Source organism: Nocardia lijiangensis NBRC 108240, from assembly GCF_001613045.1.
Taxonomy (GTDB): domain Bacteria; phylum Actinomycetota; class Actinomycetes; order Mycobacteriales; family Mycobacteriaceae; genus Nocardia; species Nocardia lijiangensis.
On the sequence record NZ_BDBP01000031.1, the window covers coordinates 1 to 57,671 of the forward strand.

General features: G+C 69.1%; 49 protein-coding genes and 2 pseudogenes (1 of these 51 running past the window's edge). 17 read left to right on the top strand and 34 right to left on the bottom strand.

Features of this window, described 5'->3' with window-relative positions:
* The 7 genes and pseudogenes from NL1_RS12310 to mftA all read right to left on the bottom strand — a co-directional run.
* Positions 1-12,995, bottom strand: a 12,995-nt coding sequence (locus tag NL1_RS12310; RefSeq protein ID WP_067838203.1) for a non-ribosomal peptide synthetase, incomplete at its 3' end; no start/stop codon positions are given.
* 425 nt (positions 12,996-13,420) lie between these two features.
* Positions 13,421-14,791 carry a GAF domain-containing protein gene (locus NL1_RS12315; protein WP_067838206.1) on the bottom strand — a complete coding sequence of 457 codons (1,371 nt, stop codon included), beginning with the start codon at positions 14,789-14,791 and terminating at the stop codon, positions 13,421-13,423.
* Between the two features lie 125 nt (positions 14,792-14,916).
* Entirely contained in the window at positions 14,917-16,389 is a 1,473-nt protein-coding gene (gene mftG / locus NL1_RS12320; protein WP_067838209.1) for a mycofactocin dehydrogenase MftG, read from the bottom strand.
* A 71-nt stretch (positions 16,390-16,460) separates the two neighbouring features.
* Positions 16,461-17,864 (bottom strand): mycofactocin biosynthesis glycosyltransferase MftF, encoded by a 1,404-nt coding sequence (gene mftF / locus NL1_RS12325; RefSeq protein WP_067838384.1) that lies wholly within the window; start codon positions 17,862-17,864, stop codon positions 16,461-16,463.
* Positions 17,865-18,096: 232 nt separating this feature from the next.
* Complete coding sequence (gene mftC, locus NL1_RS12330) at positions 18,097-19,311, bottom strand: mycofactocin radical SAM maturase (RefSeq protein ID WP_067838397.1); 1,215 nt, start codon at positions 19,309-19,311, stop codon at positions 18,097-18,099.
* 144 nt (positions 19,312-19,455) lie between these two features.
* Positions 19,456-19,695: pseudogene (gene mftB, locus NL1_RS39400) on the bottom strand (mycofactocin biosynthesis chaperone MftB); the annotation flags it as partial.
* Positions 19,696-19,711: 16 nt separating this feature from the next.
* Entirely contained in the window at positions 19,712-19,816 is a 105-nt protein-coding gene (gene mftA, locus NL1_RS12335) for a mycofactocin precursor MftA (protein ID WP_067838212.1), read from the bottom strand.
* Between the two features lie 272 nt (positions 19,817-20,088).
* Between mftA and mftR2 the strand changes: the two genes are divergently transcribed.
* The gene (mftR2, locus tag NL1_RS12340; RefSeq protein ID WP_245673202.1) at positions 20,089-20,727 is read left to right on the top strand and encodes a mycofactocin system transcriptional regulator MftR2; all 639 of its coding nucleotides are present in this window, start codon (positions 20,089-20,091) and stop codon (positions 20,725-20,727) included.
* A gap of 76 nt (positions 20,728-20,803) precedes the next feature.
* A complete protein-coding gene (locus NL1_RS12345; protein WP_067838215.1) occupies positions 20,804-21,859 on the top strand; it encodes a ferredoxin--NADP reductase in 1,056 nt (351 codons plus the stop codon).
* Between the two features lie 31 nt (positions 21,860-21,890).
* Here NL1_RS12345 and NL1_RS12350 read toward each other — a convergent pair whose 3' ends face one another.
* The 3 genes from NL1_RS12350 to NL1_RS12360 form a co-directional block, all read right to left on the bottom strand.
* Positions 21,891-22,634, bottom strand: coding sequence for a DNA alkylation repair protein (locus tag NL1_RS12350; protein WP_067838217.1), 744 nt, complete (start codon positions 22,632-22,634; stop codon positions 21,891-21,893).
* 102 nt (positions 22,635-22,736) lie between these two features.
* Positions 22,737-23,498: a glutamate racemase gene (locus NL1_RS12355; RefSeq protein WP_067838401.1), complete on the bottom strand. Its 762-nt coding sequence runs from the start codon at positions 23,496-23,498 to the stop codon at positions 22,737-22,739.
* A gap of 53 nt (positions 23,499-23,551) precedes the next feature.
* The gene (locus NL1_RS12360; protein WP_067838220.1) at positions 23,552-24,748 is read right to left on the bottom strand and encodes an NAD(P)/FAD-dependent oxidoreductase; all 1,197 of its coding nucleotides are present in this window, start codon (positions 24,746-24,748) and stop codon (positions 23,552-23,554) included.
* Between the two features lie 188 nt (positions 24,749-24,936).
* Here NL1_RS12360 and NL1_RS12365 point away from each other — a divergent pair, with 188 nt between their 5' ends.
* Together NL1_RS12365 and NL1_RS12370 are read left to right on the top strand one after the other, a co-directional pair.
* Positions 24,937-25,305 (top strand): SPW repeat domain-containing protein, encoded by a 369-nt coding sequence (locus tag NL1_RS12365; RefSeq protein WP_067838223.1) that lies wholly within the window; start codon positions 24,937-24,939, stop codon positions 25,303-25,305.
* Positions 25,306-25,378: 73 nt separating this feature from the next.
* Positions 25,379-26,035: a TetR/AcrR family transcriptional regulator gene (locus NL1_RS12370; RefSeq protein ID WP_067838402.1), complete on the top strand. Its 657-nt coding sequence runs from the start codon at positions 25,379-25,381 to the stop codon at positions 26,033-26,035.
* Between the two features lie 7 nt (positions 26,036-26,042).
* Here the strand turns inward: NL1_RS12370 and NL1_RS12375 are convergent, their stop codons facing one another.
* From NL1_RS12375 to hppD, 12 genes are all read right to left on the bottom strand, one after another.
* The gene (locus NL1_RS12375) at positions 26,043-26,858 is read right to left on the bottom strand and encodes an alpha/beta fold hydrolase (protein WP_067838226.1); all 816 of its coding nucleotides are present in this window, start codon (positions 26,856-26,858) and stop codon (positions 26,043-26,045) included.
* Between the two features lie 208 nt (positions 26,859-27,066).
* Entirely contained in the window at positions 27,067-29,166 is a 2,100-nt protein-coding gene (fusA, locus tag NL1_RS12380) for an elongation factor G (RefSeq protein ID WP_067838403.1), read from the bottom strand.
* A 217-nt stretch (positions 29,167-29,383) separates the two neighbouring features.
* Positions 29,384-29,719 (bottom strand): DUF5615 family PIN-like protein, encoded by a 336-nt coding sequence (locus NL1_RS12385; protein ID WP_067838229.1) that lies wholly within the window; start codon positions 29,717-29,719, stop codon positions 29,384-29,386.
* Positions 29,716-29,934, bottom strand: a complete 219-nt coding sequence (locus NL1_RS36430) for a DUF433 domain-containing protein (RefSeq protein WP_084482886.1) — start codon at positions 29,932-29,934, stop codon at positions 29,716-29,718. The genes NL1_RS12385 and NL1_RS36430 overlap by 4 nt, the downstream gene beginning before the upstream one ends.
* 48 nt (positions 29,935-29,982) lie before the next feature.
* Positions 29,983-30,465: a hypothetical protein gene (locus NL1_RS12390; protein ID WP_067838232.1), complete on the bottom strand. Its 483-nt coding sequence runs from the start codon at positions 30,463-30,465 to the stop codon at positions 29,983-29,985.
* Between the two features lie 110 nt (positions 30,466-30,575).
* Positions 30,576-31,766 (bottom strand): elongation factor Tu, encoded by a 1,191-nt coding sequence (tuf, locus tag NL1_RS12395; RefSeq protein WP_067838234.1) that lies wholly within the window; start codon positions 31,764-31,766, stop codon positions 30,576-30,578.
* Positions 31,767-31,898: 132 nt separating this feature from the next.
* Positions 31,899-34,001 carry an elongation factor G gene (gene fusA / locus NL1_RS12400; RefSeq protein ID WP_067838237.1) on the bottom strand — a complete coding sequence of 701 codons (2,103 nt, stop codon included), beginning with the start codon at positions 33,999-34,001 and terminating at the stop codon, positions 31,899-31,901.
* A 224-nt stretch (positions 34,002-34,225) separates the two neighbouring features.
* The gene (gene rpsG, locus NL1_RS12405; protein ID WP_067838240.1) at positions 34,226-34,696 is read right to left on the bottom strand and encodes a 30S ribosomal protein S7; all 471 of its coding nucleotides are present in this window, start codon (positions 34,694-34,696) and stop codon (positions 34,226-34,228) included.
* A gap of 1 nt (position 34,697) precedes the next feature.
* Entirely contained in the window at positions 34,698-35,072 is a 375-nt protein-coding gene (gene rpsL / locus NL1_RS12410; protein WP_014353064.1) for a 30S ribosomal protein S12, read from the bottom strand.
* A 353-nt stretch (positions 35,073-35,425) separates the two neighbouring features.
* Positions 35,426-35,977, bottom strand: a complete 552-nt coding sequence (locus NL1_RS12415) for a DUF3558 domain-containing protein (protein WP_067838243.1) — start codon at positions 35,975-35,977, stop codon at positions 35,426-35,428.
* Positions 35,977-36,480 (bottom strand): DUF3558 domain-containing protein, encoded by a 504-nt coding sequence (locus NL1_RS12420; protein ID WP_067838246.1) that lies wholly within the window; start codon positions 36,478-36,480, stop codon positions 35,977-35,979. The genes NL1_RS12415 and NL1_RS12420 overlap by 1 nt, the downstream gene beginning before the upstream one ends.
* A 250-nt stretch (positions 36,481-36,730) precedes the next feature.
* Entirely contained in the window at positions 36,731-37,909 is a 1,179-nt protein-coding gene (gene hppD, locus NL1_RS12425; RefSeq protein ID WP_067838249.1) for a 4-hydroxyphenylpyruvate dioxygenase, read from the bottom strand.
* Between the two features lie 160 nt (positions 37,910-38,069).
* On the opposite strand from hppD, the gene NL1_RS12430 reads away from it, so the two are divergent.
* Positions 38,070-38,594, top strand: a complete 525-nt coding sequence (locus NL1_RS12430; RefSeq protein WP_067838251.1) for an Lrp/AsnC family transcriptional regulator — start codon at positions 38,070-38,072, stop codon at positions 38,592-38,594.
* 9 nt (positions 38,595-38,603) lie between these two features.
* Here NL1_RS12430 and NL1_RS12435 read toward each other — a convergent pair whose 3' ends face one another.
* Together NL1_RS12435 and NL1_RS12440 are read right to left on the bottom strand one after the other, a co-directional pair.
* Positions 38,604-39,716, bottom strand: a complete 1,113-nt coding sequence (locus NL1_RS12435) for a winged helix DNA-binding domain-containing protein (RefSeq protein WP_067838254.1) — start codon at positions 39,714-39,716, stop codon at positions 38,604-38,606.
* Between the two features lie 23 nt (positions 39,717-39,739).
* Positions 39,740-40,714, bottom strand: a complete 975-nt coding sequence (locus NL1_RS12440; RefSeq protein ID WP_067838256.1) for an NADPH:quinone oxidoreductase family protein — start codon at positions 40,712-40,714, stop codon at positions 39,740-39,742.
* 110 nt (positions 40,715-40,824) lie between these two features.
* Here NL1_RS12440 and NL1_RS12445 point away from each other — a divergent pair, with 110 nt between their 5' ends.
* From NL1_RS12445 to NL1_RS12455, 3 genes are all read left to right on the top strand, one after another.
* The gene (locus NL1_RS12445; RefSeq protein ID WP_067838260.1) at positions 40,825-41,151 is read left to right on the top strand and encodes a type VII secretion target; all 327 of its coding nucleotides are present in this window, start codon (positions 40,825-40,827) and stop codon (positions 41,149-41,151) included.
* Complete coding sequence (locus tag NL1_RS12450) at positions 41,148-42,290, top strand: transglycosylase SLT domain-containing protein (protein ID WP_067838263.1); 1,143 nt, start codon at positions 41,148-41,150, stop codon at positions 42,288-42,290. The genes NL1_RS12445 and NL1_RS12450 overlap by 4 nt, the downstream gene beginning before the upstream one ends.
* A 192-nt stretch (positions 42,291-42,482) precedes the next feature.
* Entirely contained in the window at positions 42,483-43,256 is a 774-nt protein-coding gene (locus tag NL1_RS12455; protein WP_067838266.1) for an acyl-[acyl-carrier-protein] thioesterase, read from the top strand.
* 42 nt (positions 43,257-43,298) lie between these two features.
* Here the strand turns inward: NL1_RS12455 and NL1_RS12460 are convergent, their stop codons facing one another.
* On the bottom strand, positions 43,299-44,969 hold the full coding sequence (locus NL1_RS12460) for an FAD-dependent oxidoreductase (RefSeq protein ID WP_067838269.1): 1,671 nt from the start codon (positions 44,967-44,969) through the stop codon (positions 43,299-43,301).
* A gap of 192 nt (positions 44,970-45,161) precedes the next feature.
* Between NL1_RS12460 and NL1_RS12465 the strand changes: the two genes are divergently transcribed.
* Positions 45,162-45,653 carry a SixA phosphatase family protein gene (locus NL1_RS12465; RefSeq protein ID WP_067838272.1) on the top strand — a complete coding sequence of 164 codons (492 nt, stop codon included), beginning with the start codon at positions 45,162-45,164 and terminating at the stop codon, positions 45,651-45,653.
* Between the two features lie 29 nt (positions 45,654-45,682).
* On the opposite strand, the gene NL1_RS12470 is transcribed toward NL1_RS12465, so the two are convergent.
* A complete protein-coding gene (locus NL1_RS12470) occupies positions 45,683-45,883 on the bottom strand; it encodes a hypothetical protein (protein WP_067838275.1) in 201 nt (66 codons plus the stop codon).
* Positions 45,884-45,969: 86 nt separating this feature from the next.
* Here NL1_RS12470 and NL1_RS12475 point away from each other — a divergent pair, with 86 nt between their 5' ends.
* The 6 genes and pseudogenes from NL1_RS12475 (at position 45,970) to NL1_RS12495 (ending at position 49,914) form a co-directional block, all read left to right on the top strand.
* Complete coding sequence (locus NL1_RS12475; RefSeq protein ID WP_067838277.1) at positions 45,970-46,338, top strand: VOC family protein; 369 nt, start codon at positions 45,970-45,972, stop codon at positions 46,336-46,338.
* 131 nt (positions 46,339-46,469) lie between these two features.
* Positions 46,470-46,952 carry a MerR family transcriptional regulator gene (locus NL1_RS12480; protein ID WP_245673203.1) on the top strand — a complete coding sequence of 161 codons (483 nt, stop codon included), beginning with the start codon at positions 46,470-46,472 and terminating at the stop codon, positions 46,950-46,952.
* On the top strand, positions 46,949-47,968 hold the full coding sequence (locus tag NL1_RS12485; RefSeq protein WP_067838280.1) for an aldo/keto reductase: 1,020 nt from the start codon (positions 46,949-46,951) through the stop codon (positions 47,966-47,968). The genes NL1_RS12480 and NL1_RS12485 overlap by 4 nt, the downstream gene beginning before the upstream one ends.
* A 136-nt stretch (positions 47,969-48,104) precedes the next feature.
* Positions 48,105-48,557, top strand: a pseudogene (locus NL1_RS40400) (carboxymuconolactone decarboxylase family protein); the annotation flags it as partial.
* 21 nt (positions 48,558-48,578) lie between these two features.
* Entirely contained in the window at positions 48,579-48,887 is a 309-nt protein-coding gene (locus NL1_RS40405) for a GNAT family N-acetyltransferase (RefSeq protein WP_444980018.1), read from the top strand.
* A gap of 31 nt (positions 48,888-48,918) precedes the next feature.
* A complete protein-coding gene (locus NL1_RS12495) occupies positions 48,919-49,914 on the top strand; it encodes a pirin family protein (protein ID WP_245673204.1) in 996 nt (331 codons plus the stop codon).
* Between the two features lie 91 nt (positions 49,915-50,005).
* Here the strand turns inward: NL1_RS12495 and NL1_RS12500 are convergent, their stop codons facing one another.
* The 3 genes from NL1_RS12500 to NL1_RS39405 form a co-directional block, all read right to left on the bottom strand.
* The gene (locus tag NL1_RS12500) at positions 50,006-50,485 is read right to left on the bottom strand and encodes an SRPBCC family protein (protein WP_067838286.1); all 480 of its coding nucleotides are present in this window, start codon (positions 50,483-50,485) and stop codon (positions 50,006-50,008) included.
* The gene (locus NL1_RS12505) at positions 50,482-50,814 is read right to left on the bottom strand and encodes an ArsR/SmtB family transcription factor (RefSeq protein WP_067838289.1); all 333 of its coding nucleotides are present in this window, start codon (positions 50,812-50,814) and stop codon (positions 50,482-50,484) included. Before NL1_RS12505 ends, NL1_RS12500 begins: the two co-directional genes overlap by 4 nt.
* A gap of 98 nt (positions 50,815-50,912) precedes the next feature.
* Positions 50,913-51,053 (bottom strand): hypothetical protein, encoded by a 141-nt coding sequence (locus NL1_RS39405; RefSeq protein WP_245673205.1) that lies wholly within the window; start codon positions 51,051-51,053, stop codon positions 50,913-50,915.
* A 42-nt stretch (positions 51,054-51,095) separates the two neighbouring features.
* Here NL1_RS39405 and NL1_RS12510 point away from each other — a divergent pair, with 42 nt between their 5' ends.
* The gene (locus NL1_RS12510) at positions 51,096-51,401 is read left to right on the top strand and encodes a hypothetical protein (protein WP_245673206.1); all 306 of its coding nucleotides are present in this window, start codon (positions 51,096-51,098) and stop codon (positions 51,399-51,401) included.
* Between the two features lie 36 nt (positions 51,402-51,437).
* Here NL1_RS12510 and NL1_RS12515 read toward each other — a convergent pair whose 3' ends face one another.
* On the bottom strand, positions 51,438-52,436 hold the full coding sequence (locus NL1_RS12515; RefSeq protein WP_067838292.1) for an aldo/keto reductase: 999 nt from the start codon (positions 52,434-52,436) through the stop codon (positions 51,438-51,440).
* A 113-nt stretch (positions 52,437-52,549) separates the two neighbouring features.
* Here NL1_RS12515 and NL1_RS12520 point away from each other — a divergent pair, with 113 nt between their 5' ends.
* Complete coding sequence (locus tag NL1_RS12520) at positions 52,550-53,413, top strand: helix-turn-helix transcriptional regulator (protein ID WP_067838412.1); 864 nt, start codon at positions 52,550-52,552, stop codon at positions 53,411-53,413.
* Position 53,414: 1 nt separating this feature from the next.
* Here the strand turns inward: NL1_RS12520 and NL1_RS12525 are convergent, their stop codons facing one another.
* The 4 genes from NL1_RS12525 to NL1_RS12540 all read right to left on the bottom strand — a co-directional run.
* Positions 53,415-54,062: a DUF8020 domain-containing protein gene (locus NL1_RS12525; RefSeq protein ID WP_067838295.1), complete on the bottom strand. Its 648-nt coding sequence runs from the start codon at positions 54,060-54,062 to the stop codon at positions 53,415-53,417.
* A 122-nt stretch (positions 54,063-54,184) separates the two neighbouring features.
* Complete coding sequence (locus NL1_RS12530; RefSeq protein ID WP_067838298.1) at positions 54,185-54,649, bottom strand: MarR family winged helix-turn-helix transcriptional regulator; 465 nt, start codon at positions 54,647-54,649, stop codon at positions 54,185-54,187.
* 386 nt (positions 54,650-55,035) lie between these two features.
* Entirely contained in the window at positions 55,036-55,620 is a 585-nt protein-coding gene (locus NL1_RS12535) for a hypothetical protein (protein ID WP_156094818.1), read from the bottom strand.
* Positions 55,621-56,093: 473 nt separating this feature from the next.
* A protein-coding gene (locus NL1_RS12540) for a DNA-directed RNA polymerase subunit beta' (protein WP_067838302.1) crosses the window boundary here: on the bottom strand, positions 56,094-57,671 show its final stretch. Its footprint extends 2,376 nt past the window's final position; the window shows 1,578 of its 3,954 coding nt (coding positions 2,377-3,954); its start codon lies off the right edge, out of view — the gene reads right to left on this strand; it ends in the stop codon at positions 56,094-56,096.

Sequence of the window (57,671 nt, forward strand, 5' to 3'; positions counted from 1 at the left end):
CCGACCGGCCTGCCGAGCGCCGCCCCGATCCGGGCGGCGGCCTTGGCGGCCAGCAGCGAACTGCCGCCCAGCGCGAAGAAGTCGTCGTCGGCCCCGACCTGGCCCGCGGCCGAAAGACCCAGCACCTCGGCGTACACCCCGGCGACGATCTCCTCGACGACCGTGCCCGGCTTGCGGTAGGTCGTCGCCGCGAAGACCGGCGCGGGCAGCGCGGCGCGATCGAGTTTGCCGTTGACCGTCAACGGGATTCGATCCAGCGTGACGACCGCGGCGGGCACCATGTGCTCGGGCAGCGTCCGCGCCAGCTCCGTACGCAGCGCGGCCGTGTCGACCGAGCCGTCGGCGACGACGTAGGCGACGATGCGCGCCGCATCCGTCAGATCGGTCCGCACCACCACCGCGGCCTCCCGGACCGCGCCGGTGTCCAGCACGGCCGCCTCGATCTCGCCGAGCTCGATACGGAATCCACGCAGGTTCACCTGCTGGTCGGCGCGGCCGAGGTACTCCAGGTCGCCGTCGGCGGTCCAGCGCGCCAGATCTCCCGAGCGGTAGGCGGGCGAACCGTCGGTCGCGTAGGGATCGGCGACGAACCGGCTCGCGGTGAGCGCCGCCCGGCCCAGGTAGCCGCGGGCGAGCTGACCGCCGGAGACGTAGATCTCGCCCGGCACCCCCACCGGCACCGGCCGCAGCCGCGCGTCGAGCACCCGCACCGTGAGCCCGGGAATCGCGCCGCCGATCAGGCTCGCGGAACCCGTGCCCGGCTCGATCGGACGGTACGAGACGTGCACCGTGGTCTCGGTGATGCCGTACATGTTCACCAGACGCGGGCCGTCCGGATAGCGCGCGAACCACCCGGCCAGCCGCTGCGGCTCCAGCGCCTCACCGCCGAAAATCACCTGGCGCAGCGCGAATTCGGCGGGCTCTGCCGCGGCGTCGGCCGCGATGAGCTGATAGAAGGCCGACGGCGTCTGGTTCAGCACCGTCACCCCGCGCTCGATGAGCAAGCGACGGAACTGCTCGGGCGAGCGCGAGGTGAAGTAGTCCACCACCACCAGTTCGCCGCCGTACAGCAGCGCGCCCCACAGCTCCCACACCGAGAAGTCGAAGGCGTAGGAGTGGAACATGGTCCACACGTCCGCGGGCCCGAACTCGAAGTGGCGCCTGGTGTTGTCGAGCAGCCGGAGCACGTTGCGGTGCGGGACGACGACGCCCTTCGGCCTGCCGGTGGAGCCGGAGGTGTAGATGACGTACGCGGTGTGCGCCGGATGCAGCGGGGCCCGCCGGTCGGCGTCGGTCAGCGGCTCCGCGCTCACGGACGCGAGATCGGCCGCCACGTCCAGCACCGGGCCGCCGAACCAGTCGCGCGGCAGGCCGGTCGCGGCCGAGGTGACGGCGCAGATCGGGCGCGCGTCGTCGATCATGTACTCGATGCGATCGGCGGGGTAGTTGGGATCGATCGGCAGGTAGCCGCCGCCCGCTTCCAGCACCGCGAGCAGCGCGACGATCAGCTCGACCGAACGCGGCAGCGCCACCGCCACCAGGGTTTCCGGCCCGACGCCCGCGGCGATCAGTCGCCGGGCCAGCCGGTTGGCCTTGTCCGTCAGCTCGCGGTAGGTCAGGACGTCGTCGCCCGCGCGCACCGCGACGGCCGCCGGATCGAGCGCAGCCGCACGGCGGAAGCGGTCCACCAGCGTCTCGTCGGCGGACGCCAGATCGGGTCCGGTGCTCGCCCATTCGACCAGCGCGCGCCGCTGCTCCTCCGCGGAGAGCAGCTGGATGTCGCCGACCACCACCGTCGCGTCCGCGGCCACCGCGGCGAGCACCTGGGTGAACCGGCGGGCCAGCACCGCGACCGTGTCGGGGTCGAAAAGGTCGATGGCGTAGGTGATCTCGATATCGATGCCGTCGGCGCGGCCGTCCGCGTCGTCGGCGGCCACCACAGTGAACTGGAGATCGAATTCGGCACCGACCGCGTCCAGTTCGACCGGACGCACCCGAAGTCCGGCCAGCTCCAGCGCGGGCACGGTGAAGTTCTGCATGGTGAGCGCCACCTGGAACAGCGGGTGCCGGTTGCGCGCCCGGTGCGGCGCGACCAGCTCGACCAGCCGCTCGAAGGGCAGGTCGGCGTGCGCGAGCGCGTCCAGGTCACAGGACCGTGCCTCGTCGAGGACGGTCTCGAACCGGGAACGCGGGTCGATGCGGCTGCGTAGCACCAAGGTGTTGACGAACATGCCGACCAGGCCGTCGAGTTCGGCTTCGCCGCGTCCGGCCACCGGGGTGCCGATGGCGATGTCCGCGCTGCCCGACAGCCGGGCGAGCAGCACGGCGAGCGCCGCGTGCACGGTGCTGAACAGTGTGGTCTCTCGCTTGCGTGCCAGTTCGCGCAGCTCGCTGTGCAGGTCGGAATCGATGCGCAGCCGGTGCGTCGCGCCGCGGTGGGTGGACGCCGCCGGGCGCGGCCGGTCGGTGGGCAGCTCCAGCTGTTCGGGCAGGCCGTCGAGTGTGCGCCGCCAGAACTCCAGCTGACGGTGCGCACGGGATTCGGGATCGTCGGCGGCGCCAAGGATTTCGGCCTGCCACAGGGTGTAGTCGGCGTACTGGACGGGCAGCGGGCGCCAGTCCGGCGCGCTGCCGCCGCGGCGGGCGGCATAGGCGGCCATGAGGTCGGCGGCCAGCGGACCGAGGGAGAAACCGTCGGCCGAAATATGGTGCAGCACAACCAGGAGCACGTGCTCCACCGACCCGGTTCCGGTGAGCGCGAACAGGTGCGCGCGCAACGGTGTCTCTTCGGTGATGTCGAAAGTGACCGCGGCGCAGGCGGCGAGGCGTTCGGGCAGCGCCGACTCCGCGACCCGCTCCGGAGGCAGCGCGGGGGCGTGCTGCGGCACGGGCAGGACCACTTGCTCGGCGCCGTCGGGTCCGGCCGGGTACACGGTGCGCAGCGCCTCGTGCCTGGCGACGACGTCGCCGAGCGCCGCGGCGAGCGCGGGGACGTCGAGGTCGCCGCCGAGCCGGAGCGCGACGGGGATGTTGTCCACCGCGTCGCCCGGTCCGTCGGCGTCGGCGAGGAAGCGGTTCAGGAACCAGATGCGCTGTTGCGCGGGCGACAGCGGCAAGCGCTCCGGACGCGGGCGGCGAGCCGGGGCAGGACGCCCGCCCCGGCCGCGGAACGTTTCGGACCGCGTCGCCATGGTCAGCACGGTGGGTGCGTCGAAGAGCAGCCGGACCGGCAGCTCGGCGTCCAGCGCGGCACCGAGCCGGGCCGCCACCCGGGTGGCGGTGAGCGAATTGCCGCCGAGCGCGAAGAAGTCGTCGTCGAGTCCGACGCGCGGCACGCCGAGCACATCGGCGAACACGCGCGCGACGATCTGCTGCACGGGCGTCACCGGGGCGCGGAATGCCGCCGCCTCGAACACCGGCGCGGGCAGCGCCCTGCGATCCAGCTTGCCGGAGGCGTTGAGCGGGAACTCGTCCATCGACACGAACGCCGAGGGCACCATGTACGCCGGGATGCGCTGCGACAGAGCCATTTTCACCGAGTCCAGGTCGATAGTCGACTCCGCCGCGGCGATCAGGTAGGCGACGAGCTGCGTGCCGTCGCGCACCACGACGACAGCCTGGTCGATCTCCGGCAGCGCGGTCAGCGCGGTCTCGATCTCGCCGAGTTCGATGCGCAGCCCGCGTAGCTTCACCTGGAAATCGGTGCGGCCCAGGTACTCCAGTTCACCGTGCTTCGGCCCACCCGTCGCCCGGCCACCGCCCCCCATCGAATCGCTTCGCGATGCAGGCACCCATCTGACGAGATCGCCGGTGCGGTACATGCGCTCGGCGCTGGCGAACGGATTGGCCACGAACCGATCCGCGGTGAGATCCGGCCGCCGCACGTAGCCGCGCGCGAGCTGCGCGCCGGAGAGATATAGCTCGCCGGGCACGCCGACCGGCACCGGCCGCAGGCGCGAATCCAGCACGTACACCCGGGTGTTGGCCACCGGGACGCCGATCGGCACGCTGTCGGTGTCGGTGTCGACCACCTCGTGGTAGGTGACGTCCACGGCCGCCTCGGTCGGGCCGTACAGGTTGTGCAACCGCGCGCCGGTCAGCGCGCGCAGCCGCTGCGCGGGCCCAGGCACCAGCGCCTCGCCGGAGGCGAACACCATGCGCAGCGAGTCACACTGCGCCACCGCGGGTTCCGCGACGAACACGGCCAGCATCGAAGGCACGAAGTGCGCCACCGTCACCCGCTCCCGGCCGATCAGCTCGGCGAGATAGCGCGGGTCGCGGTGCCCGTCCGGGCGCGCCACCGCGAGGCGGGCGCCGATCTGCAACGGCCAGAAGAACTCCCACACCGAGACATCGAAGGTCGCGGGCGTCTTCTGCACGACGACGTCCTCGGCGGTGAGCCCGTATTCGGACTGCATCCACAGCAGCCGGTTGACGATCGCGGCGTGCGACACCGCCACACCCTTGGGCTTGCCGGTGGACCCCGAGGTGAACAGCACGTAGGCCGCGTTGCCCGGAGCCGGGGCACCGAGCCGGTCCGCGTCGGTGAGCGGGGCGTCCGAGTAGTCGGTGGTGTCGAACTGGTCGACATCCAGCACCGCCCACACCCGGGCGCCGCGCTCGGCCGACGGGAGATCCAGTCCGTCGTCGGTGCGGCTGAGCACGCACACCGGCCGCGCTGCGCGCAGCACGTGCTCGATCCGCTCGGCGGGGTGGTCCGGGTCCACCGGGACGTAGGCGCCGCCCGCCGTCAGCACCGCGTACATGGCGACGACCAGGTCCACCGAACGCCGCATGCCGATCGCCACGGTGCTCTCGGGACGCACGCCGATGGATACCAGCAGCCGCGCCAACCGGTTGACCCGTCCCGCGAACTCGCTATAGGTCAGCGTCGCGTAGCGACTCGTTGAGGGGTGGTGGTCGGGTGACGGGTGGGCGAGCGACTCGCCCTCGAAGGTCACCGCCACGGCGTCCGGGGTCCGCCGCACCTGCGCCTCGAACAGCGACACCAGCGTCGCCGCGGGATCGAGGGCGCGCGCGGTGGCGTTCCATGTACCGAGCACCTGGGTGCGCTCGGCGGCCGAGAGCGTATCGATGTCGCCGACGAGCACGGCGGGATCGGCGCAGACCGCGTCGAGCACGCGCTGGAGCCGGGCCGCGAACGCGGCGACGGTGCCGGCGTCGAACAGGTCGGTCGCGTACTCGAAGACGGCGTCGATGCCGTCGGCTGTCTCGGCGAGGGTGAGCTGGAGATCGAATTTGGCGGTGTGCGTGTCGATGTCGAGTTCGGCGACGCGCAGGCCTGCCAATTCGGCCGTCGCGCTCGCGGTGTTCTGGAAGTCCAGCATCACCTGGAACAGCGGGTGCCTGGCCGCCGAACGCTCGGGGTCGAGCGCCTCGACCAGCCGCTCGAACGGCACGTCGGCATGGGCGAACGCGCGCAGGTCACCGTCGCGCACGGCCGCGACCAGCTCGGCGAAGGTGCGTTCCTGGCGCACGTCGGCGCGCAGCACCAGGGTGTTGACGAACATGCCGACCAGCTCGTCGAGCGCCTGGTCGCCGCGGCCCGCGACCGGGGTGCCGATCGCGATGTCGCGCTGACCGGACAGCTTCGCCAGCGTCGCCGCGAAGGCCGCGTGCAGCACCATGAACAGCGAGGCGTGCGCGGCCTCGGCGATCTCGCGCAGGTGTCGATGGGTCGCGGCGGGAATGCCGAAGGCGTGCCGCGCACCGTGACCGGAAGCCGCGGCGGAGCGGGGCCGGTCGGCGGGCAGTGCGAGCAGGTCGGGCAGATCGGCCAATTCGGCGGACCAGAACCGCAACTGCTCGGCCATCAGCGAGTCGGGATCGTCCTCGGAGCCGAGGATCCGGCGCTGCCACAGCGTGTAGTCGGCGTACTGCACCGGAAGCGGTGACCAGTCCGGTGCGACTCCGTCGCGCCGAGACGCGTAGGCGCGCAGCAGGTCCCGCGTGAACGGCGCGATGGACCAGCCGTCCGCGGCGATGTGGTGCAGCGACACCACGAGCACGTGCTCGTCGTCGCGGAGACCCAGCAGCGTCAGGCGCACCGGCGGTGCCTGGGTCACCGCGAAAGGCAGCGCGGCGAGGGCGCGTACCCGGTCGAGCACGTCGTCGGTCTCGTCGACGATCTCCAGAACCGGGCCCTGGTCCGCGGGGAGCACCTCTTGGTGTGCCAGGCCGTCGACGGCGGGGTACCTGGTGCGCAGCGTCTCGTGCCTGGCGACGACGGCGGCGACGGCGGCGGCCAGCGCCGTGCGGTCCAGCGGACCGGTGAGCCGGAACGCGGCGGTCAGGTTGTTCGCCGTGGACGCCGCGTCGAACTGGTTCAGGAACCACATGCGCTGCTGCGCGTAGGAGAGCGGAACGACCGCGGGGCGCTCGGCGGCGACCAGCGGGTGGCGGGTGCGGGCGGACCCCGCGTCGGCGAGCGCCGCGGCGAGCGCGACCACCGTCGGGTGTTCGAAGAGCAGCCGGACCGGCACGTCGACTTGCACGCGTGCGGCCAGCCGAGCGGCTATCCGCGTGGCCACCAACGAGTTTCCGCCGACGGCGAAGAAGTCGTCGTCGAGGCCCACCCGGTCGAGCCCGAGCACCTCGGCGAACACCTCGGCCACCGCGCGTTCGGCCGCGGTGACCGGAGCGCGGAATTCCTTGGCCGCCAAGACCGGATCGGGCAGTGCCTTGCGGTCCAGCTTGCCCGAGCTGGTCAGCGGCATGGCCGCCAGCGCGACATAGGCGGCGGGCACCATGTAGGACGGCAGTGTCGCGCGCAGCCTCTCCACCAGCACCGCGGCCACCTCCGCCTCGGGGAGGTCGGTCACCACGTAGGCCACCAGCAGCTCACCGGCCGGGTGGGCGAAAACCCGCACCGCGGCGGCGCGCACATCGGCGGCGAGCAGCGCCGCCTCGATCTCGCCGAGCTCGATGCGCTGGCCGCGCAGCTTCACCTGGAAGTCGCTGCGCCCCAGGTATTCCAGCTGTCCGTCCCGGTTGCGCCGCACCAGATCGCCGGTGCGGTACATACGCGAACCCGCCGGACCGTACGGATCGGCGACGAACCGGTCGGCGCTGAGCTCCGCGCGGCCGTGATAGCCGCGCGCGACCTGCACCCCGGACAGATACAGCTCGCCGACCACCGTTTCCGGCACCGGGCGCAGCCGGCCGTCGAGCACGAGCACCCGGCCTGCGCGCACCGGCCGCCCGATCGGTGTCGGGCCCGGGGTCGCCGTCACCGGCGCGTGCGTGGCGTGCACCGTGAATTCGGTTGGCCCGTACAGATTGTGCAGTTCGGCGTGGCTCACGGCGGCGAAGTCCGCGGCGGCTTCGCCGGTCATCGCCTCGCCCGCGACGAGGACGGTGCGCAGGGAGGCGATCGACGCGGCGGGCGCGGCAGCAGCGAACACCGTGAGCATCGAGGGCACGAACGAGGTCATCGTGACGCCGTGCGTCGCGATGGTCGCCGCGAGGTAGGCGCTGTCGCGATGACCATCGTGCGCCGCGACCACCAGGCGCGCGCCGCTCGTCAACGGCGCGAACAGCTCCCAGACCGAGACGTCGAAGGTCGCGGGAGTCTTGAACAGCACGACGTCGGCGGGGCCGACACCGTATTCGCCGACGATCCAGCGCACCTGGTTCGCGACCGAGCCGTGCTGCACCGCAACGCCTTTCGGACGGCCGGTGGAGCCCGAGGTGAAGATCACGTACGCGGTGTTGGCGGTGCGCAGCGGGCGCGGGCGTTCGTCGTCGAGCACCGGAGCGTCCGAGTATGCCGACAGGCCGGCCGCGTCCACCTCGATGACCGGCGGCGTTTCGTCCGACGCCACCGCCCATCCGTCGGCGGACCGGGTCAGCAGGCAGGCCGGACGGGTGGAGGACAGCACGTGGGCGAGCCGCGCCGCGGGCTGATCCGGATCGACCGGGACGTACCCGCCACCCGCGGCCAGCACGGCGTAAGCGGCCAGCACGAATTCGGCGCTGCGCCGCATGCCGAGCACGACCAGCGTCTCGGGGCCGACCCCGGCATCGATCAGTCGCCGGGCCAGCTGGTGCACCCGCGCCGCGAATTCCGCGTAGGTCAGCGTGCTCTCGCCGTCGATCACGGCGACGGCGTCGGGAGTGCGGCGGACCTGCGCTTCGAACGCCGCGAGCACGGTTTCCTCGGCGGCGAGCGTCGCGAGTGCGGAGTCCAGCTCGACCGACGAGCCCAGCTCCGGCAAGTTTTGTTCCGCCGACGAATCCAGCTCCGCGACCGAACCCTGCTTCACCGAGAAGGCCGGCTCCACGGACGAATCCGGCTCCGCGGCGCGGCCCAGTTCGATCGCCCAGCGCAATTCGGCGGTGCCCAGCAGCGGCAGATCGCCGACGGCCGTTTCCGTGTCGCTCGTCAGCGCGTCGAGAACGCGCAGGTACCACCGCGCGAAGTCGGCGATGGTGGCTTCATCGAAGAGATCTGTGGCGTAGGTGAATTCGGCCTGGACCCCCGCCGGTGCCGAACCTTCCCCGAGTCCGGCACCGGCGAAGCCTGCGGTGACCGTGAGCTGGAGATCGAACTTGGTCACCCCGGTGTCCAGGGTACCGGTGTGCACCGACATACCGGGGAGTACGAATTCGATGTCGGCAGAGTTGTCTACCGAGAGCAACACCTGAAAGAGCGGATGTCTGGCCTGCGAGCGCGGCGGGTTCAGCGCCTCGACCAACTGCTCGAACGGAACCTGCGCGTGGCCGAACGCGGCGAGATCGGCCGCGCGCACCGCGGCGAGCAGCTCGGCGCCGGTCGCCGCGGCATCGACCCGGGTGCGCAGCACGAGGGTGTTGACGAACATGCCGATCATGTCGTCGAGTTCGCGCTCGCCGCGCCCGGCCACCGGGGTGCCGATCACGATGTCGCCGCCGCCCGACAGCCGCGCGAGCAGCACCGCGAGCGCGGCGTGCAGGACCATGAAGCCGGACAGGCCGTTGGCCCGCGCGGTCGCGGTGACGCGCTCGGCCACCGCGGCGGGCAGCTCGAAGCGGTACACCGCGCCGCGCCCGGTGGCGATCGCCGGGCGCGGCCGGTCGGCGGGCAGCTCCAGCAGATCGGGCGCGTCGGCCAACGTCTCGGTCCAGTACGCCAGCTGACGAGCCAGCGGCGCGTCCGGATCCGACGCTCCGCCGAGCGACTCCCGCTGCCACAGGCTGTAATCGGCGTACTGCACCGCGAGCGGCGCCCAGTCCGGCGCGCCGCCCGCCAGGCGCGCCGGGTACGCCGTCATCACGTCGCGGGCCAGCACGCGCAGCGAGAGTCCGTCCGCCGCAATGTGATGCAGCACCAGCGCCAAGGCGTAGCCGTCGGCGTCCACGGCGTACAGCCGCGCGCGCAGCGGGATCTCCCGCTCCAGGTCGAATCCGGTGGCGGCGAACGCGGCCAGCGCCGCGTCCAGCTCCGCCGCGCCGATCGGCTCGGCCGCCCCGAGCACCGCGACCTCGTCGGCGGGCAGCACGATCTGCTGCGCCGGGACGTGGTGGTCGTCGAGCACGGCGGGGAACACGGTGCGCAGCACCTCGTGCCGCGCCACCACGTCGCCGATCGCCAGCCGCAGCGCGGCCGCGTCCACCTCGCCGCGCAGCCGCACCACGAACGGCATGTTGTAGTCGGCCGCGGAGCGTTCGAATCGGTTCAGGAACCAGATGCGCTGCTGCGCGAGAGAAAGCGGAACCAGCGGCGGCCGCGGAACCACCCGCAGCAGGCGGGGCGCGGACGCGCCGCCGGTTCCGCCCGCCCGCTCGATCAGTCCGGCGAGATCGGACACCGTGGTGGCGGTGAACAATTCGCGAACTCCGAGCGAGCAGCCCAGGTCGGCGGCCAGCCGGGCGGCGACCTGCGTGGCCACCAGGCTGTTGCCGCCGAGTGCGAAGAAGTCGTCGTCGCGGCCGACCGCCACGCGGCCGAGCACCTCGCCGAACACGCGGGCGACCGCCTGCTCCACGGCGGTCACCGGCGCGCGGTATTCGGCGCTGCGCAGCCGCGGCGCGGGCAGCGCGCCACGGTCCAATTTGCCCGACGCGTTGACCGGAAGGGCGTCGAGCACCACGTAGGCCGCGGGCACCATATAGCCGGGCAGCGCGGCGGCCGCCGCGGCCCGCAGCTGCTCGGGGCGCACGGTGCCCGGCTCGGACTCCACCGCGTAGGCCACCAACTGCTCGCCCGCGCCCGCGTCGTCGCGCACCACGACCACGGCGCGCACCACCGAGTCGACCGTGCCGAGCACCGCTTCGATCTCGCCGAGCTCGATACGCAGGCCGCGCAGCTTCACCTGGAAATCGGTGCGGCCCAGGTATTCCAGTTCACCGTTGGTGGTCCAGCGCACCAGGTCGCCGGTGCGGTACATCCGGTCGCCCGGCGCGGCGGGCCCATCCGGACCGGCGAACGGGTCGGCCAGGAAACGCTCGGCCGTCAGACCGGGCCTGGCCGCATAACCCCGGGCGAGCTGTACCCCCGACAGATACAGCTCACCCGGAGCCCCGACCGGTACCGGCCGCAGCCGAGAGTCGAGCACATAGAGCCGCGTGTTGAACACCGGCGCACCGATCGGCACCGAGAGGGTATCGGTATCGGTCACCTCGTGGAAGGTGACGTCCACCGCGGCTTCGGTGGGACCGTACAGGTTGTGCAGCCGGGCGCCGGTCAGCACCCGTAGCCGCTGGGCCAGCGAGGCGGGCAGCGACTCACCGGAAGCGAAGACCGCGCGCAGCGTGGAGGTACGCGCAATGTCCTGGTGCGCCAGAAAGGCTTCCAGCATGGATGGCACGAAATGCGCGGTGGTCACGCCGTATTCGGCGATGACTGTGCGCAGGTAGGCCGGGTCGCGGTGCCCGTCGGGCTGCGCGAGCACCAGCGTGGCGCCGATCTGCAAGGGCCAGAAGAACTCCCACACCGACACGTCGAACGTCGCCGGTGTCTTCTGCAACACCACGTCGGTGTCGGTCAGCCGGTAGGTCTCCTGCATCCACACCAGCCGGTTCACGATGGCCTCGTGGGTCACCACCACGCCCTTGGGCTTGCCGGTGGAGCCGGAGGTGAAGATCACATACGCGGGGTGGTCCTGCCGCAGTGCCGCGCTGCGCTCACGCTCCCAGACCGGACCCTCCGAATACCCGGCTGGGTCCAGACGATCCAAGCGCACCACCGGCGCGTCGACCGCGAGGTCCGCGGCGGCGAGGACGCAGGCGGGGCGGGCGGTGGCCAGGATGTGCGCGGTGCGCTCGGCCGGATGGTCCGGGTCCAGCGGCACGTAGGCCGCGCCCGCGGTGAGCACCGCGTACATCGCGACGACCAGGTCGGGCGAGCGCCGCAGGTGCAGGGCGACCAGGCTTTCCGGTCCGACGCCGCGCTCGATCAGCTGCCTGGCCAACAGGTTCACCCGCGCGGCCAGCTGACGATAGGTCAGCGTGGCCTCCGGCACGCCCGCGAAGCGCAGTGCGACCGCGTCCGGGGTCCGGGCCACCTGCGCCTCGAACATCGACACCAGCGTCGGAACGGAGTGCGCGCCCGGCGCACGGGCCGCGACCAACGCCTCGACATCGCAGCCGGTGGCGTTCCAGATCCGGGTGCTGACTTCGATTTCGAGTTCGGTCGCGACGTCGACCGCGGCCAGCGGCGTGTCCAGGTCGGTGGATACCAGCCGCTCCAGGTACTGCACGAAGCGGGCGTGATGGCGGGAAAGAACGTCGGCGGCGTAGAGATTCGGGTTCGCCTCGAAATCGACGTGCACGCGGTCGCGCTCGCCGTAGTAGACGTTCAGGCTCAGGTCCTCCACCGGCCCGGTGGACAGCACGTGGTACCGGCCCGTCGTGGTGCCGAGCGTCAGGTCGCTGCGGAACAGCATGATGTTGGCCAGCGGGCCGAACAGGGCGCGCCGGGCCGGTCGGCCGTCGTGTTCGGCGTCGCGGCGGATGTCCTCGTGCCGGTATCGCTGGTGCCGCAGCGCGCCCGCGACCTGTACGCGGGTGGCGCGCAGCAGGTCGCCCCAAGTGGCCTCCGCCAGCGACAGGCGCAGCGGCACGATATTGGAGAGCATGCCCGCCGAGCGCCGCATCGCGGCGGTGGTGCGCGCGGTGACCGGCAGGCTCAGCACCACGTCGTCGCGGTCGGTCAGGCGGCCGAGGTAGCAGGCGAAGGCGGCGAGCAGCACCACCGCGATCGTCGAATCCTGGCTCTCGGCAACGATGTTCATCCGTGCCACCAGCTCGTCGGGCAGGCCGCGTCCGGCGATCAGATTGCTCGCCGCGCGCGGCGCGGTGCGCGGGTCAAGGCTGGTCACGCTGTCCAGCCCGGCCACCCGTTCGGCCCAGTGGGCGCGGTCGGTCTGGTAGCGCCCGCTCTCGCGGTAGGCGAGCTCGCCTTCGACCAGCGACTCCATGCTGCCCGGCCGGATCGCCTCCGGTTCGGTGCCGAGCACGCGCGCGGTGTAGAGCTCGGCCGAGCGCATGGTGTTGTTCAGCGCGCCGTAGCCGTCGAGCACGATGTGGTGGGCGCGCAGGTACCAGAAGTAACGGCGTTCGGCGACCCGCAGCACCGCGCCCCCGAACAGCCGGTCGCGCACGAGATCCACTGGGGCGCAGGCATCGGCGCGCATCCACTCGGTGGCAGCGGCCACCGGATCGGCGTGCGAGCGGAAGTCGATGAGCGGAGTCTCGAAGGGCAGGGCGGGGTCGACGCACTGATACGGCGTGCCGCCTTCCTCGCCGAGGCGCACCATCGTCGATCCGTACTCGAGTGCCGCCTCGCGCGTAACCTCCTGCAGCAGAGCGGCATCCAGTTCGCCGTGCACATCGACGTACTGCGCGACATTGATCGGGGTCTCGGGCTCGAGCAGCTGCGCGTACCAGAGTCCGAGCTGCGCGGGAGCGAGGGGAAACGACTGGGGGGACGGTGTTCGGCTCGCTGCGTTCCCGTTCGGCCGCGCGCTGAACCCACCCAACTCCGTACCGTGCACCAGAGCCTCCTCGTTTGGCGAAACAACAGCTGGCCGAAGTCTTTTGGGCAGCGCAAATAAAGCGGCATGAGTGCCACCACAGGCGATTCGGCGAGAGCGCGGACGGTGACGACGTCACCCGCGCGAGATCCAACAATTGGTGAGACGAGATCGGCGGCCGGAGCCGCCGTGCCTAACTCTTGATCGTTCCTCCAACTCCGCTACCGGGGACTCGGTCCACGCCCCGGAGGTGTTTCCTACATCACACGGATCACCCGCGCATTGCGAACATTAGGCGGTTGGGTAATAAAAAGGAACACGTTTCGATAAAAAAACCTGGACGGTTGTCCATGTCGTTCCCGGGAGGCAGTTAACTCCGAGCAGAATTGTGCGCGCGACCACAATCGGTGTCGCTATGTGAGCTACCGCACTTTCAGATGTGCAGACTATGAGCCGAAACGTTGCATCCGCGTTGCATCGGCGCCGAGGCGCCGATCGAGCACCCGAATCTTGGCCTCGATCTGCGCATATAGCGGAGAATCGCGATCTACTGCCGCCCGGTACGCGGCCCACGCCGCGGCGTCGTCGCGACCTTCCGCACCGGCGGTCCACCGCCGCAACACCGCGGCATCATGGGAACCGAGCACGGCGGTGCGCAACCGGACGCGCAGTTCGTCACGAATATCGATAATTCCCGGCGCGGTGGAACGCGGCAGCACCGGACCGGCATAGAGCCGTAATGCAGAATCGACATCACCGGAGTCGAGCGCCGCCCGCAATGCCTCGACATCGGTTGCGACATGGACGCGCAGCTTGTATGGGCGCGAACCGAACACGGTCGGACCGACCACCGACCGCAGCCGGGACATGGCGGCGCGGATGGTGCCGTTGTCCAGATCGGTGTCGTCGAGCAGCAGCGCGAGATGGTCCGCGCCGAGTCCCTCCGCATGCTCGGCCAACAGCAGCAGTATCTCGGCGTGCCGCTGCGACAACGGGACTCGATCGCCCGCGATGGTCAGCTGCGGCTGCCCGAGACCGAGCACGTCGAGGCCGAGCCCGCGCGATTCGGCGGTCGCCATGGGCTCCTGCCGATCTCGTCCCCGCCCGCCACGCTGGCTCGAGCGCATCGCACTGAGCACCAGATCCATTTCCGCGGCCGTGGCCGTCGCCTTCACCAGCGCGAGGATCTCCGGCTTCGCCACCCGAACGCCACCGGCTATCACCAGGACGCCGACCAGCCTGCCGTCCGGATCGTGCACGGGCGCAGCGGCTCCGGTGATCTGATGCATGCGGTGCAAGAAGTGCTCGGGTCCATGAATCCAGGCGGCGCGGCCGGTGCGGACCACCAGGCCGACCGCATTGGTGCCGACCCGGCGCTCACTCAAATCGTCGCCCGCGCGCAAGCCGATCTCGGCTGCGGCCGTGACCTGTTCGGGTTTGCCGTGCACCGAAAGAACCCGCCCGAATTGATCGGCGATCGCGACGATCAGGCCCGTGCGTGCCGCGTCCTCGACAAGTAATTTATCGATCAACGGCATCAGGCCCGCCATGGGATGAGCGTCCCGATAACGTTGCAAATCCGCGCCGCGCAGGCCGCGCTCGCTCAGCACGTCCATGGGATCGACACCGGTTCGCAGGCTGCGCAGCCAGGATTCCAGCACGAGTGGACGCAGTAAACCAGCTAGCTGCGAGAGCTGTTCACCACCCGCGCTAAGATATCCATGTGCTTGTGCGGCATAGGCTTCGAGTGCGCCGAGTTGCGTGCCAGGTTCGACGCCGTGCCGTGGGGACCGCCCACCTGCAAGATTGCTGACCATTTGCCTTTCTTTCCGCCACAAACTGTACCGGCGCGTATTCAGGGGGAAGGGCGGATGTTCTCGTTTGTCCGCCAGGTCACATCCATGGCGGACCTCCTCATTTTGTGACCCATCCGTCTTTCACTTCACGATGTGAGCCAGCCCGCAGCGCGTTCGGCGAGCATCACCGTCGTGGCCTGCGGCCCCCTGCTCAGCGGCACCGGAACTACGGACAGATCCACCACGGACAGTCCGCTCACTCCGTGCACCGCGCACCGCGCGTCGACCACCGCCCGCTCGTCCTCCGCGGCGCCCATCCGGCAGGTGCCCGAGAGATGCTGAGAGGTCGCGAGATTCGCGCGCAGCCAGGCATCGTGACCGGACGCCGGCGGCGGGTGGCACGGATACGCCCCCGGTATTCGATGCAGCACCTCGATCGCCAGCGCGACAGCATCCCGCAGGCGCCCGCGATCGGCGGCGCCCGCCAGATAGCGGTGCTCGATCCGCGGCGGCGTGAGCGGATCGGCGCCGCGCAGCTGTAGCACGCCCGCGGACTCGGGACGCATCAGCGCGACGCCGAGGCGATGCCGGTCCCAGGCGAACGGCACTGTGTACGGCCGGATTTCGATGTCATCGAGGCTGAGCACGTACTCCAGCGGCACCGCGGCGGGCGTCGGGATGTCGAGCAGGTATTCGAGGCCGATCTCGGGGTGGTCGTCGAACCGGGCGCCGACGGGCGCGGGCCACACGACCGGTATGCCGAGTGCCGCCAGCTCGTCCGGCGGCCCGACCCCGGAGCGCAGCAGCAGCGCCGCCGACTCCACCGCGCCCGCGCACAGCACGATCCGATCGGCCGAGATCGTGCCGCTCGTCTCGCCGCGCCGGTAGTCGATACCGATCGCGCGCGTACCGCGGAAACGGATGCGCGATACCAGGACTCCGCCTTGCACGGTCAGGTTGGGCCGCCCCAGCGCGGGCAGCAGATAGGCCGAGGCCGTGCCGACGCGCGCACCACCGTCGACATTGCACGGCACCGGCCCCACACCCTCGGCGGGGCCAGCTCCCTGCGGCGCGTTGAGATCGGGCACCTCGGCGAAATCCGCGGCGCGCGCGGCCGCGGCGAACGCGCGGCTCACCGGCGTCGGATCGGCCGTGCGGCGCACCGGGATCGGGCCGCCGCGGCCGTGGCCGGGCCCGTCACCGTAGTCGCGATCGTCCTCCAGCCTGCGGTAGGCGGGCAGCACGGCCTCGAAGGACCAGTCCGCCGTGCCGCCGAGCGCGGCACTCCACGCCGCGAAGTCGGCGGCGGGCGCGCGCACGAAATAGCTGCCGTTGACCGTGCTGGAGCCGCCGATCCCCTTTCCGCGCACCAGGTTCCCCTCGACCGCAGGGTGCTCGTCCGAGCTCGCCGCGAGGGTCGCGGGATACCGCCACAGCCACCGCGCTTCCGGCCCGATCGGCAGCCGCGTGGCATCGCGCAGCGCCGCGGGCATCTCGGCGGCGGCGGACCACACCTGGCCCGCCTCCAGCAGGCGCACGGTGTGGTCCGGCCGTTCGCTCAGCCTGGCTGCGAGCACGCAGCCCGCGGTGCCGCCACCGACGATCAGGGTGTCGACCATAGGAACCAGCTCATCCGACGGGCGGGCCGTCGGCCCGGCAAACAACGATCAGCGCGGTGGCGCGGTGGATTTCACCGCGGCGGCGCCGTGGGTTTGAGCGCCTCGACGCTGCGCGCCCGGAAAGCGCCGAGCCAGAGCCCGGTGCCGTAGGCGATATCGTCGAGACGCTTGTAGGCCAGGTAGCGAAACGGGTCGAGCCCGCCCGCGTCGCGGTGCGTGAACCAGTCGGCGAGGCCGTCGGCCACCGCCATGGTCACCGCGATCCGCCGGATGCGCCGCGAGGCCACCATCGCGAGCAGCGTCACCGGCCAGTAGTGCCTGCACATCGCCGACGCCAACCGCCACAGCCCGGAGAAGAACCCGCGGGAAAGGTAGATGGCCGCGATGCGCGTCGGGTTGTCCAGTGCGGTGAACACCCGCCGCAGCCGGGCCAGCGCCGTTGCGAGGGTGATGATGCCACCGAGCAGGCCCCACTTCGACATCGTCGCGAACAGCACCGCGGCAACCACCGTCCACGGCGGCACCGACAGCGGCGAGACCATGCCCTCGCCGTGCCGCTCACCGAGCGGTGCGGCGCCGGTGCCATAGAACATCTTTCGCCCGAACCAGGACGCGAACGAGACGCGGTGATCGTGCGCCACGTGCGCGGCGGGCTCGTAGCGCAGCCGCCAGCCCGCCTGTTCCAGCCGCCAGCACAGGTCGACGTCCTCGGCGACCCGCATGGACTCGTCGAAGCCGCCCTCGGCGAGCAACGCCTGCCGCCGCACCAGCAGCGCGGCGCTCGGCACATACGAGACCAGGCCGCGCGATTGCACGGCCGCCTCTCTCCTGCCCAGGTCGAGCGAGGAGCGAGTGTGCTCGTAGCGGGCCAGCGCGTTGGACTCCGGATCCAGCGCCACGATGCGCGGCGCGACGAGCGCGACCTCGGGATCGCTGAAGTGCCCGAGCATGACCTCGAGCCAGCCGCTGCGCGGCACCACATCGGAATCCAGGAACGCGACGAATTCGCTTGTCGCCGCCCGCAGGCCGGCATTGCGGGCCGCCGCGGGGCCCTGCCGGTCGTCGTGGCGCAGCACGGTGACGCGGCAGCGAGTGCCCCGGGATTCGGGGATCCGCACCGGTTGGTCGGAGCCGTCGTCCACGACGATCACGTTGTGCCCGCGCAACGCGGCGAGCAGCCGGGCGAGGCCGTCGGCGTTGTTGTGCAGCGGCACGATGACGGTCACGGCGTCGGGCGAAGGCAGCAGCCGCGGCCGCGGATTGGCCACTCCGGAGTCGAGCAGCCGTCTGGCAACAACCGCGGACTTGGGTCCGGTGACCTCGAGGTACCCGTCGCCGATCATCTCGGCGGCCTCCGGGGCAAGTCGTAGCAACCTGGCGGGTGAGCCCCCGATCAGGATGCGTCCCCCGGAGTATGCGCGTACCCGTGGATCGATCCGTATCCCGAAGCCGTCGGGCAGGCGATCATGGCGCATTCCTGGCATGCTAGGCGGAGATTCGCGCGCGGGCATCATCGGTCCGCAAAAAAGGAAGGAATTCCGCGCGAATCGGCCCATGACCGTACCCAACTCATCCCGCGGTGTGTTGCGGTGAAGTTGCCAGCAACTCGATCGCGCCCTCTGGCAACGCGACGGCTATTCCTCGAGGGCACTCCTCGAAAGCCTGCGTCCGCCGGCTGGCAGCGCACGGCTGGCAACCGGCGGGTGATCATGTCAACGGACTCTCGTCGCAGGCCCGCGCGGGCCGCGCGGACAGGGTGAGCGGGATCGGCCCCGGCTTTCGCGCCGCGGCCCGCCGCGGCGTCGCCCGGCGCGAGTGGTCCACCGAAGAGCGCGGAATGGTCCGTCCGGTGTCGGCCAGCGCGGCCTCGCCGTAGCCCTGCACGCACTCCGGGTCCGGCCCGTCGGCGGGCAGCCCGGTGAAGAACTTCGCCGCCATGCAGCCGCCACGGCAGGCGTCGTAGTGCGCGCACCCCGAGCAGGCGCCGCCGCCGCTGGGTGTGCGCAGCTCGGAGAACAGCTCGGAGGTCTGCCAGACGTTACGGAAACCGCCGTCGGACACCACGTTTCCGGCCAGGAAGCGGTCGTGGATGGCGAACGGGCAGGCGTACACGTCGCCCACCGGATCGACCAGGCAGACCACGCGACCCGCACCGCACATGTTCAGGCCGGGCAGTGCCTGCCCGAAGGCCGAGAGGTGGAAGAACGAGTCGCCGGTCAGCACGCCCTCGCCGTTGCGCAGCAGCCAGTCGTAGAGCACCCGCTGCTGGTCCGGGGTGGGGTGCAGCTCGTCCCACACGTCCGCACCGCGGCCGGAGGGCCGCAGCCGGGTGAGTCGCAGTGTCGCGCCGTACCTTTCGGCGATGGCGCGGAACTCGTCGAGCTGCGCGATGTTGTGCCGGGTCGCCACCACCGAAAGCTTCGCGTCGCGGAAACCGGCGGCCGCCAGGTTCTCCAGCGCCCGGATCGCCATGTCGTAGGAGCCGGGCCCGCGCACCGCGTCGTTGACCGCCGCGTCCGCGCCGTCCAGCGAGATCTGCACGTCCACGTAGTCGCTCGCCGCCAACCGGGCCGCGACCTCCGGGGTGATGCGAACCCCGTTGGTGGAGAACTTGACTCCCACGTGGTGCGCGGTCGCGTAGTCGACCAGCTCCCAGAAGTCCGGGCGCACAGTGGGTTCGCCGCCGCCGATGTTCACGTAGAACACCTGCATGCGCTCGAACTCGTCGATCAGCGCCTTGCACTGCTCGGTGCTCAGTTCGCGCGGATCGCGGCGTCCCGAGGACGAAAGACAGTGCACGCAGGACAGATTGCAGGCGTAGGTGAGTTCCCAGGTGAGACAGATCGGCGCGGCGAGCCCGGTTTCGAATCGGTCGATCAATCGCACCGCGCGATCGGCCTGCCGCGCACCGGGTTCGGCCACGGCGGCCGTGGTCGCGGTGTCGACGGACGCAGCGCCGTCCGACCGCGGGACCACCCCCGCATCAGGTCGGACGGGCTGCGCCGGCGCGGGCTTGGCACCCGCGGCGCCGGATACGAGATCCGGCGCGCCGATGATCATGTCACCTTCGGCCAATTGCGCGAGCGCCCGCACGTACGGCGCGGCGCCCTCGTCGGCGACACCGGCGGCGTGCAGGGCCGAGCGCGCCGACGCGTGTTCCGGCAGTGATCGCACGATCTCGACGATGCGTGGACTCTTCAGGAACGAGAGCTTGCGCGTGCCGAAGTGGTAGAGCAGCGCACCGAAGGGCTCGGGACGCAGCGCCACCCTCGGATGCAGCTGCCATCGGGTATCGAGATCGAGCATGCCGCGCTCCCGCCCGTCAGTAGACGCCGCACATGCCGTCGATGGACACCTCTTCGATGAGGGTCTCCTCGACGAGCTCCGCGGCGTCGGTGTCGCTCGGTGCGATGAACTTGTGCGGCATGAGAACCTCCGAGTGTGACGACGGACCGGGCCTACCCGTGTAGTCCCTGTCACACCTTAGCGACAAGCGCCGCAAAAGTGAAACACGTTCCAATCGTCGAGACCCATACTTCGGCCGCCACCGGCAGTCGCCGCTCCCTCACGCCGCACCTGCGCGGTACGCGACCACCGCCCGCACCGCCACCGGCCAAAACCGCGGCGCTCTAGACTTCGGGTGTAGCGCAGCTGAACAGAACGTGACGGGCGGCACATGCCCGCGGCAGTAGAGGTGGCATGGGAGTCGGACGAATGCAGGCGAATGGGGGCGGAAACACTCTGTCGGAGTCCGAGATCGTGGAGGCCGCGCTGCGGGTGGTTCGCGCGGATGGCGTGGAAAAGCTGTCCATGCGGCGACTTTCCCGCGAACTCGGGGTCTCCCCCATGGCGCCGTACTACTACGTGGCCGACAAGCGCGAGCTGCTCGACCTCGTCGCCAGCGCCGCGCTGACCGGAGTGCGCAAGCCACCGCCGGAATCCGGGCCGTGGCAGCAGCGCCTGCGCGAGCTCATCGATCAGATCGATGAGAAACTGCGCAAGCACCCCGGGCTCGGCGACGTGCTCATCGAGCAGATGCTGGGCAAACAGCTCGACCTGATCGCGGCCATCATGGAGATCCTGTTCGAGGCCGGATTCTCCGACCGCAATGTGCTCGCCGCCTACGCGACGATCCACACCTACCTGTTCGGCCGCAGCCGGGTGAACCCACGCGACCGGTCCCCACTGTCGGAGGTCGCGCTGCCCGAGTCGGTGGAGCGGGCCACCAGGTACATCTCGGACCTGCGCGGCAAGTACGCCTACGACTTCGGCATGGAGGTGCTGATCGCCGGTCTGGAGGCCCAGCTTGTCCACCAGCCGGACCGCGACGTACGATGAAACTGAAACACGTTCTAGTTTTGTCGCCGGCCGTTGTTCCCGCGGTCGCCGACGATGCCGGATTCGAGAGGACGTCATGACAACCGTCGAAGTTCCCCACGGCTCACGCTCGGTCGTGCTGCGCGTTGCCGCGGTCATCGCCGAGACGGCCGACACCAACTCGCTGGTCTTCGACGTCCCCGACGAGCTGCGCGAGAAGTTCGAGTACAAGCCGGGCCAGTTCCTCACGCTGCGCATCCCCAGCGACCGCACCGGCTCGGTGGCCCGCTGCTACTCGCTGGCCAGCTCGCCGCACACCGACGACCAGCCCAAGGTCACCGTGAAGCGCACCGAGGGCGGCTACGGCTCGAACTGGGTGTGCGACAACGTGAAAGCGGGCGACCAGATCGAGGTGCTGCCGCCCTCCGGCGTCTTCACCCTGAAGAACCTCGACGAGGATCTGCTGCTGTTCGGCGCGGGCAGCGGCATCACACCGGTGATGTCCATCCTGAAGTCCGCGCTGGCCCGCGGCACCGGCAAGATCGTGCTCGTCTACGCCAACCGCGACGCGGAGACCGTGATCTTCGCGAACGAACTGCGCGAACTCGTGGACAAGCACCAGCAGCGGCTCGTCGTGATCCACTGGCTGGAACCGCTGCTCGGCCTGCCGACCGCCGACACGCTGGCCACCCTCGTCGCGCCCTACACCGGCTACGAGGCCTTCATGTGCGGCCCGAAGCCGTTCATGGACCGGGTGCACGACGCGCTCGGCCGGCTCGGCGTCCCGCGGTCGCGCACGCACGCCGAGGTGTTCAATTCCCTTGCCGGCGACCCGTTCGCCGACCAGGCGCCGGTCGAGGTGAGCGACGAGGAGGCCGCCGACGCGGCGACCGTCGAGGTGGAACTCGACGGCGAGGTCCACGAGCTGAGCTGGCCGCGCAAGCAGACGCTGGTCGACATCATGCTCGCCAAGGGACTCGACGTGCCCTACTCCTGCCAGGAAGGCGAGTGCGGCTCCTGCGCCTGCACGGTGCTCGAGGGCAAGGTCGAGATGGAGAACTCCGAGATCCTCGATCCGGAGGACATCGAGAACGGGTACATCCTGGGCTGCCAGGCCCGGCCGGTCACCGATCGGCTGCGCATCCAGTTCTGAGCGACGCTCGGCACGCAGGTCCGTTCGGCGCTCAGCGCGCCGAACGGTAGGCGCTGCGCTCGGCGGCGTCGAGGTGTTCGGTGGCGTAGCTGAGCGCGGTGCGGCCCATCGCTGCTGCGTGCTCGTCCAGGAAGCCGGTCAGCAGGCCGCGGTCGACGCGCTTGCCGACCTCGCGCAGCATCCAGCCGACCGCCTTCTGGATGAGGTCGCGGCGGTCGGTCAGGAGTTGTGCGCAGAGCTGGAACGTCGTGCTCGCGTCGCCCGCCTTGATGAACGCGAAGGTGGTCAGCAGGGCGACGCGGCGCTCCCACAGCGAGTCCGCCGCGGCCAGTTCGAAGAGCAGAACCCGCGGCCGGTCGAGCAACCACGGTCCGAGGACGTTCTCTGCGGAGACGTCGACCAGGTCCCAGTTGTTCACCCGGCCGCGGCGCACGGCGTCCAGGTACCGCCGCACCATCTCCTCCTGCGCCGCCACGTCGAGCGTGCGCGGCTTGGCCGCCTTGGCGAAGCGGGCGTTCAGGATCACCAGACCCGCGAGCCGCTCTTCGTGCACCGGACTGTCGAGCAGCCGATCGATCTCGTCGAGCTCGAGTGCGGCGAAGCGTTTGGCGATCGCGCGGGTCATCGGGACGCGCACACCGACGAACACATCGCCCTCGCCGTACTCCCCGGGTCCGGTCTTGAAGAATCGCTGCAGATGCCTCGCGTCGGCGCTGTCGGCGACCTCGGCGAGGGCCCGCCGGACATCCGCCGCGGTCGGCACTGTTGCGATCATCGACAGCTCCCATCCTCGGCGCGGCCCGGCATCGTTACGGGCACGCCCATTCAACACGAGCAACTTCCGACCGGAAATCGGCCGAGGATTCGCCGTCGACGATCAGACCTGCGCGCCGAGAATGCGTCCCGACTCGAAGGCCGCGGCGCTGGCGGGCAGGGCGCCGGGCCGTCCGCTGTTCAGTACGCGAACCACACCGTTGCCGGTGGTCGGCCTCCCGAGCGCGTCCATCCGCCGAATGGTCTGCGCGGCAACGGCTTGCGCGCTGTCGAACAGGCGAACTCCGACCGGCAGCGCGGCCACGATGGCATCGATGACCAGCGGATAGTGCGTGCAGCCGAGCACCACGCCTTCGACGTCGTCGGGCGTCTGCTCGGCGGCGCGTGCGATGGAATCGCGGGCCGCGACCAGATCGCCGCGGTCGATCGCGTCGGCTAGGCCGTGGCAGGCCACGCCCACCACCTTCGCGTCGCCACCGAACGCCGCGATGAGATCGGCCTGGTACTTGCTCGCGGTCGTCGCCGCCGTCGCCCACACCGCGACCGAGCGGCAGGCCGCGGCCGCCGGCTTGATGGCGGGCACGGTGCCGATCACCGGCACGCCGAGCCCGACGTCCTCACGCACCTGTTCGAGCGCGGTGACGCTGGCCGTGTTGCAGGGCAGCACGATCACCTCGGCGCCCGACTCGATGGACGTGCGGGCCGCGCCGACCACCCGGTCGACGGTCCACCGCTCGGGTTTGGGGCCCCACGGAGCACCGTCCGGATCGAGTTGCAGCAGCAGATCCACGTCCGGCCGCAGCTTGCGCAGCCAAGCGGCCGTGGGCAGCAAACCCAGCCCCGAGTCGATGAGCGCGACGATCACATCGACCACCGTATTACAGGCGTACCTCCCGGCCCGAACGGCGCCGGACCGGCTCAGGTGGAAGCGAGCAGGTCGGCGACCGGCGCGGCGGCGGCGATCTTCGCGCGCGCCTTCATGACCTGGGCCGTCATCCCCGCGCCGACGACACCGGTGAGGACGCCGTCCTTGGCGTAGTAGGCGAGGAACTTGCGGCCGTCGTCGGCGACCACGGTGACCTCGTCGGCGGCGCCCGGGGTGCCGAGGGCCTGGATCTTCACGTCGTACTGGTCGCTCCAGAAGTACGGGACCCGCGCCGCGGTCGGGGGCTCCGCGCCCAGGAGGGCGCAGGCCAGCAACTTGGCCTGTTCGCCCGCGTTGGTCCAGTGTTCGACCCGCTTGCGCGCACCGGTCTCGTGCCGCCACGCGGCGACGTCGCCGACCGCCCACACCCCGTCTGCGGAGGTCCGGCCCACTTCGTCGGCGAGCACGCCGCCGCCCGCGGCGGGTTCGGCGAGCGCGATTCCGGAGTCGGTCAGCCATTCGGTCACCGGGCGCGACCCGACGCCGATCACCGCCAGGTCGGCGCGCACCTCGCTGCCGTCGGAGAGCACGGCGCCGCGTACCCGGCCCGCCTCGTCGGCGAGGAAGGTGTCGAGTCCGGTACCGCAGCGCAGGTCGACGCCCTCGGCGCGGTGCATGCGGGCGACCAGCGCCCCGACCTGCTCGCCGAGCACCGAGGCCAGCGGCGTCGGCTGGGGTTCGATGAGCGCCACCTCGACGCCGCTCGCGCGGAAACTGGCCGCAAGCTCGCAGCCGATGAAGCCCGCGCCGACCACGAGCGCCCTTGCCGCGCCGCGCAATTCGTCGCGCAGCGCGACGGCGTCCGCGTGCCCGCGCAGCACGTGCACGCCCTGCAGCTCGGGCAGGCCGGGCAGGCGGCGCGGGCGCAGGCCGGTCGCGATGACGAGGTGGTCGTAGCCGAGGGTGTCGCCGTCGGCCAGGGTGACGCGGCGCGCCGCGGTGTCCAGCGCGGTGGCCGTGGTGGACAGCCGCAGATCGATCTGCTTCTCGTCGAAGAATTCCGCCGGGCGCAGCGTGGTGTCGTCGGTCTCGCCGCGGACGAATTGCTTCGACAGCGGTGGGCGATCGTAGGGCAGCCGCGACTCGTCGCCGATCAGCACCAACTCGCCGGTGTAGCCGGCGCGGCGCAGTTCCTCCGCGGTGCGCAGCCCGGCGAGTCCGGCCCCCACGATCACGATCGGCGCAGTCATGCGACAACCCCTTCCTCCGTTGACACGACCCTCACCCTAGCGTCTGCTTGGTCAAGTTTTCCTGTGTCGGCGGTCACTTCCAGGCGGGTCGACGATCGCCGCGCAATCGTTTCCATAACGGTATTGATCGGGCGGTCAATCAGGACTATACCGAGGTCAGGACATATTTCGAGCCGAGGAGGCACACCATGTTCACCGAGAGTCGCGCGCAAGACCTGCTCGCCGTCATACTCGGCGTCTTCACCGCGCTGTCCCCCATCTGGGTGGACACGAACGACAGGGCCATGTGGACGCTCATCGTCCTCGGCGTCCTGATCGCTCTCACCGGCCTGGCCCAGATGGCCCGGCCCGCCATGGCGATGGCCGACTACGCGATGGCGCTGTTCGGTGCGCTGCTGTTCATCTCGCCATGGGCGATGGACTTCACCGAGTTCCGCGGTGCATCCTGGACCGCATGGGTCGTCGGCGTGGTCACCGTGGTCGTCGCGATCGCGGCGCTGCCCGCGGTAACGGGACGCATGCAACGGACCACCGGAGGAATGGCCCCGCACCACTGAGGCATGACGTGCGAATCCGGTACCGCGATCCGGCCCACGGCCGGACGGCTATGAGGACGCACCGCTGATGCAGATGCCAACACCCGGTCGCCGCTCAGCTCGGCGACCGGCCGCCACCACCCGGACCGGGCGCCGCCGCAGCGCCAAGATCGACGGCGACGCCCGGCAACTCATCCTGGACGCCGCCGAAAGCCTCTTCGCGGCACAAGGATTCGACGCCACCGCGACGGCGGCCATCGCCGCGGCGGCCGACGTGCCGAAAGGGCTCGTCTTCTACTACTTCCCCACCAAGGACTCGATCCTCTCCGCGCTCATGGCCGAACGCGTGCCCACACACCCGATCGATGATATCGGCGCCGTGGTCGCCCCTGGCGATCCCGCCACCAGCCTGATCAATCTCGATGCCGCGCTGAACCTGCGCGACCACCACTCCTCGGTGCTGCGGGTGATCATGTGGCGCGAGGCCGACACCCATCCCGACGTGCGCCGCCAACTCCGCCACCTGCGTGACCAACTCCTCGACGTGACCGCCCGCGTACTCCAAGCCAGCGCGCCCGCCCCCGTCCGCCCCGGCACCCTCCGCGCCTGCGCCGCCGCCTGGGTCTCGGCCATGTTCGCCATCGCCAGCACCGACCGCCTCCACGCCCTCGACGGCATCCCCCTCCCCACCGCCGACGAAGTCTTCAACGTCGCCCAGGTCGTCGCCGCCGGCATGACCCAGCTCGGCTAGGCGGGGGTTATTCGTCCGGCTCCGAGAGGAATTCGATGAGGTCGGGGGCGAAGCGGGGGTGTTTGACGGAGCCCATGTGGGAGGCGCCGGGGTAGATGATCAGGCGGGAGTCGGGGATGCCGTCGGCGGTGCGGCGGAAGGTTGCCGTGGAGTAGAACTCGTCGTGTTCGCCGCCGACGACGAGTGTGGGGGCGGTGATTTCGCCGAGGCGGGCCGAGAGGTCGAAGGCGTCCTCGGCGCGCACGAAGGCGAGGGTGTCGGACGGGTTCTTCGGGCGCGCGAGCGGATCGAGGAGCCACATCACGCCTTTGGTGAGGCGGCCGGTGACCGTGGTGGGCGCGGGAATCATGTAGTGCAGCGCTCTGCGGCCATCGGCGGCTGCCTCGGCGTAGTTCAGCTGCGCGGCGCGCGCCTTCTCCTCCAGACGAAAGCCCGAGGCTCCGATGACCAGCTTCCGGACGACACCGGGATGGTCGGCGGCCAGTTGCAGCCCCAGCGATCCACCGGAGGAAATGCCGAGAACGTCCACGGGCGTGCCGAATTCGGCGCGCAGTGCCTCGGCGTGCTGGGTCGCGATATCGGCCATCGTGATGCCCGCGGCCATGCCGGGCGCTCTGTTCACCGCGTACACCCGGAAGTGCCTGGCCAGCGGCGTGAGGGTCTTGATCTCGGACTCGCGCATCCACCCCGTCGGGTTGGCGTGATCGGGGGTGAACCAGCGCAGGAACACCAGCGGCCGACCGGAACCCAGGGCGAGATAGGGCATTCCGTGCTCCAGCGCACCCTCGACGATATCGAGATCGGTGTGTGCGGACCTGCTCATGATTCCCTCCGTTGGCGGCGACGACTCGACATGTCGACCGTATAGGCACGCTCCGACAGAAGCGCGAACATCCGCCTCCGCGTCGGCAAGACAGCGCGAATCCGGTGCGCGAGTTCTCGACTCGGCGCGATTCAGGACGACCGCGACAGGTCGTCCCGGGATCGCACGCGAACGGCGCCGTCCTCTACGGAACGACGCCGTTCGCCGGTCACCGGCCGATCTGCCCGGCGATGATCCCGTTCGCGAGCGCCGCGGGCACCTCGGCGTAGGAATCCAGGACCATGGCGTAATTCGCCCGGCCCTGCGTCCTCGATCGCAGGTCACCGATGTAGCCGAACATCTCCGTCAGCGGAACCAGCGCCCGCACCACACGGGCGCCGCCGCGCTCCGCCACGGCCTGGACCCGCCCGCGTCGCGCGTTCAGATCACCGATGACCTCGCCGAGGTACTCCTCCGGGGTGACGACCTCAACCGCCATGACCGGCTCGAGCAGCGCGGGCCTGGCACGAACCAGCGCCGCCCGAACCGCCTGCGCGGCGGCAGTACGGAACGCCACCTCGGACGAATCCTGCACGTGCGCGGCACCATCGAGCAGCACCACACGCACGCCGAGCACCGGATACCCGGCGAGCACGCCGCTGCGCAGCGCGTCCTGCGCCCCGGCATCCACTGCGGGCAGATACTCCTTCGGCACCCGCCCGCCGGTCACCCGGCTCTCGAATTCGTAGCTCGCGCCGTCGTCGGCCGCGAACGGCTCCACCGCCAGCACCACCTTCGCGAACTGGCCGCGCCCACCCACCTGTTTGCGGTGGGTGTGCTCGAACCGGTCCACTGCGGCGGTGACGGTCTCGCGGTAGGCCACCTGCGGCACGCCGATATTCGCCGCGACCCCGAACTCGCGCCGCATCCGGTCGAGCAGGATCTCCAGGTGCAGCTCGCCCATGCCGCTGATGACGGTCTGCCCGGTCTCCGCCTCGACTCGCACCGAGAACGTCGGATCCTCCTCCGCCAGGCGCTGGATCGCCGTGCTCAGCTTCTCCTGATCGGACCTGGTGCGCGGCTCGATCGAGACCTGGAGCACGGGATCGGGGAACGTCATCGACTCCAGCACGATCTGGTCGAGCGGGTCGCAAAGGGTATCGCCGGTCGCGGTGTCCTTCAGCCCGATCACCGCACAGATCTGACCGGCCGATGCCGCCACGATCGGGCGCTCGATGTTCGAGTGCATCTGAAAGAGCTTGCCCAGCCGCTCCTTTCCTCCCTTCGTCGAATTGACCACGGCGGTGCCGGTTTCGGCGCGACCGGAGTACACCCGCAAGTAGATGAGCTTGCCGAAGTACGGGTGCGCCGCGACCTTGAACGCCAGCGCCGCGAACGGCGCGTCGACCCGGGCTTCGCGATGCACTACGGCATCCTCGTCGCCGGGCAGGTGACCGTCGATGCCGCCGCCGTCCAGGGGCGAGGGCAGATAGTCGACGATCGCGTCGAGCATCGGCTGCACGCCCTTGTTCCGGAACGCCGAACCGCACAGCACCGGGTAGAGCTTCGAGGCGACCGTGGACCGCCGGATGGCGGCCTTGATCTGCGCGATCGTCGGTGCACCGGCGACATACTGCGCGAGCAGTTCCTCGTCGGTGTCGGCGAGGGTCTCCAGCAGTTTCTCGCGCTCGCGCTCGGCTCGCTCGCGCAGCTCGGCCGGGATGTCGGCGACGGTGTAGCGCGCGCCGAGATCCGTATCGCGTTGCCACACCAGCGCTTTCCGCTCGACCAGGTCGATGACACCGGTAAAGGTTTCCGCCACGCCGATCGGCAGCTGCACGACGAGCGGCTGCGCGCCGAGGCGCTCCGCGATGGTTCGCACGGTGAAGTAGAAGTCCGCACCGAGCTTGTCCATCTTGTTCACGAAGCAGATCCGCGGCACGCCGTACTTGTCGGCCTGACGCCACACCTGCTCGGACTGCGGCTCGACACCCTCTTTGGCGTCGAACACCGCGACGGCGCCGTCGAGCACGCGCAGCGAACGCTCCACCTCGACGGTGAAGTCGACGTGGCCCGGCGTGTCGATGATGGTGATCTGGTGCTGTTTCCAGAAGCAGGTCGTCGCCGCCGCGGCGATCGTGATGCCGTGCTCCTGCTCCTGCACCATGCGGTCCATCGTCGCGTTGCCGTCGTGCACCTCACCGATCTTGTGAGTCACGCCGGTGTAGAACAGGATTCGCTCTGTGGTCGTCGTCTTGCCCGCATCGATATGGGCCATGATGCCGATATTGCGTACCCGGCCGAGATCGGTCTGCATCCCACGCGTCATGGGAATCTCCCAGTCCATCAACTAGTTTCGTCGAAATTCGACGCTCGCCTAGTTGGTGCGCTCCGGAGACGGCACGAGCATCGTGTCGCGCGGCGCCGCCCGGCGCCCAAGACACGCCGCCGACCTACCCCCGCGCTCGCGGACCAGAAGTAACCATGCCCCTTGTCTACCGCCCCACCACCCCACCGTCCACCCAATTACCCCCACAGGCAGGCGATCAGCGAACTTCGATGACCTTCTCACCTGCTTCGATCATCTGGACCATCGTGGGAAGAATCGGAACAACCGCTTCGATAAGCGCTTTCCGCGAACAGTTTCCAATCCTGATCCAGACGATCGTCGGCGCATCGAGCTCGCCCTTGATACGGCCGAGGAGGATGAAGTCCTCGTCCTTCGTGACGATAGCCGCGCCACGACGCAATCCCTCGTTCCATACTTCTGGGTCCGAAGCAGAGGCCATGTCCAGATCACAGACATGGACGGCGTCATGCCCCTCGCTCGCCATCGCGCGCGCCAATGCGGGCGGAAGCTGCGCATCTACAAGGAACTTCAAGAGGCGGTCCGCAAGATCGGATGATCGATCTCGGCGGCAGCGAACGCCAGACAGGCGCGAATATCTTCTAGCTCGAGGTATGGATAGTCGGCAAGGATGGACTCCTCGGTCTCACCGGCAGCCAAGAGCTCGAGCACGTCCTTCACCCTGATTCGCATGCCGCGGATGCAGGGCCGTCCACCGCACTGATTCGGGTCGAACGTAATCCTGGACACCGGCCAAGCATACCCGGCAGACTCGGCCGCGGTCGCCGCGCTTAGGGCTCACAGATCCGGCTCGCCGGGCCCTGGCGGCTCGACCGGACCAAAATCGCCCTCCGGCTCACCGCTGACCAACGCCAGCAGGGCCGGATCGGCGTAGACCTCGGCGGTGTGCCGCCACTGGGCGAGCAAGGTCGCCAAGGGTGCGAGGTTTTCGAGCGCGGCCGCACCCTGCGCGATCGCCCCCAGTTCGACGAGGAACTGGTCGACGTCCTCCGCGGGCAGGAAGGTCACCCACGGCACCGCGTCGGGTAGCACCTCGCGCATTGCGTCGGCCCCCAGACGCCTGGTCAATCCCGCCAGCAGACGTGCGGTGAAATCGACGACCGTACCCTCGGCGTCCAGTTGCGATACGCGCATCAGGGCCAGATCGTCGGCATCCCTGCGCCGGAGGCGGAGCGCACGGACCTGGTCCAGCAGCCCGGCGGTGACCGCGGGCTTGTGTAGCAGATCGCTGAAGGGAACCACGTCATAGGCGGCGCTCATGACATCCACACTACCTCGGATGTCACCGCGCCCAGGTGAATTACCCCGAAACGCCGAACGGCGCCGCTCCTTGCGGAGCGGCGCCGTTGGGAGATCGGTGATTCAGGGAATCACTTGATGATCTTGGTGACGCGGCCGGCGCCGACGGTGCGGCCACCCTCGCGGATCGCGAAGCGCAGGCCCTCTTCCATGGCGACCGGCTGGATGAGCTTGACGCTCATCTCGGTGTTGTCGCCCGGCATGACCATCTCGGTGCCCTCGGGGAGGGTCACGACGCCGGTCACGTCGGTGGTGCGGAAGTAGAACTGCGGGCGGTAGTTGTTGAAGAACGGGGTGTGGCGGCCACCCTCGTCCTTCGACAGGATGTACGCCTGGCCCTCGAAATCGGTGTGCGGGGTGGTGGTGCCCGGCTTCACGATGACCTGGCCACGCTCGACATCTTCGCGCTTGATACCACGAACCAGCAGACCGACGTTGTCGCCCGCCTGGCCCTGGTCGAGCAGCTTGCGGAACATCTCGATACCGGTGACCGTGGTCTTGGTCTTCTCCGGCTTGATGCCGACGATCTCGACTTCCTCGTTCACGTTGATCACGCCACGCTCGACGCGACCGGTGACGACGGTGCCACGACCGGTGATCGTGAACACGTCCTCGACCGGCATCAGGAACGGCTTGTCGGTCTCACGGACCGGGTCCGGGATCGACTCGTCGACGGCGTCCATCAGGTCCAGCACGGACTGGGTCCACTTCGGGTCGCCCTCGAGCGCCTTCAGGCCGGAGACACGCACGACCGGCGCGTCCTCGTCGAACTCCTGGGCGGCCAGCAGCTCGCGGACCTCCATCTCGACGAGCTCGAGGATCTCCTCGTCGTCGACCATGTCCGACTTGTTCAGCGCGACCAGGATGTAGGGCACGCCGACCTGACGGGCGAGCAGCACGTGCTCGCGGGTCTGCGGCATCGGGCCGTCGGTGGCGGCGACCACGAGGATGGCGCCGTCCATCTGAGCCGCACCGGTGATCATGTTCTTGATGTAGTCGGCGTGGCCCGGAGCGTCGACGTGCGCGTAGTGGCGCTTCTCGGTCTGGTACTCGACGTGGGAGATGTTGATCGTGATACCACGAGCCTTCTCCTCAGGCGCCTTGTCGATCTGATCGAACGCGAAGCTCTCGTTCAGATTCGGGTACTTGTCAGCCAGCACCTTGGTGATCGCTGCAGTCAGCGTGGTCTTGCCGTGGTCGACGTGACCGATGGTGCCGATGTTGACGTGCGGCTTCGTCCGCTCGAACTTCGCCTTCGCCACTTTGGTGCCCTCCTGGACTTGTTGTTGCGTGCAGTTGCAGCAGTGCGTGGGTCATCCCCGCGGACGCGGGGATCGGGTTGTAACTGAAACGCCCGGCACTCGGGGCCAAGTGTGCCACTCGGCCCCAAGCGGTTATTCGCCGGTCGCCTTGGCGATGATCTCCTTCGACACGTTGGCCGGAACCTCCGCGTACGAATCGAACACCATGGAGTAGTTCGCCCGGCCCTGGGTCTTCGACCGCAGGTCACCGATGTAACCGAACATCTCCGAGAGCGGAACCAGCGCCTTGACGACACGGGCACCACTGCGTTCCTCCATGGCCTGGATCTGGCCACGGCGGGAGTTCAGGTCGCCGATCACATCGCCCATGTAATCCTCGGGCGTGGTGACCTCGACAGCCATCATCGGCTCGAGGATCACCGGACCGGCCTTACGGGCCGCTTCCTTCAGTGCCTGCGCGCCGGCGATCTTGAATGCCATTTCCGACGAGTCGACGTCGTGGTAGGCACCGTCGAGCAGGGTGACCTTCAGGTTGACCAGCGGGTAGCCAGCGAGCACACCGTACTGCATGGCGTCCTGCGCACCGGCGTCGACCGAAGGGATGTATTCCCTCGGCACGCGACCACCGGTGACCTTGTTCTCGAACTCGTAGTGCGCGCCGTCCTCGCCGACGAACGGCTCGAGGCCGATGATCACCTTCGCGAACTGACCGGAACCACCGGTCTGCTTCTTGTGGGTGAACTCGAGCTTCTCGACCTTCTTGGTGATGGTCTCGCGGTAGGCCACCTGCGGCTTGCCGACGTTCGCCTCGACCTTGAACTCGCGCTTCATGCGGTCCACGAGGATGTCGAGGTGGAGCTCGCCCATGCCGCCGATGACGGTCTGGCCGGTCTCCTGGTCCAGCTTGACCGAGAAGGTCGGGTCCTCTTCCGAGAGACGCTGGATCGCGGTGCCCAGCTTCTCCTGGTCGGACTTGGTCTTCGGCTCGATGGAGACCTCGATGACCGGGTCCGGGAAGGTCATGGACTCCAGCACGATCTGGTTCTGCGGATCGCACAGGGTGTCACCGGTGGTGGTGTCCTTGAGGCCGATGACCGCGTAGATGTGACCCGCGGAGGCCGCACCGACCGGGTTCTCCTTGTTGGAGTGCATCTGGAACAGCTTGCCCAGACGCTCCTTCTTGCCCTTGGTCGAGTTGATGACCTGGGCGCCGGAGTCGACCTTGCCGGAGTACACGCGGACGTAGGTCAGCTTGCCGAAGAACGGGTGCACCGCGATCTTGAACGCCAGCGCCGCGAACGGCTCGTCGGCGCTCGGCTTGCGGGTCAGCAGCTCCTCTTCCTTGCCGGGCACGTGGCCGGTGGTGGCCTCCACGTCCAGCGGCGAGGGCAGGTAGTCGATGACCGCGTCGAGCATGGGCTGCACGCCCTTGTTCTTGAACGCGGAACCACAGAGCACCGGGTAGAGCTCGGAGTTCACCGTCAGCTTGCGGATGGCGCCCTTGATCTCCTCGATCGTGAGCTCCTCGCCGCCGAAGAACTTCTCCAGCAGCGCCTCGTCCGACTCGGCGACGGTCTCGAGCAGCTCCTGGCGGTACTGCTCGGCCTTCTCCTTCAGGTCGTCCGGGATCTCGGTGACCTCGTACTGCTCGCCGAGCTTGGTCTCACCACGCCACACCTTGGCGTTGTACTCGACCAGGTCGACGATGCCCTCGAAGGTGTCCTCCGCGCCGATCGGCAGCTGGATGACCAGGGGCTTGGCGCCGAGGCGCTCCTTGATGGTCCGCACGGTGAAGTAGAAGTCCGCACCGAGCTTGTCCATCTTGTTCACGAAGCAGATCCGCGGCACGTCGTACTTGTCGGCCTGACGCCACACCTGCTCGGACTGCGGCTCGACGCCTTCCTTGCCGTCGAACACCGCAACGGCGCCGTCGAGCACGCGCAGCGAACGCTCCACCTCGACGGTGAAGTCGACGTGCCCGGGGGTGTCGATGATGTTGATCTGGTTTTCGTTCCAGAAGCACGTGGTAGCCGCGGAGGTGATGGTGATACCACGCTCCTGCTCCTGCTCCATCCAGTCCATCGTGGCCGCGCCGTCGTGGACCTCACCGATCTTGTAGGTGATACCGGTGTAGAAGAGGATGCGTTCGGTAGTGGTGGTCTTACCGGCATCGATGTGGGCCATGATGCCGATGTTTCGGACCTTGTTCAGGTCGGTGAGCACGTCCTGTGCCACGGAAATCTTCCCCGCTCGTAGCTAGTTGGGATCTTCGGGTTCCAGACCCTGTCGGGTCATCACTATGTCAACGCCGGAAGGGGCACCGAAGTGCCGCCTCCCGACTGTGATCGACTTGGCATGATCGGGGCCCTTCGCGGTGGCGACTGGCTGCCGCCTCCAGGCCTGACCTCACATGCCGTGAGCCTCCCGGCGCCGACACAGAGCGACGGGCCGGCCGGCAATCACCAGCGGTAGTGCGCGAACGCCCGGTTCGACTCGGCCATCTTGTGGGTGTCCTCGCGACGCTTCACCGAAGCGCCAAGGCCGTTGCTAGCGTCGAGCAGTTCGTTGGCCAGACGCTCGACCATGGTCTTCTCGCGACGCGCGCGGGCGAAGTTGACCAGCCAGCGCAGCGCCAGGGTGTTGGCACGGCCGGGACGAACCTCGACCGGAACCTGGTAGGTGGCGCCACCGACGCGACGGGGCTTCACCTCGAGCGACGGCTTGACGTTGTCGAGGGCGCGCTTGAGGGTGACGACCGGGTCGGTGCCGGTCTTGTCGCGCGCCTGCTCGAGCGCGCCGTACACGATGCGCTCGGCGGTCGACTTCTTGCCGTCCAGCAGGATCTTGTTGACCAGCTGAGTGACCAGCGGCGACCCGTAGACCGGGTCGTTGATCAACGGACGCTTGGGAGCGGGGCCCTTGCGCGGCATATCAGCTCTTCTCCTTCTTGGCGCCGTAACGGCTGCGGGCCTGCTTGCGGTTCTTCACACCCTGGGTGTCCAGCGAGCCACGGATGATCTTGTAGCGGACACCGGGGAGGTCCTTCACACGACCGCCACGAACGAGCACCATCGAGTGCTCCTGGAGGTTGTGGCCTTCGCCGGGGATGTAAGCCGTGACCTCGACCGCGCTGGTCAGGCGAACACGCGCGACCTTACGGAGCGCGGAGTTCGGCTTCTTCGGGGTCGTGGTGTACACGCGGGTGCACACGCCACGACGCTGCGGGCTCCCCTTGAGGGCCGCGGTCTTGGTCTTGGCGACCTTGTCACGGCGACCCTTGCGGACCAGCTGGTTGATGGTTGGCATAGACCGGCTTTCCTTGTTGTCTAACGCGGTGTTTGGACTTCGTGTCTGTCTTCAATTGGCGGGGCGTGCACGTCGGCCCCGACGCGGTCACGCAGGCCCTCGGCCTCCGGTTCCGACGCTCGTACCGCCGTTCATCGAGCATTCACTCGCACGTCCAACCACGTTTCTCGCGTCCCGAGGTCGGGCGTGTCGCGCGCGGGACGGAACCCTTATTCCGGGCATGCCGGGATGGTCGGCCGCTTTCGCTGGCCTACGTCCTACACACGAACTTGCCCGCATGCTGTCGGGCACAGCGATCCACGATACTCGCGGCCTTCGTGCAGGGTCAAAGTGGGGTCGGGATGGGTACCGTTCTACCTGGCCAGATTCAAGGTCAGCTCCAGCAATTGCTTCGCCGCGACGCACGGATCGGGATGCGAAGAACCCGGCCGGTAGTTGATCCACCAACCCACCACACCGCTGTCGGCGGCACTCGCGCTGATACCGCACGAGTGCGGGTCGTTGGGCCGCCGGGTCAGGAGCCCGCGACTGCTCTGCACCGTCACGCTCTCCGAGAGGTACCCCAGCTTGTCGTTGGTGATCTTCTCGTTGTTCAGCGTGCCGAGCTCGTACCAGTTCAGCGTCACCATGGCCATTCCGCCGGGCGCGTCGTCGATGTCCCACATGCACACCGCGCCGAGGAAAGAACCTCGAACGATCTTGGCGTCGCCGACGATCTCACCGATCTTGTCGGGATCGACGACCTCGCACTCGCGCAGCAACTTGTCGAAATTGGTGTTCGCAGGCTCGCTGGCCCCGACGGGCTCGGGCACGCCGGGGATCGTCTGCCCGCAGCCCGCCGCGGCGACGACCGTCACGGCCAACGCCGCGGTCACGCCCGCGACGCGGCGTCGCCACCCGGCCATCACCCCAGCCTCTGCAGTGTCAGGTCGGCCAATTTCCGCATCCGGTCGCACGGGTTGCCGCTCACCTCGGAGAAGTTCCCGGTGAATGTCGACCACTCGAAGAAATCGTCGTCCAGTTGCACGGCGAGGTCACACACTCGCCCGCTCGGGTCCAATGCCTGGAATCCACGCCTGCCGCCCACCTCGATTACCTCCGGTCCACGCCCCTGCAGCGAAACCCACGCCCGCTCGCGGTCGATGGGGCTGCCGCGATACGACGCGAACGTCACGCTGGGCGAGCTGGCGCCCGCCGACTGCCAATTGCAGCCGACAGCATTTCGGTACACCTGCGATATCCGACCGAGCCCCCCGATGTCACGCACCTCGTCGTCGGTGACGTGACCGCATTCGCCGACGAACGGCCCCAGCGCCGCGACCTTCGGCGGTGGGCGCAGCGGCGCGTGATCGGAATCCTCCCCGTCCCCACCCCCGCATGCAGTCAGCAGCATCGAAGCGATCGCCATCGCCGAAACGCGAACCTTCCAGGAAGGAATCACGACACCTCTTCCGACAGCGAAACCCTGAGAACGGCCACCGATGCCCGGGTGCCCGCGCGACAGTGATCCAGCCGGACCACACTTCGTGAACACACCATGGTGACGACTCTACCGAGGGGCCGTCACGAAGGCATGGCGCCGACGGCGAGTGCCGAACGCAGCCGCGTTCGACCGAATCCACCGGACAGTCGCCGTCGCTCGACAGGGCTCGCCGGTCCTAGAGGTTGCCTCGGGCGTGTTGTTCGCGCTCGATCGCCTGGAACAGGGCCTTGAAGTTGCCCTTGCCGAAGCCGAGAGAGCCGTGCCGCTCGATCACTTCGAAGAAGACGGTGGGGCGGTCGGCCAAGGGCTTGGTGAAGATCTGCAACAAGTAGCCGTCCTCGTCGCGGTCGACCAGGATGCCCCGGCGCTGCAACTCCGCCACCGGCACCCGCACCCGGCCGATGCGCGCACGCAATTCCGGGTCCTCGTAGTAGGTGTCCGGGGTGTCGAGGAATTCCACGCCCTCGCGGCGCAGGTTGTCGACGCAGGTCAGGATGTCGCTGGTGGCCAGGGCGATGTGCTGGACGCCGGGCCCGCGATAGAACTCCAGGTACTCGTCGATCTGGGAACGCTTCTTGCCGACGGCGGGCTCGTTGAGCGGGAACTTCACCCGGTGGTTGCCGTTGGCCACGACCTTGCTCATCAGCGCCGAGTACTCGGTGGCGATGTCGTCGCCGACGAACTCGGCCATGTTCGTGAAACCCATGACGCGGCGATAGAACTCGACCCAGCGGTCCATCATGCCGAGCTCCACATTGCCGACCACGTGATCGATCGCCTGGAACAGCCTGGTCGGTGCGCCCTCGCGCGGCTGGTATCCGGAGCCGCGGGCCACGAAGCCCGGGCGATACGGACCGTAGTAGTTGGAACGGTCGATGAGGGTGTGCCTGGTGTCGCCATAGGTGGCCAGCGCCGCGGTGCGGATCGTGCCGCAGTCGTCGGTCTCGTCGTGCGGCTCGACCAGGACGGTGGCGCCGTGGGTGCGCGCCCATTCGACGCAGCGGTCCACGTCGGGCACCTCGAGCGCGATATCGACAACGCCGTCGCCGTGCAGTTCGTGATGGGCGATCAGCGGGCTGTCCGGAGCCACCGCGCCGGTGACGACGAAGCGGGCGGCGCCGCTGCGCAGCACGAACGCCTTGTGGTCGCGGTTGCCGGTCTCGGGTCCGGAGTACGCCTCCAATCGCATCCCGAAGGCCGACTGCAGGAAGTGCGCGGTCTGCGTCGCGTTGCCGACGACCCAGACCAGGGCGTCCCAGCCGATCACGGGAAACGGGTCGACGCTGTCGTCATGGTCGACGAGTCCGACGAGTCCACGCAGTTCACCGTCGGTCGGCAGGTGCTCGATGGTCATACGTCAAGCAAATCTCCGCCGCCGACCGGTAGGCAACTGCCCCGATTTTCTGTAGACACAGTGGCGGATTCGGCTAGCAGACCGCGCGCGATGCTGGACAATTTGAATAGTACGAAGTGGACAGCCACACTGCCACGCCGCGCCCCGACAGGAGTCCGCCATGTCACGCATCCCGGCGAAGCTGGACGAACTCGACCTCGCCATCCTGACCGCGATGCACGAGCATCAGAAGGCGGGAATCCTGGAGCTGTCCCGGCGCACCCGAGTGGCGCGAGCCACCGTGCAGTCACGCATCGGGCGCATGGAGGAGGCGGGCGTGATCGCCTCCTACGATCCGCAGATCGACGTCACCGCAGCGGGTTTCGACGTGCAGGCCTTCGTCACGCTGGAGATCGCCCAGGGCGCGCTCGACACGGTGGCCGCCGAACTCGACGCCATCCCCGGCGTGCTCGAGGCGTACGCGACAACCGGTTCGGGTGATGTGCTGTGCCGCATCGGCGCCGACTCGCACGCCGGGCTGCAATCGGTACTGCTCAGCATCGACCGGACCGGTTCGGTGGTCCGCTCGCACAGCGTCATCGTGCTGTCCACGGTGGTGCCGCGCCGGACACTGCCGCTGCTGCGCACGCTGACGCCGACCGGGAGCAGCAAGGCTCCCGCGTACCGGGAGTCGCCCGAGCGCTGACGCGCCGTATCACACCCGCAGATCCGCGCCGACCTCGAGAATCTCCACGCTCGGCCGCTTGTCGCCTTCCAGAAAAGCAAGCAGCGCAAGGGCTTCCGCCTCCACCTCGGCGCACTCGGCGGCCGACCAGGCGCGGCTCGGGCTGATCCGCAGCCGCGCGACCCCGGCCTGCGGGAAGATCTTGTACAACCCCGCGACGAAACCGTCGAGCAGCACCGGAGACACCGCCGTCGCGTACGTGCGCAGGGTCGGATTCGCACCATCCGGCACGATCCGGCTCCGATCCTGGTGCGAGAGCACGGCGTTGTCGTACCAGCCGAGCAGCCGGACCGGTGCGGGCCTATCCGGGTCGGCCAGTTCGGCGTCGGCGAGGTCGTACAGGGTGCGGCCGCGCTCGTCGGTGTAGGTGCGCAGCCGGTCGCCGAGTGCGTCGACGGCCTTCTTCAAGCCGGTCAGCTTGGACCAGGTCTGCATGTCCATGGTCGTGGCCGGGCCGAACGCACGCAGGTAGCGGACGAGCAGCTCCGCGAGCGGGTAGGCCGGGTCGAGCGGCGCGCCCAGCCACGGCTCGACCCGCGACCACACCGGACGGCTGCTGTCCTTCCACTTCCCGCGCGGTGGCGTCTGCAGCACCGGCAGTTGATACAGCCAGGTCTGCACCACCGCGCCGGGATCGCGGTCCGGCCACAAATCCGCGGCGCGGGCCCGGAGTTCGGCGGCGGGCGTCGGCTCGTCGCCGAGCGCCTCCTCGCCGCGGGCCCGCACCTCGTCCGGGTCGAGGCCGACCATCGCGCCGTAGTTGAAGCCCTTGCGGAACGGGATCTTCTCCAGCTCCGGCTGGATGTGCGGTGCGATGCGCAGCGCGTCGGGCGGGGTGACCAGATGAATGGTCCCGCGCATCAACGTGATTCGGACCAGCGATCGGTCCTCCAGCCCCGCCGAGACCGCCTCGGGGTCGAAATCCGCGAGGCGGCTCCACAATCCGACGAACGGCGGCGGCACGTCCTGCGCCTGGAGGCCGACGAGGTGATCGCACATCTGCGGCACGGTCAGCGACGAGCGCTCCAGTAGGTGCTGGCGCTGCAACAGGGTCCGGTTCAACACCCGGTGGGAAAGTGTCATCAGGCGAACAGCGACAGCCGCGCTCAGCGCACGGTGACGACGACCTTTCCGGTGGCGGTGCGGTTGTCCAGCGAGGCGACGGCTTCGGCGGCCCGGTCCAGCGGGTAGAGCACCGGCTGCGGCGGCGCGATCTTGCCGGAGGCCAGCAGCGGCTCCACCTCGGCCCACTGTTCGGCCAGGTAGCCCGGGTGGGTCATGACCCACTCGCCCCACGCCGCGCCGGTTACCTCGACGTTCTTGAGCAACAGGCGATTCACCTTCACGGTCGGGATCTCGCCGGCGGTGAAGCCGACCACCAGCAACCGACCGGCCGAGGCCAGCGAGCGGATGCTGTCGGTGAAGCGGTCGCCGCCCACCGGGTCCAGCACGATGTCGACGCCGCGGCCGCCGGTCAGCTCCTTCACCGCGGCCAGCCAGCCGTCGGTGAGCACCACGTCGGTGGCCCCGTTGGCCTTGGCCACCTCGGCCTTCTCCGGCGTGCTCACCACTGCGATGACCCGGCCCGCGCCCAGCGCCGCCGCCATGCGCAGCGTCGAGGTGCCGATGCCGCCCGCGGCGCCGTGCACCAGCACTGTCTCGCCTTCGGCCAGCCTGCCGCGGTTGCGCAGGCAGAAGTGCACCGTCAGATCGTTGAACAGGATGCCTGCGCCCGCCTCGAGCGAGATGTTGTCCGGCAGTTCGAACACCATCTGTGCGGGCGCCACCGCGACCTCGGCCATGGCGTTGCCGAGCAAGGTCAGCGCGACCACCCGATCACCAGCCTCGACGTGCGCGCCGGCGGGCGCCTCGCGCACCACGCCCGCGACCTCGCCGCCCACCACGAACGGCAGCTGCGGCTTCATCTGGTAGAGCCCGCGGGTCATCAGCACGTCGGGAAAGGCCACGCCCGCCGCATGCACGTCGATGACCACGCCGCCCGGATACGACGCGGGCTCGGGGATCTCGACGATCTCGACCGCTTCGGGTCCCTCCAGCTTGCTGACCTGGGCTGCGCGCATGTGCCGACCTCTCTGTCCGATTCGACGACATCGGTCGTCGTCGATGACACCGTGACCAACATAACGCTATGCTGGCCGCGACTTTCAGGTCGGGGAGAAGGGGGTTTTCCATGGTCGACGGTGCGCAGCCCGCGACGCAGCTGCAAGTGAATCCGCAAGCGCTGCAGACGTTCGCGAACAATCTCGGCGGGGAGGCCGGACTGATCCGCGGACTGAATATCGGCAACGGGTTCAATCCGGCCGTCTCGGCGCTGCAGGGCACCACGTTCGGCAACTCGGCGGGCCGCGCCACCGACCTGACCGATCAGTGCCTGAAGCGCATCGCCGACCGGATCGACAAGGTCGCCCAGAGCACCCGCACCGCGGCGGGCGCCTACGAGGTCGCCGAGGACGATTTCGCGGCCCGCCTCCGCACGATCACGCTCGAGCTGCCATGACGCTCACCATCGCGAACGTCGCCGCCTGGGAGCCCGCCCAGATCGGCACCGCGGGCGCGAACGCGCGCACGCTCTCCGAGCAGCTCGACGCGGCGGTGCGCAAGGGTTCCGACGACACCGCCAGGCTCGGCACCGACAAGGTGTGGTCCGGCGCCGCGGCCGACGCCGCCAACCAGCGGATGGACACCGAGAAGACCCGGGCGGGCGCGGTGAGCACCGCGCTGCTCGAACTCGCCACCGCCTTCGAGGCCGAAGTCGGCAACCTCACCGAAGCCAAATCCAACCTGCTGCGGCTGCGCGACCAGGCGGCGAGCGCCGGTCCCGTCCCGGCCGCGGGCATGGGACTGATCACCGGCTTCACGGTGAACGACAACGGCACCGTCGACGCCACCGCCCGCACCGACGAACTGCTCCGCGACCTCACCGGCCAAGCCGCCGACGACCTGCGCATCCGCATCCGCGCCGACGCCGCCAACTGGGAAACCCAGATCACCACGGCCCTGCAGACCGCCGAGACCGTGGCCGCCGAGGCGCAACGCAAGGTCGACGCCGCCGTCACCAAACTCCAATCGGCCCTCGACGGACTTTCCGACACCAACCTCATCCCGCCGCCCTCGACCACCACCACACCGGCCGCCACCACCCCACCCGCGACGCAGGGCCCGAGCAAGCCGCAATACGTGATGTCGGGCGGGAACAGCAGTTACTCCGGTTCGTCGTCGGACTCGTCGTACTCCGGCAGCCCGTCCTCCTCGAACGCTCCGACGGGTCCGATGCCGACCGGCGACAAAGCGAAGTGGATCGAAGAGGCGATCGAGGCGCTGCGTGCCAAGGGATACGACATCAGCGACAGCGAGGCCGCGATCATCTCGATGATCATCGACAAGGAATCCGGCGGAAATCCGCACGCGATCAACCTCTGGGACAGCAACGCCGCGGCCGGAATCCCGTCGAAGGGCCTCATGCAAACCATCGACCCGACGTTCAATTCTTACAAGCTGCCCGGTCACGACGACATCTGGAACCCGGTCGACAACATCATCGCCGGAACGCGCTACGCCATCGAACGCTACGGATCCCTCAGCAACGTTCCAGGAATCGCGGCGATGAGCCGGGGAGAGGGATACGTCGGCTACTGATCACCAGCGGATTCGCGGCGCCGCCGATCCGGCGAGCCGCCCAGTCTCCAGGCGATTCCGGACACGGTGCGCCGGTTCGCATACCAATGAGTACAGGCGGCTCGACGCGAGGGTGTGACGTACGCCCCGTAAAGTCGTCTCACAACAGCACCGCAAGAAGACGCGGCACAACGTGCAGCGCGAGGAGCACCAGTGTCACTCGATCAGCCACTCGTCCCGCTGAGCCAGGAGGGCATGGGCTATGCCTCGGCGTGGCCAGTACGGGCTGGCGATGTGGATCCGTACGACCGATTGAGGTTCGACGCCGTCGCCAGATACCTGCAGGATATCGCCTGGGAACAGCTGCATCACACGTTCCTGCACCGGTCTGATCCGAGCTGGATAGTTCGCCGCACGGTCATCGACGTCATCCGCCCGATCGTCTGGCCCGACACCGTGCATCTGCTGCGCTGGTGTTCGAGCATGTCGACGCGCTGGACGAACATGCGGGTGCGGATCACCAGCGACAACGGCGGGCTGATCGAGACAGAGGGCTTCTGGATCAACATCAACGAGTCGACCAACCGGCCCACCAGGATCAGCGACGACGGCCTGTCCTACCTGGCCAAGACCGCGGCCGAGCACCGGCTGCGGTGGCGGCCGTACCTGACCGACTCGACGCCCCCGGAATCGGACACCGATCTGCCGTTTCCGGTGCGGGCCACCGACATCGACCAGTACAACCACGTGAACAACGCCTGTTACTGGCAGGCGGTGGAGCAGTTCCTGGTGGAGTACCCCAAGATCGTCGCGGGTCCGCACCGGGCGGTGATCGAATACGTCGCCCCGGTGCTCGCGCGCCAGCACATCAGCGTGCGCAGCCGCTACGAACCGGGTGACCGCAACGGACGCCCGGTGCTGCGGCTGTGGTTCGTCGTCGGCGGGACGACCACGACCGTCGTTCGGATCATGCCGCTGCCCGCCTGATCGGCCGGCCGGGATCGCACGGAACCCGACCGGCCCGGCGACTCAGCCGCGGGCGGCCTTGAGCAGGTCCTCGCGGGTGGTGAACTTGACGCGCGGACGGCCCGCGGCCTTGCCCGCCGTCTTCTCCGCCTGATCGATGGACTTCCAGCCCTCGCGATCGACGAGGTCGGCCTGCCGCTGCGCGATCAGCGCCTTCAGCGCACCCCGATCGCCTTGCGGCGCGGCGAGTTTGCCCGTGGTGAAGTCGGCGATGAGCTGCTCGACGGTCTCCTCGGAGTCGGTGCGGTTCGAGCCGATGACCCCGCGCGGCCCGCGCTTGATCCAGCCGCTGACGTACACGCCGGGCACCGGAACGCCGTCCGCACCGAGCACCCGGCCGTGCTCGTTGGGCACCACGGCGCGGCGCTCGTCGAACGGCAGGCCGGCGACCGGCTCGCCGCGGTAACCGATGGAGCGCAGCACCAGCGCGGCGTCCAGCCGGTCGGTGCGATCGGTCGCGCGCGCGACCAGCTGACCGCCCTCCTCGACCAGTTCGTTGTGCACGAACTCGATGCCCTCGACGTGGTCGGCGCCGGTGAGCGCGGTCGGCGAGGCCAAGTAGCGGAACACGATCCGCTTGTTGGCCGGGTCGCGACGACCCGCGGCGTACTCCTCGGCGAGGGTGTACTTCAGCTGGAGCGAGGGCTCCACGTCCGGGTCGTCCAGCAGCGCGCGAGAAGCCGGGTCGAGTTCGAGCTCGGCCTCGTCGACGATCACGTCGACACCCTTCAGGTGGGTGAGCGCGAGGAACTCCGGCGAGGTGTAGGCCGCCTGCAGCGGGCCGCGCCTGCCGAGCACCACGACCTCGCGGATGTTGCTGCGGCGCAAGGCGTCCAGCGCGTGATCGGCGATGTCGGTCTTGGCGAGTTCGTCGGGGCCGACGGTGAGCACCCGCGCCACGTCCAGTGCGACGTTGCCGTTGCCGACGATCACGGCCCGCTCGCCGGACAGGTCGAACTGCCGGTCGGCGTAATCGGGATGGCCGTTGTACCAGGCGACGAACTCGGTGGCCGAGTGGCTGCCTGGCAGCTCCTCGCCGGGAATGTTCATGTGACGGTCGCTGGCCGCGCCGACCGCGTAGATCACCGCGTGGTGGTGCCCGAGCAGCTCCTCGTGCGAGATGTGCGTGCCCACCTCGACGTTCAGGTAGTACTGCAGGGTCTCGCGGCGGAACGCGGACTCGAACATGCCCGAAACCGTCTTGGTCCCGGGATGATCGGGGGCGACGCCCGCGCGCACCAGACCCCACGGTGTCGGCAGCCGGTCGAACATCTCGACCTCGGCATCGCAGCGGCGCAACAGTTCGTCGGCCGCGTAGCAGGCCGCGGGCCCGGCGCCGACGATCGCCACGCGCAGCGTGCCGAGCTCTTTCGGCGGCCGCTGCGGCGTCACGATCGGGTCGAAGTTGGATTCGAGCGGATGCCGTTCGAAGTAGGCGGCGTTGATGTCGCGGAATCGCGCGAGCGAGGCCGTCAGATCGTCCTCGGGGAAGATGGCGTCCACCGGGCACGCGTCCACACAGGCACCGCAGTCGATACAGGTGTCCGGGTCGATGTAGAGCATTTCGGTCGTCGCGAACTCCGGCTGGTCCGGCGTGGGACGAATGCAGTCGACCGGGCACTCGGAGACGCAGCTGGCGTCGTTGCAACAACGCTGCGTGATTACGTAGGCCATAGTGTGCAGATCCTCGAAAATGTACGTGGGCTGGTGCCACCCTGGTGTTTGAGGTGGGCCGCGGTGTCACAGAGAGCGGATAGCGGAATGTGACGCCGCTTTCAGTGTGCCTCGAGAGTGGTGTACGCCTCTCCCCGGACTGCCTTCGTGCCTATCACACCCGCGTGACGGGCGGAGGCTTACGGTATTGCCATGGTGCGGACCCTCATCCTGATGCGGCACGGCAAGTCCAGTTATCCGGACGGTGTCGGCGATCACGAGCGCCCGCTCGCCCCGCGCGGGCTGCGGGAGGCCGGGCTGGCGGGCGAATGGCTGCGCACGACCCAGCCGCCGATCGATGCGGTGCGCTGCTCGACCGCGGTGCGGACCCGGGAAACCCTGGCCGCCACGGGCGTCACGGCGCCGGTCGTCTACGAGCGCGGCATCTACGAGGCCTCGCCGCGGACGCTCATCGAACTGATCCAGCTCAGCGACGACGACGTCGAGACCCTGCTGATGATCGGTCACGCACCCGGAATGCCGTGGACCGCATGGGAACTGGCGGCCAATCGCACGTCGAACCAAGCCGTCGAGCTGAGCAGGAAGTTCCCCACGTCGGCGATGGCGGTGCTCGAATTCGACCGTCCGTGGGCCGATATCGACCCGGGAACCGGCGAACTCGTGCGCTTCCACATCCCCCGCTGAGGCGGGTCGCGCGCACCGAGCAGCTCGGCTCAGCGCAGCAGTTTGCCGCCCACCACAACGCCGACGCCGAGCAGGATCAGCAGCAGAAACGCGACGAATCCGTTTGTCAGCCACCAGACCACGCCGAGCGCGACGACGAACGGCGCCACCGCGATCGCGGTGATCACGGGACTCTCTTTGACCGTGGCCCAGGCCGATCGGGCCCGGACACGGTCGATTTCCTTGGGCATGCCACCAGGGTAGGCCCGTTTCCGCCCGACGGCCCGGGACCTGCGATATCGGCGCACGTGTCGGTGCGCGGTGGGATGCTGACCCGATGGATTGGAAAATCGAACTCGTCGCCATCCCGGTCACCGATGTCGATCGGGCCAAGGATTTCTACACCCGCATCGGCTTCAACGCCGACCACGACCATTCGCCCAGCGAGGACATCCGCTTCGTGCAGCTGACGCCGCCGGGCTCGGGATGTTCGATCTGTATCGGGCGGGGCATCACCGAGGCGGCCCCCGGCAGCGTCGAGGGCATGCAGATGGTGGTCTCCAGCGCCGAGAAGGCCTACCAGCAGCTGATCGAGGCGGGCGTGGACGCCACCCCGGTCAAGGACATGGGCTGGGGGCTGTTCACCTTCTTCAGCGATCCCGACGGCAACAAGTGGGCCGTTCAGGAATTGCCGAAGTACAACTGATCCCCCTCGCCCCGCGCGTTGGACCTTCGCATCGAGTGACGAGCGCCTCCCGCTGTTGGCACAATCGGACTTGCTTGGAGTGCACTCCAGGTGACTAGCGTCGTCCGTGTTCGACGAGAGGGGCGAGTTCCGTGAACGAGCGTCAGCTGGGCGGAGTCGTGACCGCAACGGCCCGTCACAACGGTGACAGCGAACGGGAGCGGCCGAGGTACTCGATCGGCGAGGCCGCGGAGCGATCGGGCCTGAGCCGCGACACGCTGCGCTGGTACGAGCGGATCGGGCTGATGAATTACATCGGCCGCGACCACGCAGGCAAGCGCCGGTTCAGCGACCGGGATCTGGAATGGCTCGAGCTGATCGGCAGGCTTCGCACCACCGGCATGTCGGTCGCCGACATGCTCCGCTACGCGGAACTGGTGCGCGCCGGTGCGTCCACCTTCCCGGAGCGGCTCGCGATGTTCCGCGATACCCGCGCCGAGGTACTCGCCAAGATCGCCGAACTGCAGCAGACCGTCGCCGTGCTGGATCACAAGATCGCCTTCTACGAAGGCAAATCCACCGCGATCCGGCCGGCCGCGCTCACCACGCACGACAGCGAAGGGATCAAGGCATGACCACCACCGATACGCTCCCCACCAGCACGCTGGGCGCCGACGGCATCCGGGTCGGAACGCAGGGCCTGGGTTGCATGGGCATGAGCGAGTTCTACGGCCAGTCCGATCTCACCGAGTCGCGGGCAACCCTGGACCGGGCGCTGGAACTCGGCGTCACCCTGTTCGACACGGCCGACGTCTACGGCTCGGGCCACAACGAGGAATTGCTCTCCGATTTCGTGCGGGCCAACCGTGATCGGGTGGTGCTTGCCACCAAGTTCGGCATCGTCCGCAAGGCCGACGACCCCACCTACCGCGGCATCGACAACTCCCCCGAATACATCCGCGCCTCGGTGGACGCCAGTCTGCGCAGGCTGGGCATCGACGTCATCGACCTCTACTACATGCACCGCCGCGATGTGCGGGTGCCGATCGAGGAAACGGTCGGCGTCATGGCCGAACTCGTCGCGGCGGGCAAGGTGCGGGCGCTCGGGCTCTCCGAGGTGACCGGCGCGGAGCTGCGCGCGGCGCACGCGGTGCATCCGATCGCCGCGGTGCAGTCGGAGTGGTCGCTGTTCTCCAGGGACGTGGAGAACACCGCGGTCCCCGCCGCCGCCGGACTCGGCGTCGCCTTCGTGCCGTATTCGCCGCTCGGCCGCGGCTTCCTGACCGGATCGTTCGCGGCGGCGGGAGAGCTGGCCGACGCGAACGACTTCCGCAAGGCGATGCCGCGCTTCACCGGCGACAACGCGGCCCGCAACGTCGAACTGCTCGCCCCGGTGCGCGCCATCGCCGAGGCCCGCGGCGTGACGCCCGCGCAGATCGCGCTGGCCTGGGTGCACAGCAGGGCGGCCGCGCACGGGCTGCCGGTGGTTCCGATTCCTGGCACCCGCAGCCGCAAGCGGCTGGCCGAGAACGTGGCCGCCGCAACGCTCACGCTGTCCGCCGACGAGCTCGCGACGCTCGAGCCGATCGCGGCGCAGGTGGCCGGAAGCCGGTATGCGGACATGACTTTCACCTCCGCCGGGCGGGAGTGAGTCGCACGCCCCGTGTCGCCCGGCCCGAGATCCGGGCCGGGCGACAACTCGTTCCGAGCGATGCACAGGCTGACGGGCGAGAGCCCCGCCTCACATAGGGTGACATGTCAACCAATTGCGACTAAGATCCGTTCTCATGAACCTCGAGAATCGGGTGTGGGTCGACAAGCAGACACCCGTCGCCTACCGCGCCCTGCTCGCCACGGCGAAAGAGGTCAGGTCCGCGGCCGAGGCGGCCGGGCTCGACCGCAGGCTCGTCGAGCTGGTCAATCTCCGGGTTTCCCAGCTGAACGGCTGCTCGCACTGCCTGGACGTGCACTACCGCGCCGCGCTGCGGGCGGGCGCCACCGAGCAGGAGATCGCGGTACTGCCCGCCTGGCGCCGGGGCGGGCCGTTCTCGCCGCGAGATCGGGCCGCACTCGCCCTCGCCGAGGTCACCGCCGTTTTGCCGGATGAGGCGACGCTCGAGCGTGAGTACGCTCTGGCACGAGAGCATTTGTCCGATGACCAGATGTCGGTAGTCGTCTGGGTCGCCACCACGATCGGCGCGTTCAACCGCGTGTCGATCATGAGCAAGCACCCGGTTCGGGCGCACAAGGAGGAGGCAGCCATGACCGAGCTCGCGGAGACCAAGGTCGCACGCAATGCCGAGCAGAACCGCTACGAGGTCTACTACGGCGGCGAACTGGCGGGCTTCACCGAATACATCGAGCGCGACAACGACACCGACTTCGTGCACACCGAGATCGACAAGGCCTTCGGCGGCAAGGGCCTGGGCACGGTGCTCGCCAAGGAGGCACTCGACGACGTGATCGCGCGCGGGCGCACCATCACCGCGCACTGCCCGTTCATCAAGGCCTTCGTCGACAAGCACCCGGAGTACGACCCGCACGTGGTCGGCAAGGGCATCCAGCGATGAACGCGCGCCACGTTTCGAGCGCGGGAGAGGCATGTCGGTGAGCGATCTCGATCCGCATCCCGCGGAATCGGTGTGCGAACCGGCGCCGGGCCCCGGCCCGGTCACCGAGCTCTACCCGGCGCGCGAGGTGCCGCTGGGCGGCGTGCGCGGCGTCTTCGTGGAACGGGTGCTGCCGCAACGGGATCTGCCGACGGTGGGCGCCTGGTGCTTCCTCGATCGCTTCGGCTCCCCCACGGTCACCAAGACCGGCGCGCCGCCGGATATCGACCCGCACCCGCACATCGGCCTTCAGACGGTGACCTGGCCGTTCGAGGGCCGCATCCGGCATCGGGATTCGGTGGGTTCGGATGTGGAGATCAACCCCGGTCAGCTGAACCTGATGACCTCCGGTCGCGGCATCGCGCATTCCGAATACGCCGATGCCGACGCCCCGGCGGGCCACGGCCTGCAACTGTGGATCGCACTGCCCGGCCATCGCGCCGCGGTCGACCCGCATTTCGAGCAGCATCGCGACCTGCCGGTCTACGAGGCCGACGGTGTGCGCGCCATCGTGCTGATCGGTTCGTTCGCGGGGCTGACCTCGCCCGCCATGGCCTACACCCCGATCGTCGGCGCCGATGTGCGGATCGATCCCGGCGCCGAGATCGCCATTCCGCTGAACCCGGCCTTCGAGCACGCGCTGCTGGTGATCGAGGGCGAGGTGACCGCCGCAGGCACCGAGGTGAAGCCGGGACCGCTGCTCTACCTCGGCTCCGACCGGGCGGAGCTGCGGCTGGCCAGCGGCACCGGGGCGCATTTCGCGCTGATCGGCGGCGAGCCGTTCGGCGAGGAGCTCGTGATGTGGTGGAACTTCGTGGGGCGCAGCCACGAAGAGATCGTCGCGGCTCGCGAGGATTGGGAGAACCGTCGTGTCGAGCGATTCGCCGACATCGCCGGTCACACGCCCGACCAGCGCATCCCCGCGCCGCCGTTGCCTCCGCTGCACCTGAAGCCGCGCAAGCGGCGCATCGGCATGGATCGTTCCTGAATCACGGTCCGGCCCGGGACTTTCCGTCGGCGCCGAAGAGGAATTCGACCCGGTTCGGCCCCCGCTCGATCGCGGGGGCCGCGGGCCCGGCTCAGGCGGACTTGGCGAGCAGGTCGTCCAACGCCCGGTAGCTGGCGTTGAGCCCTTCGGACATCCCTGCCTGCAGCATGCCGTCGCGCTCCCCCGGCGTGTGGAACTGGCTGACGGTGACGACCTTGGTGCGGCCGTCGCCGAGATCGACGAAGGTGGTGGCGTCGATGGCGACGTGGGCGGGCATGCCGTCCCATTCGAAGGACTGCACGATCCGCTCCTTCGGGGTGATCTCGCGGAACCTCCCTTCGAAACCGTGCGGGCCGCCCTCGGAGTGGTCGACGAAGCGGTAGTGGCCGCCCTTGCGGAACTCCCAGCGCTCCACGTCGAATCGATTGCCCTGGGCCCACCACTGGACCAGCAGTTCGATCCGGCTGTAGGCGTCCCACACCCGGTCCAGCGGGGCGTCGAAGATCCGCTCGATGTGGATCTCGCGGTCGACGGGGGTGGTGATATCGGCATCGCGGGTTGTCGTGCTCATGTGCCTGGCTCCGTTCGTTCGAGGAATTCACCGAGACGGTCCATCCGGGCTTCCACCATTCGCCGATAACCCTGCAGCCACGCCACTTCGCGGTCGAAAACGTTCTCGCCGAGTCGGCAGTATCTGACCCGGCCCCGCTTCTCCGTGACGATCATGCCCGCATCCTCCAGCAGCCGGATGTGCTTCTTGATGCCGGTGAGGGTCATCTCGAAACGCTCGGCCAGCTCGGTGACTGTCGCGGGCCCGCGACCGAGATGCTCGAGGATCCCACGCCGGGTGGGGTCCGCCAGCGCCCCGAACGAGGCGTCGAGGAAGTCATACTGAACCATCAGGTTCAGTATCGCGAGCCCACGCGACCCGAGTCAAGGCCCGCGCGGAAATTCTGGACAAGCCGGGTTCGGACGGCTAAAAATAGAACACGTTTCAGTCAAGTGCCTCGGCGGGAGTTCGGGATGGACAGCGCGACCATGGGGGATCTGGTGATGGCCGGATTCCAGAAGCTGGGCTTCATCCAATACGCCGGAATCGAGGGCGTCGAGTTCGACGCCGGGCGCAATGTCGTGTCCATCGCCCCGAACACCTCAACCACAACGGCGATCTGCACGCGGCCGTGCTCTTCGGCCTGGCCGAGACCGCCGCGATGGGCGCCGCCGTCTCGGGCATCGTCGACCTGATGGGCGAGACGTTCATCGTCGCCCGCAACGGCCGCATCGAATACCTGGCGCGAGCCAAGGGCACGGCGGGCCCCTTCCGCGCGACGTCGGAATTCGGCGCGGACACTGTCGAGCGCCTCCGCGCGGACATCGCGGGACGCGTCGCGGTGGAGCTCGAGGTGCCCGTGCAGATCGCGGACAGTTCGGGAAAGCCGGTTGCCGCGGCGGCATTCACCGCCGTGATCCGCCCGCGAAGGACGTAGGTCGAAGGCCCGGACACCCGCTGCCTACAGCGGTTTTCACCGTTCGCTGTCCAGTATCTCCATTTGCGCGGCCGCGTACCTCTCCCCGGCGACCTGGTCCGCGGGCACGGCCGCCTCGATGCTCGCCAAGTCGTCGGCGTCGAGCCGGATGTCGAGCGCACCGAGCGTTTCCGCCCAGCGCTGCGGGCGCCGCGCGCCGATGATCGGCACGATGTCCGAGCCCCTGGTGAGCACCCAGGCGATCGCCAGCTGCGCTACCGAGACGCCCTTGGCGGCGGCGATCTTCGCCAGTGCGTCGACCAAACGGAGATTGCGCGTGAGGTTCTCGCCCTGGAAGCGCGGGCTGTGTGCGCGGAAGTCGTCCGCGCCGAAGGTGCTGCGCGTGCGCACGGTATCGCTGAGCAGGCCGCGCGACAGCACACCGTATGCGGTGATGCCGATGCCGAGTTCCCTTGCGACGGGAAGAGTCTCGGCTTCGATGCCGCGCGAGACGAGCGAGTACTCGATCTGCAGGTCGGCTATCGGGTGCACCGCGGCGGCGCGGCGCAGTGTTTCCGCGCCGACCTCGGACAGGCCGATGTACCGGACGTAGCCCGCCTCCACCAGCTCGGCGATGGCGCCGACTGTGTCCTCGATCGGGACCGCCGGATCGAGCCGCGCGGGCCGGTAGACATCGACATAGTCGACACCGAGGCGCTGTAGCGTGTAGCCGAGGAAGTTGCGCAGCGCGACCGGGCGGTTGTCGATGCCGCCCCAGCTTCCGTCCGGCCCGCGCAGCGCACCGAACTTCACGCTGAGCCGGATGTCCTCGCGGGGACGGCCCGCGATGGCCCTGCCGATCAGCATCTCGTTGTGGCCCGCGCCGTAGAAGTCGCCGGTGTCGATGAGGTCGGCGCCGGAATCGAGGGCGGCGTGGACGGTGGCGATGGACTCGGCGTCGTCGGCCGCGCCGTACATGCCCGACATGCCCATGGCACCGAGCCCGAGGCGCCCGACCGTCGGTCCGGTGGCGCCGAGTGCGGTCTTCTCGATCATGGATTTCGTCATGTACCCACTCTGACCTGCGGGCGCAGGTTCGCGGCAGAGATCGCTCATCGGGGGATCGGCGATCCCTGGCCCGCGCGGGCGAAATCCGCGACAGTGGTGTGGTGGATCGTTCCGAACTGGCCGATTTCCTGCGCCGCCGCCGCGAACAGCTCACGCCCGCGGAGGTCGGCCTGCCACCGGGCGTGCGCCGTCGCACGCCGGGTCTGCGCCGCGACGAGGTGGCGTTGCTGGCCGGGATGTCCACCGACTACTACACCCGGCTGGAGCAGTCGCGGGGCCCGCGTCCGTCCACTCAGGTGCTGACCGCGCTGGCGCGGGCACTGCGATTCAGCAACGACGAGCGCGACCACCTCTTTCACCTGTGCGGACACCAGCCGCCCGGACCCCCGTTCGGCGACAAGCACGTCGGCCCCGGGCTGCTGCACATGCTCGCCAAGCTCGACGACATCCCAGCGGCGGTGGTCACCGACCTGGGCGAAGTGCTCGTCCAGAACCGGATGCACACGCTGCTCGTCGGCGATCGCGCGGACCGGAGCGGCCTGGACCGCTACTACGCCTGGAGCTGGTTCACCGACCCGTCCGCACGCGACCTCTTCCCGGAGGAGGATTGGGATCGCCTGAGCCGTCAGCACGTCGCGGATCTGCGCGCCACCGCCGCCCGCAGGGCCGGGGACGCCGATGTCACCGAGTTCATCGGGGCGCTGCGCGCCGCAAGCGCCGAATTCGAGCGACTGTGGACCGAACACGAAGTGGCGGTGCGGCTCTCGGACACCAAGCGCATCGCGCATCCGGTGGTCGGGCTGATCGACACCGTGTGCGAAACGCTGCTCACCCCGAACGCGGCCCAGCGGTTGCTGGTCTACCTGCCGCGGCCGGGGACCGAGGCCGCCGAGAAGATGGAGCTGTTGCGGGTCGTCGGGACGCAGGATCTCAGCCCCGCGCCCTCGACCGAGCGTGGAGTGTGAGTCAGGGCTGGCCGGTGAGGTAGGCCTGGGCCGCGTCGATGGCGGGCTGACCGCCGGCCTGGTAGAGCCCGGCGAACGCGCCGATGACGCCGCCGACGACGGTGGTGATCGGGACCGTGATGAAGTCGAGGACGAACAGCCCCAGCGGGAATCCGACCAGGAAGCCGATGCCCGCGCCGATGGCCGCGCCCGCGAGGATCTGCGGCATGGCCTTCTCGGCCTCGGCGAAGAAGCGTTCCTGCGAACTGATCTCGCGCACCGGGGTTTCCGACATCGCGGTGGGGGCGAGGGTCAGGCGCGCGCCCTCCTCGTCCACGGTCGGGGTGAGATCGATGCGGTGGCCCTCGATGTGCAGGGTCATCGGCAGGGCGGCGACGATGTTGCCGGTGCGGTCGGCGATGGTGACGATGCGATCGTCGTTGACCAAGCCGAAGCGGCCCTCCTCCAGCGTGGTCACCGTGGATCGGCGGTCCTCGGCGACGGCGACCCGGTAGTCGATCTCATGGAAGGCGCCGGTCAGATTCAGCGCCGCGGCGGCAGGCGCGGTCTGCGCGGGCGGCTCCGCGGGTTCGGCGTGCACGACGCCCGCGGTGAGTCCGGTGGCCGCCAGTGCCAGCAACGCCGTCGCGGTAATTCTGCTGATCCTCATCCTGTGCTTTCTGTCGCGCCCGTCCGGTTCGCCATGTCCGGTTTATCCGCCGACAACTTACCGGCCGCGGCGCGGATTCAGAAGAGCGTCAAGGCAATTGGGTGTGATCTAACAGCGACGGTTCAGTCGCGTAGCTCGGCGCCAAGGCGCTGGAGGTAGCCGGCGAAGCGGCGGCGGTCGTCGGCGGACCAGTCGGCGGTGAGCTCGGCGAAGACGGCGCGCTGCCAGTCGCGAGCGTCGGCGAGCAGGCGTTCGCCACTGACGGTGAGACGCAGCGCGGTGCGGCGGCGGTCGACCGCGGACTCGGAACGGGCGACGAAGCCCGCCGCGGTGGCGTCGCGCACCATGCGACTCGCGCCCGACTGGTCGAGGCCGAGTTGGTGGGCCACGGCGCTGACCGTCGGCTCGCCGCCCGCCTCGGTCGCCGTGGCCACCGCCTCGACGACCTGGAGGTGCTGCACGTTCCGCAACTCCTCGGGCAGGCGCGCGGAACTGCGGTTGATCCACCGCCGGGACCAGAAGCGAACCACCTGGAACAGCGCGGGTCCGCCGTCGACGGCGGGGTCCGGGGTGGCGGTCCTGTTCATGAGGTTCAGGGTAGTCGCCCGAGGGGATATGCATGCGAACCGCATGCAATGGGGGTGGCGTGTATACACGCCCGCCGCTTCCGAACTCTCGAGCGCATCAGCGCACGGTACGTGTGCCGGGCCGTCATCCAGCGGGCGCAAAGGGCGAACGAAACGCCCCGACCTCTCCCGAAGCTCGATCGCCTCAGCGCACGATACGGCCAGCCGGGCCATCATCCAGCGGGCGCAAAGGGCGAACGAAACGCCCCGACCTCTCCCGAAGCACGATCGCCTCAGCGCACGATACGGCCAGCCGGGCCATTGCCCGGCGGCGCGGAGGCGGACGAAATGCTCTGGCCGTTCCCGAACACTCGAGCGCCTCACCGCACGGCACGACGAGCCGGCCATCACCCGCCGGCACGAAGACGGACCTCGTTCACCAAGTGGAGCAGGGTGTCCAGTGTCGCGGGCGGGCCGGACAACCTGGCGAAGGCGAGGGTGTCGACGGGGCCGTCGAATTCGGCGGCGAAGGCATAGGTCATCGCGACGCGCACTCTTGGCTCGCCGTCGATGTCGACCCGGGATTCGGCGAACGAGGTCTCCGGATCGGTTGCGCGCCAGCGTGATTCCGCTCCGATGAGTTCCGCGCGGAAACCGGCCTGCTCGATATCGCCACAGGGCGCGAGACAGGAGTGCACGCCGATCCAGCCGCCTGCCTTGCTCCCACCCCGCGCGTCGGCGCACGTCCACACCACATCGGCCCGCAGGCGCTTGCTGCCACCGACGCACCCCCAGGTCTCGGGAACATCGAAATCGAACGGCATGCCGCGCAGACCACGCATCGGCACGAGCCGCGCACGCGGTCCGTAGGTCGGACCGACCACCGGGCCAGGCGCACCGTCGCGCACCAACCGCACCGCGGGCCGCCGCGGCACCTCCCTCGGCAACGCGGCGGGCATCCCCTGCGGCGGCGGCCCGATCACCGATGTCACAGGCCCCGCACCCGGCCTCTCCTCCTGCCGCTCCGCCTCCCACAACGCGGCCGCCCCCACGCAGAAAACCACGGACACAACCAAACTCACCAGCGCCCCCGCCGCTCTCCCGCGCACGACCCCCCGCCGCCCCACTCTCCACCCCAACGCATTGCCGCCCACGAACGCGCCCCCTTACGCACACTCAGCCGTCCGGGCCGCCCCGACACCGAACCAGCGCCAAGGCGTGCCACATCCTAACTGCGCCAACTCCTTTCGGTCGCAACATTCAAAATCCCAACGCGCTTCACGTCCTCGCAGAGCTTCCGCACGCCTCGCAGAGGTCACACCCACTGCGAAGCGTATGGACGGCCTGCGAGGTCTACCGGGTCCGTCGACATGCCCCGATTTGCCGCGGGTTCCAGGCGCACCGGAATGCGAACGGCCCCCGCTCCGGGAGGAGCGGGGGCCGAATGCCTATCGGTGACTGCCGATTACCGGTAGTCGCTGAAACCGTAGTCGTCCAGCGGGACTGCGGCGCCGGTGGTGGCGCCGAAGCTGTCCGGGCTGTAGTAGGTGTCGTCGTAGGACGGCACCGCGTACGCCGCGGCACGAGCCTCTTCGGTCGGCTGCACCTGGATGTTGCGGTAGCGGTTGATACCGGTACCGGCCGGGATCAGCTTGCCGATGATCACGTTTTCCTTGAGGCCGATGAGCTTGTCGGAGCGGCAGTTGATCGCCGCGTCCGTCAGGACTCGAGTGGTCTCCTGGAAGGACGCCGCCGACAGCCACGAGTCGGTGGCCAGCGACGCCTTGGTGATACCCATCAGCACCGGGCGGCCGGAGGCGGGCTCGCCGCCTTCGGAAACCACGCGACGGTTGGAGGACTCGAACTCGGAACGCTCGGTGAGCGAGCCGGGCAGGAACTCCGTGGCACCCGAATCGATGATCGTCACGCGACGCAGCATCTGGCGCACGATGACCTCGATGTGCTTGTCGTGGATCGACACACCCTGCGAGCGGTAGACCTCCTGGACCTCGTGGACCAGGTGGATCTGCACCTGACGGGGGCCCATCACGCGCAGCACCTCGTGCGGATCCGCCGCGCCTTCCAGCAGCTGCTGGCCGACCTCGACGTGGTCACCGTCCGAGAGCAGACGCTCGGTGCCGTCGTCGTGCTTGAACACGCGCAGACGCTGACGCTTCGAGAGCTTGTCGTAGACAACCTCTTCACCACCGTCGTCCGGGATGATGGTGATCTTGTAGAAGCGATCGTCGTCCTCGAGCCGCACGCGACCCGAGACCTCGGCGATCGGCGCCTTGCCCTTCGGCACACGAGCCTCGAAGAGCTCCTGAACACGCGGCAGACCACCGGTGATGTCGTCACCCGCGACACCACCCTGGTGGAAGGTACGCATGGTCAGCTGGGTACCGGGCTCACCGATGGACTGCGCGGCGACGATACCGACGGCCTCGCCGATGTCGACCAGCTTGCCGGTCGCCATGGAGCGGCCGTAGCAGGTCGCACACACGCCGGTGCCGGTGGTGCAGGTCAGCACGGAGCGGACCTTCACCTCGGTGATGCCCGCGTCGAGCAGCGCCTCGATGGCCGGGTCGCCGAGGTCGGCGCCCTTGCCCACCACCACGTTGCCGGACGCGTCGTGCGCGTCGGCGGCGAGCGTACGAGCGTACGCGGAGGTCTCCACGTGCGCGTCGCGGATGATGGTGCCGTCGAGCTGCTTCTCGGCGATCGGCACGACGATGCCGCGCTCGGTGCCACAGTCGTGCTCGCGCACGATGACGTCCTGCGAGACGTCCACCAGACGACGGGTCAGGTAGCCCGAGTCGGCGGTACGAAGCGCGGTGTCGGCCAGACCCTTACGAGCACCGTGGGTGTTGATGAAGTACTCCAGAACCGTCAGGCCCTCACGGAAGGAGGACTTGATCGGCCGCGGGATGAACTCACCCTTCGGGTTCGTCACCAGGCCCTTCATACCGGCGAGGGTACGGGTCTGGGTGAAGTTACCCGTGGCGCCCGAGTCGACGATCGTGATGATCGGGTTGTCGGCCGG

Coding starts and splice junctions, on each gene's coding strand:
- NL1_RS12315 (WP_067838206.1), bottom strand. CDS start 14,791: ATGGTCAGCAATCTTGCAGGTGGGCGGTCCCCACGGCACGGCGTCGAA.
- mftG (WP_067838209.1), bottom strand. CDS start 16,389: ATGGTCGACACCCTGATCGTCGGTGGCGGCACCGCGGGCTGCGTGCTC.
- mftF (WP_067838384.1), bottom strand. CDS start 17,864: ATGCGCCATGATCGCCTGCCCGACGGCTTCGGGATACGGATCGATCCA.
- mftA (WP_067838212.1), bottom strand. CDS start 19,816: ATGCCGCACAAGTTCATCGCACCGAGCGACACCGACGCCGCGGAGCTC.
- mftR2 (WP_245673202.1), top strand. CDS start 20,089: ATGGGAGTCGGACGAATGCAGGCGAATGGGGGCGGAAACACTCTGTCG.
- NL1_RS12345 (WP_067838215.1), top strand. CDS start 20,804: ATGACAACCGTCGAAGTTCCCCACGGCTCACGCTCGGTCGTGCTGCGC.
- NL1_RS12350 (WP_067838217.1), bottom strand. CDS start 22,634: ATGATCGCAACAGTGCCGACCGCGGCGGATGTCCGGCGGGCCCTCGCC.
- NL1_RS12360 (WP_067838220.1), bottom strand. CDS start 24,748: ATGACTGCGCCGATCGTGATCGTGGGGGCCGGACTCGCCGGGCTGCGC.
- NL1_RS12365 (WP_067838223.1), top strand. CDS start 24,937: ATGTTCACCGAGAGTCGCGCGCAAGACCTGCTCGCCGTCATACTCGGC.
- NL1_RS12370 (WP_067838402.1), top strand. CDS start 25,379: ATGCCAACACCCGGTCGCCGCTCAGCTCGGCGACCGGCCGCCACCACC.
- NL1_RS12375 (WP_067838226.1), bottom strand. CDS start 26,858: ATGAGCAGGTCCGCACACACCGATCTCGATATCGTCGAGGGTGCGCTG.
- fusA (WP_067838403.1), bottom strand. CDS start 29,166: ATGACGCGTGGGATGCAGACCGATCTCGGCCGGGTACGCAATATCGGC.
- NL1_RS12390 (WP_067838232.1), bottom strand. CDS start 30,465: ATGAGCGCCGCCTATGACGTGGTTCCCTTCAGCGATCTGCTACACAAG.
- rpsG (WP_067838240.1), bottom strand. CDS start 34,696: ATGCCGCGCAAGGGCCCCGCTCCCAAGCGTCCGTTGATCAACGACCCG.
- rpsL (WP_014353064.1), bottom strand. CDS start 35,072: ATGCCAACCATCAACCAGCTGGTCCGCAAGGGTCGCCGTGACAAGGTC.
- NL1_RS12415 (WP_067838243.1), bottom strand. CDS start 35,977: ATGGCCGGGTGGCGACGCCGCGTCGCGGGCGTGACCGCGGCGTTGGCC.
- NL1_RS12420 (WP_067838246.1), bottom strand. CDS start 36,480: ATGGCGATCGCTTCGATGCTGCTGACTGCATGCGGGGGTGGGGACGGG.
- hppD (WP_067838249.1), bottom strand. CDS start 37,909: ATGACCATCGAGCACCTGCCGACCGACGGTGAACTGCGTGGACTCGTC.
- NL1_RS12430 (WP_067838251.1), top strand. CDS start 38,070: ATGTCACGCATCCCGGCGAAGCTGGACGAACTCGACCTCGCCATCCTG.
- NL1_RS12435 (WP_067838254.1), bottom strand. CDS start 39,716: ATGACACTTTCCCACCGGGTGTTGAACCGGACCCTGTTGCAGCGCCAG.
- NL1_RS12440 (WP_067838256.1), bottom strand. CDS start 40,714: ATGCGCGCAGCCCAGGTCAGCAAGCTGGAGGGACCCGAAGCGGTCGAG.
- NL1_RS12445 (WP_067838260.1), top strand. CDS start 40,825: ATGGTCGACGGTGCGCAGCCCGCGACGCAGCTGCAAGTGAATCCGCAA.
- NL1_RS12450 (WP_067838263.1), top strand. CDS start 41,148: ATGACGCTCACCATCGCGAACGTCGCCGCCTGGGAGCCCGCCCAGATC.
- NL1_RS12460 (WP_067838269.1), bottom strand. CDS start 44,969: ATGGCCTACGTAATCACGCAGCGTTGTTGCAACGACGCCAGCTGCGTC.
- NL1_RS12465 (WP_067838272.1), top strand. CDS start 45,162: ATGGTGCGGACCCTCATCCTGATGCGGCACGGCAAGTCCAGTTATCCG.
- NL1_RS12470 (WP_067838275.1), bottom strand. CDS start 45,883: ATGCCCAAGGAAATCGACCGTGTCCGGGCCCGATCGGCCTGGGCCACG.
- NL1_RS12475 (WP_067838277.1), top strand. CDS start 45,970: ATGGATTGGAAAATCGAACTCGTCGCCATCCCGGTCACCGATGTCGAT.
- NL1_RS12485 (WP_067838280.1), top strand. CDS start 46,949: ATGACCACCACCGATACGCTCCCCACCAGCACGCTGGGCGCCGACGGC.
- NL1_RS40405 (WP_444980018.1), top strand. CDS start 48,579: ATGACCGAGCTCGCGGAGACCAAGGTCGCACGCAATGCCGAGCAGAAC.
- NL1_RS12495 (WP_245673204.1), top strand. CDS start 48,919: ATGTCGGTGAGCGATCTCGATCCGCATCCCGCGGAATCGGTGTGCGAA.
- NL1_RS12500 (WP_067838286.1), bottom strand. CDS start 50,485: ATGAGCACGACAACCCGCGATGCCGATATCACCACCCCCGTCGACCGC.
- NL1_RS12505 (WP_067838289.1), bottom strand. CDS start 50,814: ATGGTTCAGTATGACTTCCTCGACGCCTCGTTCGGGGCGCTGGCGGAC.
- NL1_RS39405 (WP_245673205.1), bottom strand. CDS start 51,053: ATGGACACGACATTGCGCCCGGCGTCGAACTCGACGCCCTCGATTCCG.
- NL1_RS12515 (WP_067838292.1), bottom strand. CDS start 52,436: ATGATCGAGAAGACCGCACTCGGCGCCACCGGACCGACGGTCGGGCGC.
- NL1_RS12525 (WP_067838295.1), bottom strand. CDS start 54,062: ATGAGGATCAGCAGAATTACCGCGACGGCGTTGCTGGCACTGGCGGCC.
- NL1_RS12530 (WP_067838298.1), bottom strand. CDS start 54,649: ATGAACAGGACCGCCACCCCGGACCCCGCCGTCGACGGCGGACCCGCG.